Below are 57,233 nucleotides of genomic sequence, written 5' to 3' on the forward strand. Positions count from 1 at the left end.
CGTTGCCGCCGCCTGGCTGTAGGCGCGCAGCATGCGCTTGGGATCGGGAATACGGGCTTCGGGGGTGAATTCGATGCCGTTGATGATGTCGCCGCGGTAGCTGGGCAGTTCCACATCGCCCTGCTTTTCCATGTCGGCACTGCGCGGCTTGGCGAACTGGCCGGCCATGCGGCCCACTTTGACCACCGGGCAGCTGGCGGCAAAGGTCAGGGCTACGGACATCTGCATCAGCACACGGAAGGTATCCCGGATATTGTCGGCACGGAATTCGGCAAAGCTTTCGGCGCAGTCGCCGCCCTGCAGCAGAAACGCCTTGCCGGCAGCGACCTGGGCCAGCTGCTCTTTCAGGTTACGCGCTTCACCGGCAAAAACCAGCGGCGGGGATTTTTTCAGTTCAGCTTCAACAGCCTCCAGCTCCGCCTGGTCGGGATATTCCGGAACCTGCCGGATCGGCTTTGATCTCCAGCTGTCAGGTGTCCAGTTCTTGGTCATCTTCAATTCCATTCACATAATTCAATTCAAAAAAGTGGCACTTCAGGCCATTCATATAAGCCCGTTCGGGCTCGAATGCCAGCACAAACCCCGTATTATAGCAATTTTTCACGGGGCGGTCACAATTGAACCGAACTACTTCATCAGCACGAATTCCTCGGCCGAGGAGGGATGCACCGCCACGGTGCTGTCGAACTGGGCCTTGGTGGCGCCGCATTTGAGGGCAATGGCCACGCCCTGGATGATTTCCGCCGCATCCGGACCGATCATATGGGCGCCGATCACCAGGTCGGTGGATTTCTGCACAATCAGCTTCATCAGCGAGCGTTCTTCCCTTCCGGCCAGGGTATATTTCATGGCCCGGAATTCGGAGCGATAGACCTGGACATCGTCTGCGCCGAATTTCTCGATCGCCTCTTCCTCGCCGTAGCCCACGGTGCCGATCGGCGGCTGGGAGAAGATCGCGGTCGGGATATAGTCGTAATCGACCGTGGTCGGCGTGTCATTGAACTGGGTCGCGGCCAGCGCCGCCCCTTCCTTGATGGCCACCGGGGTCAGCTGCACCCGGTCGGTGACATCGCCGACGGCAAAGATATTGTCGACGCTGGTGCGATACTGCTCATCGACAATGATGGCGCCGTTTTTCTGCATCTTGACACCCAGCTCCTCGAGCCCGAGACCCCTGACATTGGGCACCCGGCCGGTGGCATACATCACCGCCCCGGTCTCGAGCGTGCTGCCGTCGGTGAGGCTGAGACTGAGGCCGCTGTCTGTCTTTTCGATGGCGGTGACATTGGTCTCGACGCGCACATCAACGCCTTTCTTGCGCATTTCTTCATAAAGCTTGTCGCGGATTTCCCGGTCAAAGCCGCGCAGGATCTGTTCGCCACGATAAAGCAGCGTGGTCTCGACGCCGAGGCCGTTGAAAATGCCGGCGAATTCCACCGCGATATAGCCGCCGCCGACCACGGTGATTTTTTCCGGCAGTTCCTCGAGATGGAACGCCTCGTTGGAGCTGATGGCGTGCTCGATGCCCGGCACCTCCGGCATCTGCGGCCAGCCGCCGGTGGCGATCAGGATTTTATCGGCGGTGACAGTGCGGGTGCCGTCCGGACCGGTCAGTTCCACCGTATGCGCGTCCAGCATTTTGCCGCGGGCCTGGATGACCTCGACCCCGGCATTATTCAGGGTCTGCAGGTACAGGCCGTTGAGGCGATCAATCTCGTTGTCCTTGTTGCCGACCAGCGTCAACCAGTCGAAGGAGGCCGCTTCCCGGCTCCAGCCGAACCCGGCGCTGTCGGCAAAATGACCCTTGTATTCGGAGGCATAGACAAACAGCTTTTTCGGCACGCAGCCGCGGATCACGCAGGTGCCGCCGACCCGATAGTCTTCACACAGGCCCACTTTGGCGCCGTAGGAAGACGCCATCCGGCTGGCGCGCACACCGCCGGATCCCGCCCCGATTACAAAAAAGTCATAGTCGTACATTATTGATTTCCTGCTTTTGGTTTTTGTTGCCAACGATCTCTGAAGATTGGTCTTATCATAAAATTATCAAGTGACTAAGGGCAAGATTGGGCTATAGTCACAATAATTTGATCCGCCGCACAAAGGCGGACTGTCCTAAGCGGGGAATATCCATGAATAAAAAGCGCATTATCTGGGCCTCTGTCGGCATCATCCTGATCATTATTTTCGCCCTACTGCCCAAATTTTTCGGCAACCTGGCCCATGAAAAAATTGAACAACAGGCCGCCACGATATCGGAAATGCCCGGCTATGCGCTGACCATTCTTGAATATGACCAGGGCTGGTTTTCCTCGGAAGCGCTGATTTCCTATGGCCTGGACCAGCACACCCTGGAAATCCTGGAGGACTCCGACGACCTTGACGAGGCTGACAAATTCCTGCTGGAACTGTTCCGCCACGGCGCCCGCTTCCGGGTGAACATCGCCCACGGCCCCGTGACCTTCCAGAACGGCATTCATTTCGCCCTGCTGACCCTGGACAGCAGTCTGACGGAGTTTGAGGCCGACGCCTACCAGGCGTTTCACGAAAGCGCCGGTGTCGACAGTTTTCTCGAGGGTACCGCCGCCGTCTCCTACTTCGGCACCCTGAGCGCGGATGTTTCCAGTCCCGCCTTCACCGCCGAGATCACCCCCCAAAAAGGCCCGCCGGCCACCGTCAAATCCGGCGGCTTCACCTCCCATACAGAGTTTAACGCCGACCAGACCCATTATGACCTGGAGGCCCTGCTGAAAAGCTTTTCCCTCGAAGCCGGCGACACCGTCTTTGACCTGCAGAATATTGCCGTCACCGCCAGCGGCGACCGGCTGAACGACTATATCTGGCTCGGCACCGGCAGCAGCACGATGGAGCGCATTTCCGTGACCGCGCCGGATGGCGGCACCGTAACTATTGAAGGCGTGGACAGCACCTACACGACCGACAAAATGACCGAGCAGACCCTGTCCTTCGACCTCAAACTTTCCACCGGCGGCATTTCGGTTTCTTCCAAGGCACCGGTGCCCAATGACGTCACTTTCAGTGACATCAAGCTTGATGCCGTGATCCGTAATATGGATGTGGCCGGGCTCACTGAATATGTCAAAGGCCTGTCCGAACTGGAAATGGACATCACCGGGGACATGGAACAGGACCAGGCTGTTTTTGAGCAGAAGAAGAAAGAGCTGATTTCCTCTGCCGGACTGAAGCTGGTGCTGGCCTCGCCGGAGCTTGAAATCAGAAAGCTGAGCCTGAAATTTAGCGACGGCAATTTCGCCGGCGTCGGCCTGATGAATGTCAATGCCGAGGGGCTGGAGAAAGTCGATGCCGACCTGCTGCCCAAGATCCTGGCCCAGCGGCTGTTCCTAGACAGCGAAGTGACCTTTGACCAGGCCCTGGCCGAGCAGTTCACCATTCTCGGCATGAAACAGCAGATGGCCGCCACCGGTATCGACATGAGCTTCATGCCGCCGGAACAGCTGCAACAGGCGGTCAGCGTGCAGACCAGCCTGATGCTGCAGGCTTATGTGCAGCAGGGACTGATCACCGCCGGGGAAGAGGAAAATACCTATCAGTCCCGCCTGCAGATCCGCGACGGCCAGCAGTTCATCAACGGCCGGCCGATCCAGCTGCCGCAGATGCCGCAATAGGCGCTACAGCGGGGCGATATCGCAGGGCGCGGTAACCCGGTACTGGTCCGAGAAGAAGGGGTTGGTGCCGTGCCAGGTGTAGGACGGGAAGAACACCTGCATGCCTTCCTGCGGCTTGATGATCTTGCGCGGTGAATTGTCGCCCGGGATATCAAGCCCGGCCTCGCCGAACTTGACCCAGCCCGGCTTGCCGCCACTCTCGTCTGACTGTTTGATCTCATCCGGCAGGGACACATAATAGGGTCCACTGATCCAGCCCTTGGGATGCATGTGGTTGGTATGGAAGCCCTCGCTTTTGAGGCGGCAGGACCATGACCCGCTGAATTTGATATCCCGGGTCAGCCGCCGCATCACCGGATGGCTGTCATCCTGCGGCAGGTCGGCGATATATTTCTGCGCCGCCCCATAGACCGCGTCGCGCAGCTTGCCGATCACCTCATGCCTGTTGTCATAGAGATGGCCAAAAGTCTGGGTGCCGCCGCGCAGGGTCTGGTCGAGCGGCTGGCGCTGCATCTTGTGCAAGGTGATCAGGGTTTCATGGAGATGCTCGTTGAACTCCTCGATCGAGCCATAGCCCGGCGGCACCTCAAGCTCAATACCGCGCACCAGCAGGTCATAATTCTGCAGCCAGTGTTCCCGCTCATCCCCCTGCAGCCGCCAGATGGTGCCGCGCAGGGCCCAGATGGTCTGTTCGTCCGGATTAAGGGCTTCCGCCGCCGCCAGCTGCCTCTCCGCCTCTTCCAGATCGCCTACATTGATCAGCAGCTTGGCATAGTCAATGTGATACTCCTCATCCTCCGGGGACTTGGCGACACAGGCCTCGAAATGCCGGCGCGCCTGTTCCAGCTCGCCCATCTGCCGGTAGGTGCAGCCATAGGCAAAGTCAATGTCCGGCGCCCCGTCATAACGGTCCCTGACCCGGTCCAGCATCTCAATCGCCCGATCCGACAGACCGGCGAGGTTAAGCCCCTCGGCATAGGTCACCGGCAGCTCCACCGCCTCCGGCCGCTGCTCCATCGCCCATTCATAGGAGCCAAGGAAGCTGTCCAGCTGTTCCGTTTCCCACAGGATATTGTTGAGGATCCGGTGGCTTTCCATATGCACGGGATCGATTTCCAGCAGCTTGCGATAGGCGTTGGCCGCCTGCTCGTTTTCCCCTTCCTCGTGCAGGATCGCCGCCAGATTCTGCCAGCTTTCCAGTTGCTGCGGATTGCGGCGGATTACTTCAGCGCAGCAGGCCTTGGCTTCCTCGAGCCGTTTCTCGGCCCGGAGCGCCCCGCCCAGGTTATGGATCGCCTTAGTGTTATTGGGGTCGAGCCTGACCGCCTGCTCAAACGCGCTGATCGCCTTGTCATTCTGCTGGCGCTTGCGGAAGGTAAGACCCAGGGCATTGTGATAACGGCTGTCCTTGGGATTGAGCTTCAGGGCTTCGCTGAGCTTTTTCTCGGCCTCCCCGTAGCGTTCCAGCGTGGTCAGCGCCAGGCCCCAGTTATACCAGGCGTCGGCGAAGCGGGGTTCCAGTTTGACGGCCCGGGCATACTGGGCGAGTGCCTCCTCCTCCCGACCGATGGCGCTCAGGAAGTTGGCATAGTTGCTGGAAATGGCCGGGTTTTTCCCGCCCTGTTTGAGCGCCTTCTGGAAATAGTCGCCGGCGGCCTTGTTATCCCCCGCGCGCTTGCGCAGCAGGGCGAGGAAATGCAGCGCGTCCGGCTGCTCCGGATGGGCGAGGAGCACCTGACGGCAGGCGGCCTCGGCCTCGACAAACCTGCCGGCCTGCTGGTGCTGGATCACGCTTTGCAGTTGCTGCTGGAGATTATTCTGAAACATGGCAAATTGTATACCATATTTCGGGGGAGAGGGAATGGGAATTTCATTTCAATCGAAAAGCAGGTTTTATATCCGTCCTGCCAAAATCATTGCCAACATAAAGCAATGGAATTTTGCGTCCCATGGCCAAGGCATAGGCGAAGCAGTCGCCGAAATTAAGTCCTGCAGGGTGCTGGCCCTTACCCCAGGTAGTGTAAGCCTGCTGCACTTGGCGCGCGACGGCGCCGTCAACGATGACAATCTCGACCCCCAGCGTAGAAATCAACGCCTCGGCTTCTTCACCAAGCCCGCGACTGGCGGCAACGATCAAAAGCTCGGACAAAGTTCCCGCCGAGATACACAGGTCATTTTCGGTAAGGCAATCGGATATCCTGTCCACCCCTTCTTCCCCCAGCAGCAAAGCCATAATCGCGGAGGTATCAACCGCAATCATCCGGGCATTCCTGTTTCGTCATACAGGAATTTGTCGGCCTCAGCGGCGGGAACGCCTTTGACGGCCTTTTCTTTCGCCCGGACCAGGATACTGTCCAGGGCCGCTCTTTTTTCTTCAGGCGTCTTTACACCGCTCACGGGCCGGATTTCCGCCACCGGCTTGCCGTGCTTGGTAAGCAGTATCTGCTCCCCTTCCAGCGCCGCATTGATCAGGCCGGACAGCTTACCTTTGGCTTCATGGATGGCAATTTTCATGAATTATCTCCTATCTGGTCCATTATATGGTCCTGATAGGAATAAAGTCAAGAAATATGGACCAATAAGTGGTCCAAAATTACTCCACCGTCACCGATTTGGCCAGGTTGCGGGGCTGGTCCACATCGGTGCCTTTGGCAACGGCGACATGATAGCTGAGCAGCTGCACCGGGATGGCATAGAGCAGCGGTGTGACGAACTCATCCAGCATGGGGAGCGCAATGGTGGCCTCGGCATCGTGGCCGTTGGCTTGTGAGCCTTCCTCGTCGGTGATGAAGATCACCCGGCCTTTGCGGGCAATCACTTCCTGCATGTTGGAGACGGTTTTCTCGAACAGCCGTCCGGTCGGGGCGATGACAATGATCGGCACCAGCTCGTCAATGAGCGCGATCGGGCCGTGTTTCATTTCCCCGGCGGCATAACCTTCGGCATGGATATAGGAGATTTCCTTGAGCTTCAGCGCCCCTTCCATGGCGATGGGATATTCCGGGCCGCGGCCCAGATAAATCACATCCCGGGCCTTGGACATGTCGTCAGCCAGCGCCTCGATGGCTTCGTCATGGTTCAGCACCTCGGCCATGCGGGCCGGTACTTCGGTCAGCGCATTGACCAGACGTTCTTCCTCGGCATGATCGATCTTGCCGCGCGCCTTGGCGACCGCAATGGACAGGCAGGCGAGCACGCTGAGCTGGCAGGTGAAGGCCTTGGTCGAGGCGACGCCCACTTCGGGACCGGCATGGGTCTGCAGCACGATGTCGCTTTCCCGCTCCATAGAGCTCTGCGGCACATTGACGATGGTCAGGATATGCTGGCCCTGGGACTTGGCGTATCTGAGCGCGGCCAAAGTATCGGCGGTCTCCCCGGACTGGGAGATGAAAATGGCGAGCCCGCCCGGCGGCATCACCGCCTCGCGGTAGCGGAATTCGGAGGCGATATCCACCTCCACATTGATGCGGGCCATCTGCTCGAGCCAGTATTTGGCGACCATGCCGGCGTAAAAGCTGGTGCCGCAGGCGATGATGGTCACCCGCTCGATGGCGGCGAGGTCAAAGGGAAATTCCGGCAATGTGGTGGTGCCGTGCAGCGGATCCACCATGGTGGCGATGGTCTGGCCGACCACGGTCGGCTGCTCGTAAATCTCTTTCAGCATGAAATGGCGATAGTTGCCCTTGTCGATCATGCCGCCGGACACGGAAGCGATGGTCACCGGCCGGATCACTTCCTTGCCGGTTTCGTCATAAATCCGCGCACTCTCGCGGGTCAGTTCGACCCGGTCGCCCTCTTCCAGGTAGACGATGCGGTTGGAAAGGTCCGAGAGCGCGATGGCGTCGGAGCCGAGATACATTTCACCGTCGCCGTAGCCGACCACCAGCGGGCTGCCGCGGCGGGCGCCGATCATCAGGTCGTCTTCGCCATCAAAGATAATGGCGAGACCGAACGCCCCTTCCAGCCGTTCAATGGCGGCCTTGGCCGCGTCACGCGGCGCCATGCCTTTGTCCAGCATGCTGGTGATCAGGTGGACGATGGTCTCGGTATCGGTTTCGGTCTCGAACACATGACCCTCGGCGGTCAGTTCCTCGCGCAGTTCGCGGAAATTCTCGATAATGCCGTTGTGCACAGCGGCGACGCGCGGGGTGGCATGGGGATGGGCATTGACTTCGGTCGGGGCACCATGGGTGGCCCAGCGGGTATGGCCGATGCCGATCACGCCCGGCAGCGGGGCGTCTGCAAGACGGGCCTCAAGGTTCTTGAGCTTGCCCTCGGCCCGGCGCCGGTCGATGCTTTTGCCGTCGAACAGGGTGGCGATGCCCGCACTGTCATAACCGCGATATTCCAGCCGACGCAGACCGTCGAGAATACGGGGCGTGACCTCTTCCTTGCCGATGATACCGATAATGCCGCACATTGCTTTTTATCCTCTAGATACTCTTTTTATTTCTTTTGCTTTTCACGAAACTTCAGGGCCCAGCCGCCCAGTTCCTTCTGGGTCGCCCGGGTCACCGCCAGCGCATCAGCAGAAACCTCGCGGGTCACCACGCTGCCGGCGCCGACAATGGCGCCCTCGCCGATGGTGACCGGCGCCACCAGCGACGTGTTGGAACCGATGAAGGCCCCCGCGCCGATGTCGGTTTTGAACTTGTTGAAGCCGTCATAGTTGCAGGTGATGGTGCCGGCGCCGATGTTGGCACCCTCACCCACCCGCGCATCGCCGATATAGGTGAGATGGCTGACCTTGGCGCCCTTCTCGATGGTGGATTTCTTCACCTCGACAAAGTTGCCGATCTTGGCCCCTTCGCCGATGTCGGCGGCGGGACGCAGCCGGGCAAACGGCCCGATTGACGCCCCTTCATGAACGGTTGCCCCTTCGAGATGGGAGAAACTGTGGATCTTGACACGGTCTTCCACCGTTACACCGGGACCGAAAAACACATTGGGACCGATCACCACATCACGGCCTACCCGTGTATCATGGGCGAAAAACACCGTGTTCGGGTCGATCAGGGTCACCCCGTCAGCCATAAACTGGTCGCGCTTGCGGCGCTGGAACACGGCTTCGGCCTCGGCCAGTTCCTTGCGGCTGTTGACCCCCATAACCTCGTCTTCATGGGCTTCGACCACGCTGCAGATCAGGCCCCTGCTGCGGGCGATTTCCACGATGTCGGTGAGGTAATATTCCTGGGAGGCATTGTCGTTGCCGACCTGATCGAGCAGGGTGAACAGCTCCCTGCCGTCCACCGCCATGATGCCGGAGTTGCAGAGATTGATCTGGCGCTGCTCGTCACTCGCATCCTTGTGCTCGACAATGGCTTCCAGTTCGCCGGCGTCATTTACGACCAGACGCCCGTACGCCTTGGTGTCGGCCGGACGAAAACCCAGTACCACAACAGAGGCGTCCCGACGCGCCTCGACCATGGCCTGCAAGGTCTGCTCGGTCAGCATCGGCACATCGCCGTACAGGATCAGCACATTGCCGTCGAAGCCCTTGAGCGCGTCCCGGGTCACCTGGACCGCATGGCCGGTGCCGAGCTGCGGCTCCTGGACCACAATTTCAGCCACATTTCCGACGGCCGCTTCGACCTGTTCCTTGCCGGCGCCGACCACAATAACGCGGCGCTTCGGGTTCAGCGGCTCCAGCGTGTCGATCAGGTGCATCAGCATGGGATGGCCCGCCAGCGGATGCAGCACCTTGTGGGTGTCGGACTTCATGCGGGTCCCCTTGCCCGCCGCGAGAATAATGACCGCAAGATCAGAAGAGCTCATGATTTTATATCTTTTTCCGTTATAACTTATTACAAATGACAGGGTCGGATCGTCATCCGTTATTGTCCCATTTTGGAGCAATGTGCCACAAGAACTTTAAAATTTATATAACCCAATTGTTTATTTTTTATTCCGGGTTATCTGTCAGGGATTAGTGTCAACTTTATGTCCAATAAACTGAACGCCGTGATTTTCGACCTGGACGGGACCCTTGTGGACAGCGCCCTGGACCTGACCGCCACCCTCAACCATGTACTGCATCTGGAAGGCCGCCCGCAGATCAGCATTGACGAAGTGCGCCATATGGTCGGCCACGGCTCCCGCGCCCTGATCATCAAGGGTTTTGATCATTCGGGCGAAGTGCCGCCGGAAGCGGAACTGGACCGGCTGCAGAAAATCTTCCTCGACTATTACAACGATCATATTGCCGACCACACCATCAGTTTTCCCGGACTGTGGGAGGCTCTGACCGAGCTGAAAGGCAGCGGCGTCAAGCTGGCGGTCTGCACCAACAAAGTCGAAGACCTGAGCCACAAGTTATTGAAATCCCTGGGCCTGGACGATTTTTTCTGTGCGCTGACCGGCGGCGACAGCTTCGACTATAAAAAGCCCGACCCGCGGCATCTGCTGTCCACGCTGGAGCTGATGGGCTGCGAGGTGGACGGCGCGGTGATGGTCGGCGATTCCGCCAATGACATTGATGCCGCCCGCAATGCCGCCATTCCGGTGATCGGCGTGACTTTCGGCTATACCCCGGTGCCGGTGACAGAGCTCAGCCCGGACCGGGTGATTGATCATTATGACAAGCTGATCCCGGCGCTTCAGGACCTTATGGATTAGTGCGTTTCGCCCCGAAGGCGGCGCAGAGACTTGGTCGCCAGATGTTTGACCAGCAGTCCGGCCGGCATGCGCAGCCAGTGGGACCGCATATAAAGGATCTTGGAGGCGATCTGGAACAGGCGGCTGGTCGGCGGTTTCATCACCAGCGGCACCATCCGGTCCATCATCCCGAGGACCAGGGCATTCGGCGCATAACAGCCGGTTTTTTCAAGAACTTCGCCGGGCACCGCCGTCCCTAGGATCAGTGCACAATAGCGCAGGCAGTAAAACAGCGGCCGGCCGAGCCCCAACTCGTCGGTGCGGTCCAGCAGCCGGTCCCAGAAACCCTCCATCCGGGCAAATTCCGAAATCATGTCATGCTGTTCCAGCAGGTTCCTGAGCGAAACCGCGATTACCCCGTCATGGAACAGATGCACGGCGCTGTGCAGCAGCATGTCTTCCGGCGACAGGGTATAGAGGTTGCCGTCGACCGGTTCGATCTCTGCCAGCAGTTTCAAAGCGTCCACCGTCAGGCGGCCGGTCAGCGGCAGAATGGTGTGGTGCACATCCACGGTCATGCCCCGGTCCGGGTGATAGAGCGGCGGCAGTTCGTGGGCCCATTCCCGGTAATATCTCTGGTCGTAATCATCCTCGACACTATGCACCCAGCCGGCATCCAGCAGCATCTGTTCCACCGTCTCCAGGTCTTTGCGGTCGACCATAATGTCCACATCGGAGCTGACCCGGCCTGTGGCGGCCGTGAGATCGCGGGCGATATAGGCCCCGCCCTTGAGCACGACAATCGGCTCTTCAAAACCGAACAGGGCGCGGCGGATCCGGTTCAGCTCCCACATCAGGCGCCGCTGGCGCGACTGGGCGTCGATCTCGGCCGACAGGAAAATATCCTGCACCCGCTCCGGCAGCCGGTCCCACAGGCCCTGGTCGCGGGCCTCTGCCGCCAGCCGGCCGGTCAGGCTGTTGACCCGGGCTTCATAAAGGCAGCTGTTCCACTGTGCAACGTTGAAGCCGAGCATCACCGCCGGGTCCTGCAACACATCAATGACAAGGGAGCCGCTGGTCTCAGTCATCGCCTGCCCCCGCCGTCTCGCTCATGAAGCGCTCGACCAGCTTGATGCCCTCTTCCAGGTTGGGATAGATGATCTCGCAGCAGGCGGCCTTGTCGGCGATTTCGGTCATGACCCGGAACGACCGCTCGCCGATGTCACCGTAGTTGGCCGAGGACATCACCAGTTTGAAGAACGCCATGCTGCGGGTGATGGGTTTGATTTCGGGCGTGGCGCCGGGCCGGAAAGAGGGCAGGATCACCGCCCCGGCCCCGGCCCGCTCATACATGCGGTTGATGCTCTCCGCCGGCGGGCGCATATAGCAGATGGTGCCCTTGGGTGTGCCATGATATTCCGGGCTGAAGGTGGTGCCGGGCGCGGCCCAGTCCTTCATCACCGGGATGGATTCATTTTTCAGCGATACCGGCCGCGGGTAAGGTACAAATTCCCCGGTATCGATATCGGCCAGGCCAAATTCATCGGAAAACAGCCGCCAGCCGGCGAAGGACAGACCGGCGGCCAGGGTGCTTTTGCCGCTGCCCGAGGCCGCCGGCATAATGACCACGCGGCCATTCTTTTCCACCACCCCGGCATGAAACAGGAGCAAATTCTTGCAACCGACGGCAATCTGCCAGTTAAGCCCCATTTCCGTCGCCACCATGCCCAGTTCCGCCGGCAGCGGGATAAAGGCATCCTTCATCATGGTATCGACACAGGCCTGGGGCTTGATATAGCGGCGGTAGAAATTACGGCCGTACACGCTGAGGTGGTTGTTGGCGATGGCCCCTTCCGGCCAGGCAGGATAGCCGCCATAAAGATGGCAGAATTCTTCCCGGATATTGGGGAACAGAATGCGGACCTGGGTGACGAACGGACCGACTTCGAGAGCCAGTCCCTGCGTCGTCATCAGTTTCCCCAACTGCCTGTCAGGAATTTCGGAAAGGTTGACAGTCTTTTTATTGGCCATATGTGGGTTCGATCAGTCCCATTTTGTCGAATTCGGCCATAGTCTGACGGATATTCAGCCGGATGTCTTCAGAAATTTTTTCTTCCATCACTCTTTCCAGTTCGTTGCAGACCTGGTCTAGTGTTGACGGCTTTTCCTCAATGATGGCAAGAATTTCCCGGGCGAAGATATTCATGGCCTGGGTGTGACCGGACCTTGGATCAAAGATGACATAGGCGTCATCCCAGTTTTTCCATAAAAAACCGGCTGTATCCCCGACACGGAATACAGCCGTTTCATATAAAGACATTTTATCTTCCACGGGTCAGGCGACTGATAAATATATCAGTGGTCGTGCTAGTTGCCGCCATAGAACGTCTTGTTGATATAATCAACGGCATCAACGGACTGCAGACAGGAACATTCATCGCCATTGTGTTTCTTCAGGTAATCCCAGTGATCTTCGTTGGAATCATCAAAATGCGCTGTCCGTTCCGGATGCTCATACTCGTGATCGGCAGACATCCAGCTCCGGTGTTCCCGGGGGATTTGAAGCTCTTCATTTCCCGCGTAGGACTTCTGTTTTACATTGGATACACAAGCTGCGCCGGACACTGCAATCCGGTTCGTCGCCATGGCATTTCCTGTGCTCAGGGTCAGGGCCAGCGGAGCCAGCGCAGCGCCGGTTTTCAGCACCTTACGGCGGGACTCTCTCTTCGCCTGCTCCTGCTCAGAAGCCTGGACTGCGGTGTTTTTACCTTTAAAATCTTCCATTTTACCAGCCTCTAGTGTTAGTTGCTGCATATACGATTGTCGAAAAAATATACAGTTTCAATAAATTCAAACCGATTTACGCTGCTATATGCAATATTCAGGCCACTTTATTTAAATCTTTAAAAACAACACCTTAGAAAAATATCTTTTTTAGGAACCTTAAAAACTGTTAAATATCCCGACACTTGTGGCTCAATCTGACACACCGGGACAGACATGATATGCCCTTCTACCATAAAATCATTAACAACTATATAGCTGTTCTGAAAAAACACTGGTACAAAGTCCGGAGTATTTTTATTATTTTTTTGTTACACAGGTGACAACTTCGCGGCTTGGAGATAACGTCTCCGGTCAGCTCTGAGGAAACAGCAATATTAAAGGTTTTCGCCACCAGATTTAAGGCGTTATCAAAAGGTTAGTCATTGGACCAGAAAAGTTCCTACAATTCCCCCCTGAACGAATTAAGACCGCTGATTTATTCCCTGCCGGTCGCGATTTTGCTGGTTGTCCTGACCTGGTTCGAAACCGTTTCCGTCGCCAACGCCATTATCATCACCGCCCTGATTTTTGTCAGCATGTTATACCTGAACCGGCGTTACGAAGAGGAAATTGCCGAGCTCAGGCGAAAAACCATTCTCCAGGAACATGAGAGCCGGGACACCCGGGCGTCGCAGTTCCTGCTGACCAACATCATGGAAAACCTGACCGACCCCTTCCTGCTGCTGGATTCCCGCAAAAGAATTCTGATGGCCAACAAGTCTGCCATCGATATGCTGGGGGCCGACATCCTGCGCAAGGATATCTCTCTGTTTATCCGCAACCCAGATGTCAACAATGCGATCCGCAAGACAATTCGCACCGGCAAAACCCATACGGTGGAATATATGCACGGCAACGTGGTACCGCGAAACATGCTGGTTCGCCTGCATGCCCTGGACATCCAGGGCAGTGAGGACAACCAGGAAAATAAACGCTATATCTTCCTGTCCATTTACGACATCACCCTCATCAAACAGGCGGAACAGATGCGGGTTGATTTTGTCGCCAATGCCAGCCACGAGCTCCGAACCCCTCTGGCCAGCATTCTCGGTTTCGTGGAAACCCTGCAGGGACCGGCCAAGAATGACCTGCAGGCGCAGGAGCGCTTTCTCAGAATCATGCACGATGAGGCCAGTCGCATGACACGACTGGTCGACGACCTGCTGTCCCTGTCCAAGATCGAACGGGAAGCCCACATCCCGCCGGAAGGAACCGTTCACCTGCCGACCCTGATCAACAGCGTGCTCGAAACCCTCGACATGCGGCTCAAGGAACGCAACATGACCGTCACTGTCAGCAATCCGGATAACGTGGGGAATATAACGGGTGATTTTGACCAGTTAACCCAGGTAGCCCAGAACCTGGTCGACAACGCCATTAAATACGGTCGGGAGAATACCGCCATTGACGTGGTGCTGAAAAAACACGTCAGCGAATTCCCCATCCACGAGGAAAGCGTGAGCATCGCCATTACAAACCGCGGCAACGGTATTCCGGCCGAACATATCCCGCGGTTGATGGAAAGATTTTACCGGGTTGATACGGCTCGCTCCAGGAGCCTCGGCGGCACCGGTCTGGGACTCGCCATCGTAAAACACATTATACAACGTCACAAAGGTCATATTTTGTTTGAAAGCGAAGTCAATGAATATACCCGCGTTACGGTTACTCTCCCCTACAAATCAGGATAATGCATTGATTATAAACAGTTATTAGACTGAACAAAAATATCATACACCGCCCCCGCCAGACTGTCACAAAACTTTAACAAAACTGACGCATATGAGTAATTGATGCTGCATACTGTCATCGCAAGTTATGGCAAATATGTATATCGGAATGGCCTGCATATCCTGTCAGGAGTGGGGGCGGAAAATACTCATCAAGCTGGAAACGGGACTTTCCATGCTTAAATTCGGAGATATAAAAGTGCTGAAAAAATCCCTAATGACTCTCGTAGGAGCCGGTGCCCTCGCCATGTCTGTGGCTGGAGCCGCCGAAGCCCGGGACCAGATCCGTATTGTAGGTTCATCCACAGTATTCCCTTTTGCAACTGCAGTGGCAGAGGAATTCGGCCAGACCACTTCCTTTAAAACACCGGTTGTAGAGAGCACTGGTTCAGGCGGCGGCCTGAAGCTGTTCTGCGCCGGTGTTGGTGAAGGCCATCCGGACATCACCAATGCCTCCCGCCGCATCAAGAGCTCCGAGATCGAACTCTGCGCCTCCAACGGCGTGAAGGAAATCGTGGAAGTCAAAGTCGGTTACGACGGCATTGTGCTGGCCAACTCCAAGGAATCGCCGCAGATGGAACTGAGCCTGCGCGACATCTGGCTCGCCCTGGCCAAGGAAGTTCCGGTTGGCGGCTCCATGGTTGAAAACCCCTACCGCTACTGGAATGAAGTAAACCCCGCCCTGCCGAAGAAGAAAATCGAGGTCATGGGCCCGCCGCCGACGTCCGGTACCCGCGACGCCTTTGTTGAGCTGGCCATGGAAGGCGGCTGCAAAACCTTCCCGGAAATTGCCGCCCTCAAGAAAAGCGACAAAAAGAAATATAAAGCCGTTTGCCACACCATCCGTGAAGATGGCGCCTACATCGAAGCCGGTGAAAACGACAACCTGATTGTCGGCAAACTGCAGGCTAATCCGGATGCCTTGGGCATCTTCGGATACAGCTTCCTGGACCAGAACAGCGACGTTATCCAGGGCAGCATCGTCAATGGCGAACTGCCGACCTTCGAGGAAATTGCCGCAGGCCGGTATCCGGTTTCCCGCTCACTCTATTTCTATGTGAAAAAAGCACATGTGGGTAAAATCCCGGGTATTGAAGAATATCTCGCAGAATTCACCAGCGACAAGGCGATGGGTGAGTTCGGATATCTCGCAGAAAAAGGCCTGATCCCGATGCCGGAAGAAGAGCTTGCAAAATACCGTGAGGATGCGAAAAACCTTACACCGATGAAGTAATCATTGTAACATGCCGGGGCGGAATCACCCCGCTCCGGCAAGTTCTTTGTTGACCTATTGTTTAAATTATATTGAGCTCACAGGGCCCCCATGAACATCTATTTACTTATTCTGGTTCTTGGCATTATTTCTACCGTGTCCTTTGTCTATGGACGCAAAAAGGCCCTGATGTCCGTGAAGGGGCAAATCAGTCAGCTCCATTCCCTGCCCAGCCATTACGGCTGGTATGCGGCGATGGTCGGACTTGTACCCGGTCTGTTCATTCTTGTTGTCTGGATCATTTTCGGCTCCACCGTCATTGATAAGATGGTTCTTTCCCGAATGGCCGAAACAGTGCAGAGCATGAGCCGGTTTGAAGTCAATATTCTGATGAACGACATCCGGAACCTGGCTGCCGGGGACGCCATATCCGGCCCCGCAACGCCGGAGCTGAGAGATGCAGCAGATTATTTCAACCATATTTCAAAATCGACTTTCACTGTGGTCTCCCTGTCCGCGATTTCAGTCACGGCACTCTTTACGGCTTTTGGCATCTACAGGATCGACCCGGAACTCCGCTCCCGCAACCGGCTGGAATCCTTCATCCTGTTTTCGCTCGTCGCCTGTTCCGTGATCGCCATCCTGACCACCATCGGCATTGTATCTTCGCTGGTTTTCGAAACCATGAGATTTCTGGAAAAAGTGCCGCTGAGCGAATTCCTGTTTGGCCTGCAGTGGAGTCCGCAGACGGCGCTCCGGGCTGATCAGGTTGGCAGCTCCGGCTCCTTTGGTGCCATCCCCCTGATTACCGGCACCTTGCTGATCACCTTCATTGCGTTGCTGGTCGCAGCCCCGGTGGGACTATTGTCTGCCGTCTATATGACTGAATTTGCCGACCGGAAAACACGCGGCTTTTTCAAACCCCTGCTGGAAATCCTGGCCGGAATCCCGACTGTGGTATATGGCTTTTTTGCCGCCCTCGTCGTGGCGCCGGCCATTCGCAATACCGGCGATCTGGTGGGGCTGGAGATTGCCTCGGAAAGCGCGCTGGCCGCCGGCATCGTCATGGGCATTATGATCATCCCCCTGATGTCTTCCCTGTCCGATGACGTGATCTCCGCGGTTCCCCAGAGCCTGCGTGACGGATCCTATGGCCTGGGCGCTACCAAGACAGAGACGATCCTGAATGTGATATTGCCCGCCGCCCTGCCCGGCATCGTCAGCGCCTTCCTGCTGGCGGCCTCCCGGGCGATCGGGGAAACCATGATTGTGGTGATGGCCGCCGGCATGGCCGCCAACCTGACCGCAAACCCGCTGGAAGCCGTGACTACCGTCACGGTGCAGATTGTTGCCCTGCTCACCGGAGACCAGGAATTTGACAGCGCCAAGACCCTGTCCGCCTTTGCACTGGGACTGGCCCTGTTCATCATTACATTGTCCCTGAACTTCCTGGCCCTGTATGTGGTACGAAAATACAGAGAACAATATGACTGATATGTCCGAAAATTCATCCGCTGAAACCATTCAGGGCCCGACTGCCTGGCAGGGTGACACCATGCGCAAACGCGTAGCCAAGCGGTATCGCAAGGAAAAAATCTTCAAGGCCCTGGGCTTGGCCGGATTGAGCCTGGCGTCTCTGGCCCTTGCCGTGTTGCTCGGCAGCATCCTCTATATCGGCCTCAGCGGTTTCGCCACCACCAGCATCGAGCTGGATATTACCCTGGATCAAAAGGTCATCGGTGATATTGCCAACCGGACCGAGACGGAACGCGCCGACATGTTGCAGCAGGCGAATTACAACAAACTGATCCGTGACAGCCTGCGCGCCAAATTTCCGGAAGCCAAAAGCCGCCGCGACGTCTTTGCCCTGATGCGCCTGATCAGCAACGGCGCCCGCGAGGAGATACGCAACCTCCTGGTCAAGAACCCTGGCCTGGTCGGAGAAACCGTCACCATTGACCTGCCGGCCTCCAGTAATGTGGATATGTTCGTGAAGGGCGAGATCAGCAGGGATGTTCCCCAGACAAACCGAAAAATCACCGACCAGCAGATTGCCTGGATCGACCAGCTTGACGCTGAAGGACGCATTTCCAGAGGATTTAACTGGCGCTTTCTGTCCTCCGGCGATTCCCGGGAACCGGAACTGGCCGGTGTCTGGGGCGCTGTGGTCGGTTCCTTTTATACCCTGATGGTCTGCTTCCTGGTGGCGTTTCCCGTCGGTGTGGCTTCCGCCATCTATCTCGAGGAATTTGCCCCGCAAAACAGATGGACGGACCTGATCGAGGTCAACATCAATAACCTGGCTGCCGTGCCGTCCATCGTGTTCGGACTTCTCGGCCTGGCCATTTTCCTCAATGTCTTCAACATGCCGCGCTCCGCCCCGATGGTGGGCGGCCTGACCCTGGCGCTGATGACATTGCCGACAATCATTATTGCCGCCCGCGCCGCCATCAAGGCTGTCCCGCCCTCCATTCGCGACGCCGCCACCGGCCTGGGCGCCTCCCCGGTACAGACGGTTTTCCATCACGTCCTGCCGCTCAGCATGCCCGGCATCCTGACCGGAACCATCATCGGCATGGCCCAGGCGCTCGGGGAGACCGCTCCACTGCTGATGATCGGCATGGTGGCCTTCATCGTGGATATTCCCCAGGGTATTACGGATGCTGCCACAGCGCTGCCGGTGCAGATCTTCCTGTGGGCGGACAGCCCTGAACGTGGTTTCCTGGAAAAAACCTCGGCTGCAATTATCGTATTGCTTGGATTTCTTGTTATTATGAACGGTCTGGCTATCTGGCTGCGACAGAAGTTTGAAAAACGCTGGTAAAGTAAGATGAACATTATGAACGTACAAAACGAAGAACAGACCATTCCGCACACCAATAAAACTGCCAAGATGCGGGCCCGGAATGTCAATGTCTATTACGGGGAAACCCAGGCCATCAAGAACGTCAGCCTGGACATCAACCCTGATGAGGTCACTGCTCTGATCGGCCCGTCCGGCTGCGGCAAGTCTACCTTCCTGCGTTGCCTTAACCGGATGAACGATACGATCCCGATCTGCCGGGTCACAGGTGACATCAGCCTGGATGGCGAGGATATCTATGGCAAAAGGGTTGATGTGGTGCAGCTTCGCGCCCGGGTCGGCATGGTGTTCCAGAAACCGAACCCCTTCCCCAAATCAATCTATGATAATGTGGCCTATGGCCCGCGCATCCACGGCCTGGCCAACAATAACGCGGACCTGGATGAAATCGTCTTTACCAGCCTGCAGAAGGCCGGCCTGTGGGAGGAAGTCAAGGATCGCCTGGACACCCCCGGCACCGCCCTCTCCGGCGGTCAGCAACAGCGTCTGTGTATTGCCCGCACCATCGCTGTGAACCCGGAAGTTATCCTGATGGATGAACCCTGTTCCGCTCTGGACCCTATCGCCACGGCGATTATCGAAGAACTGATTGATGAACTGAAAGGCCGTTATGCCATCGTGATCGTCACGCACTCCATGCAGCAGGCGGCGCGTGTCTCCCAGAAAACGGCTTTCTTCCACCTTGGTGACCTTGTTGAGTATGACGATACGGTGAATATCTTCACCAATCCCAGGGAAGAAAAAACCAAAGACTATATTACAGGACGCTATGGCTAATCGCCGCAGCCGGTCCGCATTTTAGGACAAAACAAACATGACAGACAGTCACATCGTTGCCTCATTTGATGAAAACCTGAACGACCTCCGCAAGAAAATCGTCCAGATGGGAAATCTGGTCGAGGAACAGTTCAAACTGGCGACCGAAGCGCTGGTGGAGAAAGACAAGACACTGGCGGAACAGGTCCGCAAAAACGACAAGGCCATCGACCAGCTGGAACTGGAAATCGAAAGGTTCGCCGTTGAGGTGATTGCCCTGCGCGCCCCGGTCGCCGACGACCTGCGCGAGGTTATCTCCTCTATCAAGATCAGCTCCGCCCTGGAGCGCATGGGCGACTATGCCAAAAACATGGCCAAGCGCCTGACCGTGCTGAGCAAGATCGACCACCTGCCGGGCAGCACCACCATCCTGTCGCAAATGGTCAAGATCACCCGGACCATGATCACGGACGTCCTGGACGCCTATGTCAAACGGGACACCAACCTGGCCATTGAAGTCTGGAACCGGGACCAGGAGGTCGATGCCCTCTATGACAGCCTGTTCCGCGAACTGCTGACCTATATGATGGAAAAGCCCCAGTATATCACCAGCGCGACACACCTGTTGTTCATTGCCAAGAATATTGAGCGCGCCGGCGACCAGACCACCAATATTGCAGAAATCGTTTATTACATTACCGAAGGAGAGCTTCTTGAACTGAAGCGGCCGAAAAAGGATGACACCAGCTTCGCCGATTTGGGGGTAAGCAAAGAAGAGAACAAGTGAATGCCATGAGTGCACATATCCTACTTATTGAAGACGACCAGAACCTGACGGAACTGGTCAGATATAATCTTGAACAGGAAGGCTTCAAAGTCACCTGTGAAGCGGACGGGGAAGACGGACTTCTGACCGCGATTGAAGAGGCGCCGGACCTGATCCTTCTGGACTGGATGCTGCCCAATCTTTCCGGTATTGAAATCTGTCGCAGGCTGCGCCGTGAGAATATTACCAAAAACATCCCGATCATCATGCTGACGGCCCGGTCCGAGGAAACCGACCGCATCCGTGGTCTGGAAACAGGTGCTGATGACTATATCACCAAGCCCTTCTCGCCCAAGGAGCTGATTGCCCGCATCAACGCCATCCTGCGGCGGATCCGCCCGGCCCTGTCCGGTGAAACGCTGGAATATGCCGGCATCGTCATGGACACCGCCTCCCACAAGGTAGCCCGCGATGGCACTGCTTTGCACCTGGGCCCGACGGAGTACCGGATGCTGAAACACTTCATGGAAAATCCCGGCCGGGTTTTTTCCCGGGAACAGCTGCTGGACTCTGTATGGGGCAACGACATCTATGTCGAGTCCCGGACAGTCGACGTTCATATCCGCCGGCTCCGGAAAGCGCTCAATATCGGCGACACGCCCAACATCATCCGGACGGTCCGTTCCGCCGGATATGCCCTGGACAAAGATATCTGAATATAAGTGTAAAAATTTCCAGAAAACTGTCGGTATTTTTTACAATTACCGGCAGTTTTTTTATAGCCCCAAAAATCTAATACTTTTTAACTAGCTGTAATTTATAGGTTTCTGATTTCTGGCATAATTCTTGTATGGAGAAACATATATTTTGGAGGTGGATGTACATTAAACATTCGTAAATTTTGATTAAAAAAATCTCTGGCCATAAGAATTTATTAATTATAGGATAATAGCATTATCGGGCACAGAGACTAACTTATTGATATAATTGAGAGTTATAATGGCTGATAATACCGAAAATAATAGCGATGAACGCCTGTCCATGCGCCAATCCGTCATGATTTGGGTCGTTGGGGCCGTTTTGGGCTGGGTTGTCGCAGTAGCATCGGTTTACAGTGCCCTTCGTTCTCCTGAAAGCGAGATTGCTGAAAACAAGGCGCCTCTCGAGGAAAAAATTTCTCCCGAAGATGCCGAAAAAGTTCAGGAAATCATGCCTGCCGCCGGTCAGGAAGACAAGAAAAGCGAGGACGAAAACTGAGATCCTGCTCTCCGAGGCAAATAGCTTGTCAGCGCAAGTTTATTTGACGGGACGGCCCCCTGCTGTTTTCAGCCCCGCCTCATTCAATATTTCATGAATATAGACTGCCGGTATGGCAAATGTGATGCCGGAAGGTGACTTCAGGGCATTTTCTTTTGTCCCCTTGACCTTCACGCTGTTGATGACACCTTCCACCCTGCCGGTGATCGCGTCATAAAGCGGACTGCCGCTGTTGCCCGGATAGGCGGTCGCATCCAGCTGATAGACTTCAAAACGCGACTGGGTAATGATCTTGATGTCCAGATAGCGGGCCGAGGGCTGGGGAATAACATTGGGCGTGATCGCCGATACAATTCCCTGATGAGTGACCGGATAAAGCCCCAGCACCGCGCCGATCGGATACCCGGTAAAGGCAATGGAAGTGCCCGGATCCAGCATGGCGCCGTTTCCCAGCTTGACTGCCGGAAGCGGTTCGCCCTCAATCTTGAGTAACGCCAGGTCATGCTGTTCATTGGTCTTGACAACCTGTGCCTGGCGCACATCAGGCAGGCGGCCGATGCCGGAAAGAACAACGATGGTCTCTTTATCCGTCATATGGGCCGGATTTGGCAGCACATGGGCATTTGTGATGACGTAGTTGCCGTCATAGACAACGAAACCCGTTCCCCGCAACACGTTCTGCGGCGCCCCCAAAGGATTGTGGGCGGCAATCCCCACGACAGACGGGGTCATCTTCTTCACCAGTTTCGGGAAATCCCTGTTATTGTCATGCGCGCTGCCGCCAGCTGTGAAGAAGACAGTCACAACCAGAAAAACAATGATGGAGCGAAATTTAGATTTCATAAGGTCATACCTGTTTTCCGGGACATCCTGATTATTTTTTGCCGCCCTGCCCCGCGAGCATAGTGTCGATCGGTGGCAAATTTTGGGCAATTTCCGCCAGGGCCTCGCGCGCCATTTTCTCGTTACCGTCCGGGATGGGAATGGAAATAGCAAAAACCTTGGCTTCCAGGCTATCGCCCAGCAATTTCGCCCGGGCGTCATAAAGCTTCGCAACATATGTGTTGTTTGTAAAGCGATCGTCCACAAAATAGACATACCAGACCAGCCGGTTGCCGAGATGGGAATGAATGATCTCCTCGATCATATCATAGTTCCGGCCGCCGAATTCCACCGTCCGTTCGCCGCCGGCCGTATAGGACCAGACCTTGGGCGCGGCCACCGTATTGCCGAACCGGATCATCTCTTTCTGACGATGCTGGTAGGCATACCGGGCCATGTAAAGGTCAAAGACGCGACCTTCTCCGACCTGGTAGCTGACCAGCAGTTCATTGTCAGCGTTCTTGAAGCGGGGATGCCAGTTGCTTTCCACATCTGCTTTGGCAAAGGAGGAAATTCCAGGATCCAAATCCTGCGCTGTATGCTCAGCTAGGGAAAGCCGGTTTTCAACCTTCAGGCTATAGAGCGGCGCGACCGCAGTCAGCACAAAGGTCACGGCGACCAGAAAGGCCCATTTACCCAGCGAAGCGTCCGCCAGGGACCGGCTCCAGTAATCGCGGCTAAAATCAAGGTAGCTGTCCGACACCTTGCGATTGGTAAAGGTCATGGCAATGGAAATGAACAGCAGCAAGACGAGCGCAAAGAAGAACCAGCCGTAAACCAGGTGATCCACACCGACGGCATATTGCATTTCAGAATAATAGCCGATCAGAACGATCCCGGTCGCCCGCACACCGTTGGCCAGGACGGGCACAATCAACGACAGCAACACGACGATGATTTGACGGCCAATCGTCTTGTAGGCAATGTTGGCCATCAACAGGCCAAGCGCCACGGTAGCCACCAGGAACCGCAGCCCGGCGCAGGCTTCCGCCACATGGAACTTACCGTTGGGAACCGTAAGGAATACCCCTTCCACATAAACCGGAATATCGAGTAAATTCAAGGTCTTGACCACGAAAAAGGTGGTGATGTCCTGCAGGGTCGGGATCAGGAAATTGCCAAAGGGGATCAGGAAATACAAATAAAGGTAAGGAAACAGCAGTCCATGTACGGCCCGTACGCCGATCGCCGTCAGGATCGTTCCCTGCAGGATGACGACCAGGCCGAACTGTTTGACCACATTGGTGTCCGCCATATCCCCCAGGAACCAGACGAAAGCCCCGGCGCCGATGACCAATAGTCCCCAGGCCGACGGCGCAGGCGCCAGCCTGGTGAAAATCTCCCGGCGTTCATACAGGACATAAGCAACAATCGGGATGATCAGCAGACAGTGATTATAGTAAGCCTGATTCCACCAGACACCAACGACCTCGGAAATAGTCTGCCAGAAAGACGCCAGAACCACAGCCAGCATCAGACACCAGATCACCGCAGTCTTGATCCATCTTTCAACAATCGTCAGGTCATTTCCGAAAAACTTAATCACGTCGTCCCCATTTTTTGCCGGACCAGTTACATTGTTGCCCATAGTTGTCGCATAAACAGGTTGCTAAACCGTTAGCCCGGCCGGTTTTTCTCGTTTTATTCCTAGCCAAGTGACCGGGCGATGAACGGTCCGAGGAAATTGGCCACCGGCAACGGCAGCTTTCTCCAGGTTTTGATCATCAGCTGATACTTGGGATTCATCGGATTGACCTCCGGCACCTCCTGCCCCTCCCGCAGATAATATTCATAATGCAGGGGACGCGGCTCGAATCCCCAGTTCTTTTTAAAACTGAAGGAGCCGGTACCGTTCTTGCTGCGCCCGAAGTCAAAAATCTCGCAGCCCCGCTCGGAAACCGCCCGTTCCATGACGGACCAGTACATAAAATCATTGGCTGCATATTTGCGGGCGTCCAACGTGGCGCCGCCGTAATAAGGAAAGACCTCATTGCGGAAATACAGGCTCATGACGCTGGCAATCGGCTGGCCGTCGGGTGTACAGACCGTCAGGATTTCACAATCCTTGCCGAATTCATCTTTCATAGCCTGGAACAGTTTCTTGGGAAAGACCGGCGTACCCAGGTTGCGCACGCTTTCCGCATAGAGCGGATAGAGACGTTCTACATCCTCGTCGATTTCCGCCCTGAGCTCGAACTTGATTCCCTTGCGCACCATGGCCCGCTGTTTGCGGGGGATGGCTTTCATATTTTCTTCGTTGTCGGTGGAAAGTTCCTTGCGGAATACCGAATACATATCCTCCTTGCAGGGCCAGTCTTCGTGCACCCGGTCCATGTTGCGGAATTCCACGCAATCCACCCTGAGCTCCTCGGCCAGCCGGGCGCATTCCTCATCCAGCAGGGCGAGAACCTCGTCATTGTCAAAGAGCGGGCCGCCATTGGTGGCGAAAGCCACGGAAATCAGGCTGTTGCCGAACAGGCTACTCTTGACATGCACCAGCGGCACCAAGCCCCGGATTTTGCCCTCATCCTCCACACAGACATAATAGAGCGGATGCCCCATGCTGACGTGCACCGCCCGCCCCCAAGCCATCATATGGGCCGCCGTGGCAGAAGGATGGGCCAGGACATAGTCGTTCCACGCCGTTGGGTCCCCGTTGATGTCGTATAATTTTACCTGCATACCCGCCCCTGTAAGCAAACTAGTTTTTCAGGAAGATTTCGTCCATCCGGCCCCAGCTGAAATCAGCCAGCGCCCGACGCAGCTTTGTTTCCATAACGTCAAGGTTTGTGTAATGACGAAACCGGGATTTCCATCCGGCCTGTTCCTGTCGCGGCTGATCGGGATCGATCTCCCACGGATGGAAATAAAAAATACAGGACTGCTGGTCCCGGCTGTTGACCCGGGACATGGCCCATTTGGAGAGGAAATAGGGCAACAGGCGGAAATAGCCGCCACCGCCGCAGGGAACCTTCCGGCCGCCGACGTCCACGGTTGTCACCGGCATTTCCAGAAAGTTGCGCCCCTCGATGGGGTGAAAGGAAAAGCGCGGCGCTTCCGGCATGCCGTAATGGTCATGGCGAATGGGATAGATGCTGGAGCTGTAATCGAAGCCGGCTTCCTCCAGCACATCCAGGGCCCAGAGATTGCGTTCCCCGATGGAAAAGCTGGCTGCCCGGTAGCCGCGGATTTTCTGTCCGCTGACATCCTCGAGAAGCGTCTTGGAGCGCAGGACATCCTCACGGAACTGCTCCCGGGTCTGGTCCGTCACGCGCCAGTGCGCCATGCCGTGGCTGGCCAGTTCATGGCCGCTATCCACAATCCGACGCACGAGGTCGGGATATCTCTCGGCAACCCAGCCCAACGTAAAGAAGGTGGCCTTGACGCCGGCGTCATCAAACATCTGCAAAATCTGGTCGGTATTCCGTTCAACCCGGCAGGGAAGAGCGTCCCAGTCAGCACGATCAATGTCATTTTCAAAGGCGCCAACCTGGAAATAGTCTTCCACATCCACCGTCATGGCGTTCCTGATCTGATCGGTCATGAGATTTATTCGCCCCTCTCGGCATTTTTTCCAAGCCAGACAGACGCGATATCGAGGACCGCCTTGATGGTCTCGTCATGGACGCGGACATATCTCTCCAGGGTATCCAGCCGGGATTCCAGTTCGGCGGGAAGCGAACCGTTTACGGGCCGGCCGGCGGCTGCCCCGCTGCCATTCATCTCGCCGCGTACGGAGGACGGGCTTTTGATCGGTTGTGTCGCCAGGGCATTTTCCTGTTCCATATCGGCAACGACATCAGCCACAACCTTGTCATCGATTTCGTGAATTTCCTCGATGGCGCCGAACAGCAGGATACGGGAGCACAGGGTGTTCAGGCGACGGGGTACGCCCTGGGTATACTCGTAAATCTTCATAAAGGCGCCGTCAGTAAAACTGGGATTATTCTTCCAGCCGACCAGCGTGAGCCGGTGTTCCACATATTCCCGGGTCTCGTCATAGGTCATGGCCTGCAGGTGGTGCGTGGCAATCACCCGCTGGCGCAATTGCTCCAGGTCCGGGTCAAAGGCCCATTTGTCACGGAATTCGGGCTGGCCGACCAGGAAACTCTGCAGCAGGGCACGGTCCCCTTCCTGGAAATTGGACAGCATACGCAGTTCTTCCAGCGCCTTGGTCGGCAGGTTCTGCACCTCGTCGATCAGCAGCAGCGCCCGGCGCCCCTGCATGTGGTTCTGCCGGAGGAAAGTCTCGATGTCACGGAGCAGGACAGACTTGTCCTTGCCGGTTACATCCAGGCCAAACCCCACAGCCACCATCCTGAGAATGTCGTCGGCTTCCAGGTTGGTGGTAACGATCTTGGCAGCAACAAACTTGTCCTTGTCCAGTTCATTCAGCAAATGACCCACAAGTGTGGTTTTTCCGGCCCCGATTTCACCGGTAATGATGATGAACCCCTCCCCCTGGCTCAGGCCATAAGTCAGATAGGCCATGGCCTTGTGGTGGGTGCTACTATCGAAGTAGAACCGGGGATCCGGTGTCAGTTGGAAGGGTTTCCCTTCTAGGCCGTAAAATTCAGCATACATAATTTATACCTACAGCGCCGCCCTTATCGAAATGGAAATATAGTTGGACGGCCGGTTCAGCAAAGGCAGACGCGTACCGGACCGGTCTGAATAAACATAGGCCACAGTCGACGTCAGGGATTCAGAAATCCGGTAGGAGGCATTGGCACCGGCGCTCCAGAACTTGTCGTCAACCGGAACGAAAAAAGGAATGTCATCAGTGCCAAGATTATAGGTGTATTCGGAGTAGCTGAAGGAGCCATATACAGAGACCGTCAGCTTGGGACTTAACCGGCGCCCCAGGGAAGCAGATACCGTCGAGCGCTCCTCATCACGGGTCGCATATTCATTGGAATATCTCCTGTTGGTCCCGCTCAGGCTATAAGTCGTGCGCCCCCGTTCCCCCTGCAGGGAAACCTGCCAGGTTTTGGTCCGGACAAAACTGTCATCCAGGAACTCGGTCCCGTTGTTGGAAATCTGGCCGGAAAAGGGGTCAATGACAAAGGCATCAATCACTTCCAGTGTCTGGTAGGTTTCCAGCAGGTCGCGGTAGGTTACCGTCAGCTGCGCCTTCGGTGTGATCCGGTAAAAGGCGCTGAGAGAGAAGGTATCGCCGCGATACTGGTTGCCGTAGCGGAAGGAAATCGAGGTTCTCGGTCCGGGGACCAGACGGAAGCCCGCATCCCAGACCACATTATCGAATTGCACGAAGGCGCTGTTGGCGTCCCGGTTTTCATAGCCGAAGCTGCCCAGAAGGGACAGCATACGGTTAATCCGGTAACTGCCGTCCAGGCGGGTACCGTAGTTTTTATAGCTATCCGCGGAAACCCGTTGCTGGTCATTGTAATAGGCTGAATAGGACCAGCCGATACGGGAAAACTGACTGCCGCTGTCCACGGTCAGGCTGGTTCCCCAACTGGTGGCTTTTTGAAAATTTGAACCCGCCAGAAGCAGGCGCTCATCGTCATCGCTCCTCACATGCCGGACATTGGCCTCGAGGCGGGCATCGGCAAAAGAGCCAAAATGATGGGTCAGGTAGGGCCGAACCCTGTAGGTCTGGATTGTGGCGCGGTTCAGGGTCCGGCTGCCGTCCACGCTGGAAACAGCCCGGCGACGGTCCAGGTATCTCTGATTGACGTTGGCGCTGGCATCGACGAAAAACAGGTCTTCCGACAGTTCGGAATTCGCTGTGAAATTCAGGTTATGGCGGATTTCGTCCTTGTCGCCCGTCGCGTCGGGATAATAAAAATAGTTCGGTGTGTAATTCAGGTTCAGGTCCAGACGGGGGCCATCGGCCCTGACCGTGATATTGGGGGCAACCTGGGTAATAAAGTCGCCTTCCGCCTGGGCACTGTCCAGGTCCACGTTGTCGGTATAGGTCTCGATCACGGTAAGCGACGGCGTCACTTCCCAGTCGGCCGCTACACCGGCTGCGGGTGCAGCGAGCCCCACGAACGCCGGAAGAAAGACATAAGCGATTTTATTTTTACACATATTCCCGCCCCTAATTTTTATTATTAATGGTGGCCGTAGCCGTAATAGGATCCGAATTTCTTCTTGCCGCCCGAGAAACGCGATTTGTTCAGAAGCAGATTGATATGCTCACAGGAGCCGATCATGGACAAGGCTTCCTTGAGATCGATCTCGCGCGTTTTATCGGCTTCTACAACATACAGGACCTGTCCTACGCTCAGGGCCAGAACGGAAGCCGAGCTGCTGGCCAGAACCGGCGGTGAATCAATGATGATCACACGGTCCGGATAGCGCTTCGCCACTTCGTCAACAATCTCACCCATCCGCTCACTGGCGAGCAGTTCGGTCGTCAGGCGGTGCTTTTTCCCCGCCGGCAGAAGCGACAGGTTCGGAATATTGGTTCTCAGCAGGCAATCTGACAGATCCAGGCTCTTATCCTCGATCACATCGATCAGCCCCTTGTCCGCCTTGACCCCCAGGCGTTTCATCACATCGGGCTTTTCCACATCGGCGTCAATCAGCAGAACCGTCAGGTCCCGTTCCATGGCCATGCTCATAGCCAGGCTGACGGCGCAGAAGGTTTTGCCTTCATCCGGCTGGGTGCTGGTCACCATGATGATGTTGCCATTCTTGATGGCCGCATCACCCTTGGCAAAAGCATTGAGCAGCAGGCTCCGTTTAACGATCCGGAATTCTTCGGAAATAATAGAATGATCGGTTTCGAGAACCGGAATATTCTGCGCCCGAAGCTCGTCGAAATTGATATCGACGTGGCGGCTCCGACGCCCGTGTGACCTGGACACCGGTGCGGATGCAGCCTGTGGCTCAGCCATGGGCTCCGCTTGAGCAACCGGCTCGGCCTGAACCGGCTTTTCCGGGGCCGGAGCCGGTGCGGGTGTTTCTGAAGCTACCTGATTGGCAGAGGTCTGAGCAGCAGGTTCCGCCTTTGCAGAATTTTCAGCCGCTTTCCTGGCGGCCTTTTCCACAAGGCTTTCCGTTTTCTTCATCTTCTCTGCAGCTTTTTCGATCAAACTCATGGTTTTTCTTCTTATAAATTCAGAATTTACACTGTAGGCACGTAATAGTAATTCATCATTGCGTAAACGCTGACGCAGGAGATGAACAGTCCTGCCAACATGATGGAGAACAGGATCAGTTTACGTTTTCTGCCCCGCAGTTCCTGCGGAGAAGGAATGGCGGAAATACTTCCCAGCACCGGCAGGGACAGAATATCCCGCAACCGCTGCTCGGTTGAGAAGGTTGAATGCATCTGGCTCATCAGGAAAGCAACACCAACTCCTGCCCCGAGGCCGATAAACAGCACTGCAACCACATAAAGGAGACGGTTCGGACTGCTGGGTTCACGCGCTTCCTGTGGCGGCTCAATCACCCGGAACTGTACACGATCGGATTTGGTCTCCAGGTCCTGGGAAATCCGGGCCGACTCACGTTTCTCGAGAAGTTCGTTGTAGTTTCGCTTGATAATGCCGTAGTCCCGGTTCAGGCGGGCAAGTTCAGCCTCCACTTCCGGCACGCGCTGGGCATAAGAAGACAGCCGTTTGACCTCGTCTTCCTTCTGTGCAAGTCGCGCCTGCAGGCTGGCAATTTCACCTTCCAGTTCGATAATATTCATATTCAGCTGGTCGTAGACCGGGTTGGGCCGTACTCCGGCTGTATTCTGGAGTTTCTCGGTATCCCCTTCCTCCAGGGCCTTGGCCAGTTCAGCCTGCTCCTCAGCCATTTTGGCCTGCAGGTCCGCAATCTGGTTCATGATAATCTTCACGTCAGGATGCTGATCCTTGTAGCCGCGGGCATAAAGGTCATCCAGCCGCTGCTCCAGGATGGAAATCCGGTTGGCCAGGTTGCTGGACGTGGAAGGTCCTGCTCCGCCGATTGCCGGACCGGTGCCTGAGCCTGACGCCAGATAGGGCGGAATATTTTCCAGATAGGCTTTCATCTGTTTCTGTTTGTTGCGATATTCGCTGATCTGGTTTTTCACAATCGCAACGTCTTCCTGGGCCTGCTGCATCTGGTCGAAATAGGATTTCCCCTGGCTGGACAGGAAAGACATGTTTTTCTGCTTGAATTCGGCGGTCCGCTGCTCGGCAATTTCCATCTGCTCTTCATATTCGCGGATCTGTTCTTCAATGAAGCGCAGGGCAGAGGACAGGTCCTTGCGGCCCGTTGCCAGCTTGTCCTCGATGAAGATATTCAGGAGCGACTGGACAACTTTCTTGGCCACGGCCGGATTGCTGTTTTCATAGGAAATCTGGAACAGGTTGGCGGCGCCCTGGATATTGATTTTGATATCTTCGCTCAGGGCTTCAACCAGCTTTTCGGTTTCCTCTTCTGAGGTCACCGTCATATCGAGGTCGGTCATGCGAATAACTTTCTCGATATTGGGACGGCTGATCAGGGTCTGGCGCATCAGGCGAACCTGGTCATATACGTTATTGGAAACGGTCAGGCCTTTCATCAGGGGCTTGAGCATGGTTTCCGCATCCACATGAATCCGGGCACTGGATTCATATTTGTTGGGAATCTGGGCGACATACATCCAGCCCGCAATGCAAACCACCCAGGAGACAGCCAAGGCAAAGTGCCGCTTGCGCCAGACACCATATAAGATGGAAAGTAACTGTTGATATAATTCCTGCATGTCTTTCTCGATATCCCAAACCTAGTAACTAGTTTTCCACCTTCACGGCGCCCCCCGACGCCGGCGGAAGATACGAACCGGGCGGAGTTCCGCCCGGCCCTTTCAACTCTTAGAAGAAGCTTTCCGGAATAATGACCACGTCACCCGGGTTGATCTTCACATTGGCGCTGGTATCGCCGTCTTTCAGAAGATCATCAATACGGACGTTATATTCCTTCTGTGTACCGTTTTCGACACGCGCCAGAACCGCCCGGTTACCGGCGGCAAATTCAGTGGTGCCGCCAACAGCAATCATCAGGTCCAGAAGCGTCATATTGGCGCGGTACGGAATGGCCTGCGGCTGTGTTGCAGAACCGACAACGCGCACCTGCTGGGCGAACGGGCCCTGGAAGCCGCTGACGATAACGGTCACAATCGGACTCTGGATATATTCAGCGAGTTTTTTCTCGATATCCCGGGCCAGCTGGGTCGGTGTGCGGCCGGTGGCGGCCATGTCATCGATCAGAGGCACGGAGAAACGTCCGTCCGGGCGTACTGTCACGCTGGTGGAGAGCTCAGGGTTACGCCAGACAAAAATCTCCAGATTGTCAAGCGGGCCAACAACATAAGGCTCACCCGGCCCCTCATTGATCGGCACAAAACCTGCTGACGGCAGACCGCCGTCTTTTGCCCCACAACCGGCCACTGCCAGCAGACCAAGAACCATAGCCAGCTTGGCCATGGCGCCACGGATATTTGTGATTTTAAATTTATTCTTATTCACAGCACATTCCCTTCCATCTATTACAATTCTTTATTGATGCCCCTATCAAGGTCACCCCAGTATGCATTCTCAACCTTATGTTTAGCGCAAAATTGTTAAATTAATGCAAACATGTATGGTTTTTTAAATAGGACAGTTCGTCTCCGCTGGTGAAATCTGCGCCTCACCCCGCTCGCGCTGCATATTACATCATATGTCCTACAAAATCCAATTATGATAATATTATAGTTAACGTTCCTAATAGTGAGTCTTAAGCCACATTTCCAGCATGGCGAGGTCCCAGGCCAGTCCCGCGCCGGGGTCATCAGGGCGACTGCACGAGGCAATCACTTCGTCCAGGAAATCATTTTCCAGATAGCCCCTGCTCTTGAAATCCGACACATTATCGGTCACCAGGTCGTTCAGCTTGCGGTCCTGGTGAATCCAGACCATGAACGGCAGGCCGAAACCGTGCTTTTCCTTGGTCAGGGTCTGGTCCGGCAGGAATCCTTTCATGGCATATTTGAAGAAATCCCGCAGCTTGTAGCCGGGCAGCATCACATCGACCGGAATGCTGGCGGCGAATTCCACCAGTTCATCCTCCAGGAAAGGATAATGCACATCCACGCCAGCCAGCCGGCACATCTGGTTGACCTTGCGCAGGTCATTGTCGGCCAGGGTGATCTGCATGTCCATATGCATCATTCGCTGCAGCATCTGGGTATTTTCATGGCGATGATAGGTCTGGCGGATCAGGTTCAGTGGCATTTCCACATCCAGGCCCTCGCGACATTCCGGACGGAAGATGTCCAGCGGCTCGACCCCGGCAATAAAGCTGTAGGAATAGAGCCGTTCCGGCATCGGCGTGGCGTACCTGCGGGCCAGGCTGCGCGCCTTGGACACCACCGGGATATGCTGCATGCCCGGCAGCGCGAGGATGGGCTCCATGAAAAATTTCCGGAATGGCGCCGGAATGACCGCATATTTCTCGATCTTTTTCATCATGACATAGCGTTCATTGCCGGCGAATATCTCGTCGCCGCCGTCCCCGGCCAGAAGGGTTGTCACCCCGCTGTCCCGCGCCATTTTGGCACAATAGTAGGCTGCCACCGCCGAGTGATTACCGTAAGGTTCGTCATAGATGTCAGCGATCTGCGCCATAACCTTTTCCACGTCACCCGGCTCCATGAAATATTCATGATGATCGGTGTGGAAATGTTCCGCCACCAGCCGCGCATAGCCGCTTTCGTCATACCGGGATTCATGAAAGCCAATGGTGAAGGTCTTGCCGTCGCCATTATGTTTTTTCAACAGGCCGGCGACCGTGCTGCTGTCCAGCCCGCCGCTGAGGAACGCGCCGAGATGGGCGCGGTCCGTATCGCCCAGCACTTTTTCGAAACTTTTGTCCAGCAGGGCCCACAGCGCGTCCTTCCACTCCTTGGGATTGCCGGAGGTCTCGGTGGTATAGGGCATGGACCAGTAGAACCCGGTTTCGGCCCGACCATTGGAGAATTTGACATACTGGGCCGGTTCCAGCTTCCGCATCTGGTCATAGATCGAGGTCGGCGACGGAACGACGAAATAGTAGAGATAATTGTACACCGATTGCGGGCTGATGGTGGTTTCCAGACCGGGAAACAGCCGTACTGCGTCAGTAACGGTGGAAAAGATGAAGCTTCCCCCCGGTCCAACGGCATAACTGAGCGAATTGATACCGGTGCGGTCAATGGCGATAACGGCTTCGCCTTTTTCCTGATCGGTCAGCGCCGCCGACCAGGGGCCCTGCATCAGGGTAAAGACCTCGACGTCATGACGGCGATAGCCCTCGATCAGGGCGGCCGCGTCATTGTCGCTCTTCGCGATGGTAGCAAGGTCCCTGTCCTGCCAGCGCACGATCCCCGACACCGCGGCCTGTACCGGCCCTTTGACCGCCAGTGTTCCATGGTTGTGCGTCGGCACAACGGCCAGCGCCCCCCCGGAGGAGGCGAATTTCCGGATCTTGTCCCGGAGATGTTGTTCATGCTCCGCCCGGATCAGGCATCCGGCCATTTCGCCGATCAGTACGCCTGAGGCGCTTTCATCACCAGCATGCCCCTGCCAACCTGTGAGTCCAGTCATCCGGGTCCCCTTAAACCAGTATTTCCTTCGGCGCCTCGTGGCCGAGGAAGGCCGTCGGGCTGGCGGTCAGTCCGTAAGCGCCGGACTGGAACAGGACCACATAGTCCCCGATTTCCGCCACCGGCAGTTCCATTTTATTGCCCAGCAGGTCAAGCGGCGTACAGAGGCAGCCAACCACGCTGGCCTCTTCTTTTTCGCCCGCTGCCATGCGGTTGCCGATTTCCACCGGATAGTTCTTGCGAATGACCTGGCCGAAGTTGCCGGAGGCCGCCAGATGATGGTGCAGGCCGCCGTCGGTCATCAGGAAGGTATGGCCGCGGGAAACCTTGCGATCGACAATCTTGCTCACATAGATGCCGGCCTCGCCGACAAAAAAGCGGCCAAGCTCGATTACCACTTCCGCATTGGGCAGTTTTTCCTCAAACGCCGGCAGCAGCTCGCCAAGCCCGGCCCCGGCCGCCTTCAGGTCGAGCGGTTCTTCGCCCGGGAAATAGGGAATGCCGTAGCCGCCGCCGATATTGACGGTCGGCGGCTCGCAGGGCGCATCACCGGCCAGCCGGATCGCCAGATCAAGGGTTTTTTCCTGGGTTTCCAGGATGCTGTCGACGCGCAGGTTCTGGGAGCCGCTGAAAATATGAAAACCCTGGAAGTCCAGGTCCAGTGCGGCAAATTCCTTCAGCATGTCCGGCACCTGCTCGGCATCGACGCCGAACTGTTTCGGGCCGCCGCCCATTTTCATGCCGGAAGATTTCAACTCGAAATCCGGATTGACGCGGATCGCCGCTTTGGGCCGGATGCCCTGCTGTTCGCCAAAGGCGGCAGCCCGGCGCATTTCACCGAAGGATTCCATATTGAGTACCACCCCGGCCGCCACCGCCTGGGAAAGTTCCTGGTCGGTCTTGGCAGGCCCGGCAAAGCTGATCAGTTCCGGTGAGGTGCCGGTGTCCAGCGCCACCGCCATTTCCCCGCTGGAGGCCACATCCAGACCGTCCACCAGGGAGGCCATGTGATGCACCACCGCCGGCATCGGGTTTGCCTTCATGGCGTAATGAAGCTGCACCTGTTTCGGCAGATATTTGCGCATCTCCTCGACCCGCGCCGTCATGAGGCGGCGGTCGTAGGCGAAGAACGGGGTCGAGCCTACCCGGTTGGCGAGGCGCGACAATTTGATCCCGCCGAGGGTGATTTCGCCATCAACGACAGGATAACCTGTGATTGGTGCATGCTGCGGTTTTTTCTTTTCCGTCAATGCCTTGATCCTTGTTTTTCTTATTTCGTCACTTCAGCGGCAATGGCCTTGCGATCAATTTTTCCGTTCGGGTTACGCGGCAGAGAAGTCCATTCTATGATCTTGTGCGGCACCATGTAGCTGGGCAGTTCCGCCCGGCAATAGGCCAGCACGGCGTCCTCGTCCAGCTTGGCGCCTTCCTTGCCGGTGGCGACAATCCAGATGGCCTGCCCCAGTTGTTCATGTTCCACGCCGATGGCGGCGATCTCGCCGATCAGGCCGCTGGCATAAATGGTTTCTTCCAGTTCGGTCGGGCTGGTCCGGTAACCGGAGGTTTTGATCATCTCGTCCCGGCGACCGACAAAATAGAGGAACCCGTCCTCGTCCTTCTTGACGGTGTCCCCTGACCAGACGGCGATTTCCGGCATCGGAATACCCTCTGGCTGGCCCGGGGCCGGTTTAAAGCGTTCAGCGGTCCGTTCCGGATCATTCCAGTAGCCCAGCGCCACCAAGGCGCCGCGGTGTACCAGTTCCCCCGGTTCCCCCGGATCACACGGCGTGCCGTCTTCGCGGACCACCATGATTTCCGCATTGGGAATGGCCTTGCCCATGGAGTCGGGGATCCGGTCCACTTCCTCCGGCGGCAGATAGGTGGAGCGAAACGCCTCGGTCAGGCCGTACATCAGATAGATATCTGTCTTCGGCAGCTTCTGGCGGAAGGATTTGGTCACATGAACCGGCATCCGGCCGCCGGTGGTGGCGATATAGCGGATATTGTCCACCGTCTCCGGGGGCCAGTCCATGTCCACCAGCTGGATCCACAGCGGCGGCACACAGGTGATCCCGGTAACGCTGTGCTTGGCCGCCTGGCGGATCACATCCCGCGGCAGCAGGTAATTCATCAGCACCACCGTGGCGCCGACCCGGAATGCCGTGGTCAGCTGGCTGAAGCCGGCATCGAAGCTCAATGGCAGAACGCTCAGGATCTTGTCTTCCGGTGTATTTTTCAGGTAGGTGGACACGCTTTCCGCCCCGACAATCAGGTTGCGGTGGGAAACAATCACTCCTTTGGGCATGCCGGTACTGCCGGACGTATAGAGGATGGCCGCCATATCGGCGTCAATGACCGGATGGCCGACGCACTCACGTCCCTCGCCGGTCGCCATAAAGTCTTCCCAGGAGCCGATCCCCACATCCAGTTCCGGCAGACTGTCGGGTATTTTCCCAACCAGAATCACCTGCTTGAGATCGCTGCAGTCCTGCAGTTCCTCGGCCAGCCCCGCCAGCCGGTCGGCGCTGGTCACCAGATAGCGGACATTGCAGTCGTTCAGGATATAGGCCACCTGGCGCGCCTTCAGGGTCGGGTTCACCGGGACGAACACGCCGCCAGCCTCCGAGGCGCCAAAAACCGTGACAACGGTCTCGATCTGTTTCGGCAGGAACACCGCCACGCGGTCGTTTTTCGCCATACCGGCGGCCATTAATGCCGCACCGAACACACCGTTCAGCCGGGCAAACTCACCGTAGGATACTTCCTCTGCCTTGAACACAATCGCCGTATGGTCCGGACGGCTGATCGATTGCTTTCTGACAAAATCCGATAGCTTGTTTATCATGATGAGAGAATTCTTTTTCTTGTTACAGTTGGACCGTAAGATAGTGAAGAATAGTTAGAGAAATATGAACAGCTTACAAAGAAAAACCAAACCCGTTCAATAATTTCCCGTCAAATGTTAACACGCCCCTGACAAACCATATTAACCATAATTTGAATGCTTTCCATTTTTATTTTATTAACGTAAGTCCTGTAGAAGCGGAGACACGCAAAGGACAATAAGAATAACGCTATGGACAGGCCAAATGTTTAACTGGTTCAGAACCTCCTTTCAGCAGCTCGGGGTATATTCCACATTTTGTTATGGGGCAGATGTCATTCTGTGCCGACTGGGGATCGGTTCCGTTCACCGCTATCTTTATTATACCCAGCCGCTCGGGAGTCTGGTCAAACCGGCGCGCCGGAAAAGCGCGTTCGAGGTGGCGGAACTGACAGCCGACAACGAGGCTCTGCGCGAGCTTTTGGGCCAGGACGTACTGGATTATCGCTTTGGCCAGCAGGCCACCTGCCTTGCCGCCCTGAAGGAAGGCCAGATCGCCGCCCTGCTCTGGTATACCGCCGGGCCCTACAACGAGGATGAGGTCCGGGCCACATTCGTGCCGCCGGCAAACAATGCCTGGGATTTTGGCGTCCATGTGGAACCGGAATTCCGCATGACCCGGGCCTTCATGACGCTGTGGAGCGAGGGAGCGCGCCGGATGACCGAGCGCGGGCTCGTTAATTCCCTGAGCCGGATCTCCAGCTATAACCCGAACTCCAAACTATCCCACGCCCGGATGGGTGCCCGCGAAATCGGCCGGGCCACCTTCCTCAACATTGGCCCGCTGCAGATCTGCTGGTCTTCAGTGCCGCCGCGCTTTGATTTTTCCCTGAGCCGGAAAAAGAAACCTGTTTTTAATTTTTCTGCCGCATTATCAAGGGCGTTACCTGGGGAATAAGCCGGATTTCAGGAATTTTTGTTCGGCCTTTATTTCGCAGGACGCTTATAGTATAAGGGCTCGTTTTTAGCTGTAGAATTTAATGACCAAGAGAACAAGGCTGTAGAATGTCAGTAATTGAAGATGTAAGGGAAGTGCTTAAAGCAACACTTCAACTTGGCGACCGCGCCAACGATATCGAGGCGGATACGCCCCTGCTCGGCAACTTGCCGGAGCTTGACTCCATGGCCGTCGCCATGCTGGTTACCTCTATCGAGGAACATTTCGACATCTACATCGAGGATGATGAAATCAGCGCCGAAACTTTTGAAACCTTCGGTGCGCTGTGCTCTTTCGTGGAAGAAAAAGCAGCCTGATCAAGCAGGGTATTCCCGGGGAGAGCTGTCCAAGTGGAACCTTTTTTCTTTAAAAGTGTCAAAGGACATCTGTTCGGGAATTACTTTCCGCCCTCGAAGGAGGTCGCCCCCCTTGGCGACCTTATTTTTTGTCCCCCGTTCGCAGAAGAACTCAACCGCTCGCGGCACATGATCGCCCGCCAGGCCCGCTCGCTCGCCGGACAGGGCTACGGCGTGCTGTTGCTTGACCTGTTCGGTACCGGCGACAGCGAAGGTACCTATGGGGAAACGGCCTGGGACACCTGGCTGGCCGATCTCGGCGCGGCCGTGGCATGGGTCAACGCGCAAGGACGTCCCTTTGCCGGCCTGTGGGCCAAGCGCACCGGCGCCCTGCTGGCGGCAGACTTTATCGGGAAAACCAAGACGCCCTGCCCGCTGATCCTGTTGTGGCAGCCGGTCACCAACGGCAAAAACTTTGTCGGCCAGTTCCTGCGTATCAAGCTGGCCGGGGAATTTACCGGCGGCATCGGCCCACAGGCCCTGACCAGTAAGGATCTGACCGAGGCTCTGGGTCGCGGTGAAACCCTCGAGATCGCCGGCTATGACCTGACCCCGGACATCGCAAATTCCATGGGAGAGCTGTCCCTGGCAAAACTCACGCTGCCGGCGGAAACCCGGGTCAAGTGGATCGAGATTTCCCTGAAGGAAGACCCTGAGATCGGGCCGGGCTCCCGGAAAGTACTGGAGAAATGGACCGCCGACGGGGTGACTTGTGAGTCCCTGGCCGTCAAAGATATCCAGTTCTGGACCCTGCAGGAACCGGAATGGGCGGACGGCTTCAGCGAAGCGACCCGGAAACTGATGAAGGGAGCGGCTGATGACTGACTCCTTCAATGAAGAAGCGTTCGCCTTTGACATCCATAAGGAGACCGTCACCGGCATCATCCATCATGCCGCACCCGCAAAATCCGATACCGGACTGCTGATCGTGGTTGGCGGCCCCCAGTACCGGATCGGCGCCCACCGGCAATATGTCCACCTGGCCCGTCATAGCGCCAGGCGCGGGGTCCCGGCCATGCGCTTTGATTACCGCGGCATTGGTGACAGCAGCGGCGACTATCCCGGTTTCCAGCGGGTGAGCGAAGATATTCACCGGGCGGTCGATGAATTCCTCGCCCGGGAACCCGCCATCAACAATGTGGTCATCTGGGGTCTGTGCGAGGGGGCCTCGGCCTGCCTGCTCGGCGCCCAGACCCATCCCGCGGTGTCCGGGCTCGGCCTGGCCAATCCGTGGGTCCGCAGCGAAGCCGGCCTTGCCAGGGCTTACGTCAAGCATTATTACACCGACCGCCTCAAGGATCCGGAGTTCTGGAAAAAGCTCTTCTCCGGCAAAATGAATATCACCGGCGCCCTCGGTGGTCTGCTCAGCAATATCAAAAAAGCGCTCGGCGGCAGGTTCCCCGCCCCGGCAGAAGACACACCGTCGACACCCGCAGCAGAGATCGCCGACGAAAATTTCCCCGACCGGATGCTTGCGGGACTGCAGGGCTTCAACGGTCGGGTGCTTCTGGTCCAGTGTGACAACGACCTTGTGGCCCGGGAATTCGACGATCTGGTCAAAGGCTCCCGCGACTGGCAGGCGGCCCTGAAAAACCGGGATTTCGCCCGTGTTGATATTCCGGAAAGCGATCATACATTCTCCAGCGAAGTCTGGCGGCAGGCGGTCGCCGACGCCACCCTGGACTGGCTCCTCAATAAAGGAGCAAGCTGATGGGCGCCTTTCTGATCCTGCAGGAACAGCGACTCAGTGAACCGCGCAAACAGGCGGCACTCACGGCCCTGTCCCGGGCCGGCTTTTCCAATCCGCTGATCCTGACCTGCGCCGACAAAACCATTTACCTGTATGACAAGCTGGTCTCCCCGGTTCCCCGGCTTTACGAACATGGGAACGGCGACTTCTGTTTTTCCGTCGGCACCCTGTTCTATGATGGCTGCTATGGCCTTGACGCCAGTGAGAAACTGTTCAAGACCTTCAGCCCGGCGCGCATCGATCCCACATTGTTTGACGGCAGTTTCACAGTTGTCCTGTCCCGGGGCGGCAAGCTCTATATCTTCGGCGATCCGCTAGGCACCTACCGGCTGTTCCACAGCGAGGACCATACAGTCTGGGGTTCTTCCTTTGTCGCGGCGGCTTCCGCCATGAACTCCCTGAAACCCAACCCCCAGGGGCTTTATGAATATGTGTTCCAGGGCGCCACTTATGGCAACGACACCCCGTTCCATGAAATCCGCATGGCAGACAGCCATGCCGTCTATGAGTGGGAAGAAAGAGAGGCACCGCAGCGACGCCCCCGTTCCTTCAACATGTTCCTGCGCCCGATCAACGGCAGCCAGGATGAACTGACTGATGATTGTCTGGAAGCGCTGAAGACCCAGTTCTCCCAGGTCGTTGGCCAATTCCGGGACAATATCGATACGGCGCTGTCCGGCGGCTACGATTCCCGGCTGATGCTGGCCCTGTTGCGACAGGCCGGCAGCCGGCCAAAGGTGCATGTCTATGGGGCCGACAATGATCCCGATGTCATGGTGGCCAAAGCCATTGCAGCGGGCGAGAACATCCCCCTGACCCATCAGGACAAGTCACAGTCAGTCCCGCCGACTGCAGAGGACTATCCCGCCATTGTGGCAAAAAATTTCTTTGTCATGGACGGCATCCCCAATGAAGGCATTTTCGACAACGGCCTTAATCTGGAAACCCGGCGTGAACGGGTGGACGGCGGCGCGTTGGCCCTGAACGGCGGCGGCGGTGAAATCTACCGGGATTTCTTCCATTTGCCGGACCAGCCCCTCACCGTCGAGGACATGATCAAGACTTTTTACAGCCAGTATGACCCGGCGAGTACGACCGAAGAATTCAGCGAACGGCTTTATCGGGAACGACTGGCGCAGAAAATCCGCACCGTGCTGGACAAGACAACGGATCAACTGACCCGGACTGAAGCGGAAGCCATATACCCGCTGTTCCGCCTGCGCTACTGGATGGGAAAAAATAACACCCTCAATAACCGGTTCGGGCCGGCACTGACCCCCTTCACCCGCTATTCGGTCCTGCAGTCCGCCATGCCGGTGCCGCTGAGCATGAAATACTATGGTAATTTCGAGGCCGCCATGATCCGCAAGCTTGATCCGGTCCTGGCCAGCTACGACACGGACTACGGCTATAACCTGGCCGCGCCGGCACCGCTGGGCGCCCGGATGGCAGGCTGGATGGACATCAACAAACCCATCGGCCTGCGCCAGCATATCTTCGCCCTGAAAAACAGGATGCGTAAACTGCAAAAGCCCTATTACATGACGGAGGAGTATCTGAACGGTATCATCGACAGCGCTTGTCCGGCGATGAGCCGATACTTCCGGCTCGACCATATCAACAGCGCCGAACAGCTGAACCGGCTCTACACCCTGGAATATCTGGTAAATTACATCAAAAACCCCTGAAAAACCAATGAGCTCAGCCCTTAAGCATCTGCTGCAGTTCTAGGGGATTGGCCGACCGGCCGCCAAGATCATTCATGAAAAAGCTGAAATAGACATCCATGTCCTCGAGGAATTTGTCGAGTTGACCCTGGTCCTTCACATAGGGCGAGCCGCCGACCATCAGGCTCGAACTGTGATAGGCGTAATTGAACACCCGATGGCCGATCGAATACATGCGCCGGGTCATGCGGATATGATCTTCTGCGTGGATTCCTTCCGGCGTCAGGGGGATGCGTTCCAGCAGGGACAGTTTCGACAACACCCCCGCCATCAGGGAGCGGATGCCGGACTGACCGGCCAGCAGCGGATAGAGTGTACTGCCCCAGCGGGCCAGCAGACCGTCATAGCCGCGGCTGTTGGGCAGTTCGAGGAATCGACGGTTACCATAGTGGAAATAGTAGGGCTGGGTCGGCAGGCCGCGGAAATCGGGACCGGTATCATGGGAAAAATTCGTATCGGCTACCACGCTGGTATCAATTTCGTAGCCCAGTTCGGCCAGGATCCGGGACGTGTTGGGGCCGGCGCCATAACGGCCGGCCTTGTAGATCACCGGTCGGCGACCCGTTTTCCGTTCGATCAGCTCCGTGAGGACTTCCAGCTTGGCCTTTTCCAGTTCATAGGGCAGATTGCCGGGATAGCTGTTGTGGACGCAGACTTCCTCGTCATAGGGCGGATTGACCCAAGGGTGCAGGTGGGTGCCGATCAGGCAGCTTCCCTGCTCCATCCATTCCCGGAGAATACCCACCGCCGTATCATCCTCCGCCACCGCATGATCGATCACATAGGTGGGAATGATCTGATGTTTCCGGAAAACCTCCTGCGCCAGGTGTTGGTGGGAAATACAGTTCACCGACCTGCTGTCACGGTCAAACGGCGCCGCCCAGTCAAATTCCTCCTCGGTGTCGATCACCACCGTAAGCAGGGGCTGGTCGCCGTCGAGACCGGCGCTCTGGATATTCTTCCTGTCAAACATGACCGGTTACTTTCCGGTTTTCTTTTTGGACTGATATGTCCGCGGGTCGAACTTCTCTTTTTTGGTGTCCGCATAGTCATCCTTTGTCACAGAAAGATATATGACATAGAGGATCATCAAAATGAAACCTGCAAGGACTATCTCAAACATGGGACCTCCGAAAAATTATGATATAATCACTATTTAAAGCTTAGCGGTTTCAAAAATGTTAACTAATATCCACTACAAAACATACCGCAAACAATAACAGAAAACCGATCCATGCGTGATATACTTCTAAGCATCATCATATTTGGCCTTATCCCCTTCATTCTCAAGTACCCTCAGGTAGGGGTTCTGGCCTGGTCATGGATTTCCTATATGAATCCCCACAAGCTGGCCTATGGCTTCGCTTATTTTTTCAACTTTCTGGATTTTCTGGCGGCGGCAACCATTCTCGCCCTGTTGGTTACCAAGGAAAAAAAGTCCCTCCCGCAGCACCCGATAACCTGGCTTCTGGCACTGTATGTTGTCTGGGTCAGCCTTTCGACGATCGTCGCCATCGACTATGACGTGGCAATCCCGAAATATCTCACTGTGATCAAGATCCTGCTGTTCACCTTTGTGACCATGCTGATCATGCAGTCCAAATCGCGCATCAACTCCCTGATCTGGGTCATCGTCCTGTCCATCGGTTTTTATGCCTTCAAGGGCGGTATCTTTACCATCCTGACCGGCGGCGGCGGCCGCGTGTGGGGCGCCCCCGGCAGCTTTTTCGGGGACAACAACCATTTCGCTCTTGTACTGCTGATGATTGTTCCCCTGACCTACTACCTGTATCAGAACACACAACACAAGTGGCTCCGGCTGGCGGTCTTCGGCCTGATGGCCTGCGAAATTCTGTCCATTTTCGGCACCCAGTCCCGTGGCGCCCTGGTCGGCATGATCTGTATGTTCTCTTTCTGGGCCTATAAGACCAAGCGACTGGCCATTATCTTTTTCCTGCTGCCGTTTCTCGCCCTTATTGCGTTTTTCTTCATGCCCGACAGCTGGAAAGAACGCATGATTACCATTGAGCATTTTGAGGAAGATGCCTCCGCCCAGGGACGTATCACCATGTGGCGTGTGGCCGTTAAGATTGCCAATGACAACCCCATCCTGGGGGGTGGCTACAATGTCTTTTATGATGAAGGGGTCAGGTCCAAATATCTCCTCCCCGGCGAGGTCGGCCGTGCCGTGCACAGTGTTCATTTCGAAGTGATTGGCGAACAAGGCTATGCCGGCTATCTGATCTTCCTGTTGCTGGCGCTGACAACCTATGCCACCGGCAACACCATCAAGAAACGATCGGCAGGCCGACGGGACCTCAAATGGTGTGGGGACCTGGCCGAAATGATACAGGTCAGTATGGTCGGCTATGCCAGTGCGGGTGCTTTTGTGAATCTGGCGACTTTCGACCTATACTACCACTTATTGGCAATTATGGTGATGACCAGGGTTGTACTGCAGAAAGAACTTGATAAAACAGAACAAAATGTCCCGGCAGTGATCGGGGCGCCAGCATTGAGGAAAATCTGATCATGACCAAAATCATTCATTTGATCGCGGCAGTGCGCCCGAACTTCATGAAAATTGCTCCGCTTTATCATGCTCTGAGCAAACAGGACTGGTGTGAGGTCAAGATCATTCATACCGGCCAGCATTATGACGCCAATATGTCCGACAGCATTTTTGAGGACCTGATGCTGCCCCAGCCCCATTACCATCTGGGCGTCGGCGGCGGCACCCACGCCTACCAGGTGGGCAGCGTCATGATCGCCTATGAAAAAATTTGCATGGAGGTTGAACGTCCGGACCTGCTGGTGGTTGTTGGCGACGTGAACAGCACTTCGGCCTGCGCCCAGGTCGGCACCAAACTGCATATCCCGGTGGCCCATCTGGAAGCCGGCCTCCGGAGCGGTGACCGTCGCATGCCGGAGGAAATCAACCGGCTGATCACCGATGCCATTGCCGATTACCTCTGGACCCCGTCCCCCGACGCTGATGAGAACCTGAAACGGGAGGGCCATCCCGACAGCCGCATCATCAGGGTCGGCAACATCATGATGGACAGTTTCGAATTGCTGCGTGATCGTATCGAGAGCGAGAATGCACCCGCCAAATTCGGCCTGACGCCGGACAATTACGGTGTTGTTACCATGCACCGCCCCTCCAATGTGGATGAGGAGGAGACCCTGACCAAACTGATGAATCAGATCATGGCGGTGGCGGGTAAGATTGACCTGTTGTTTGCGGTTCACCCGCGCACCCGGAAAAACCTGGAAAAGTTCGGACTATGGGACAAGCTGGACCAGACGGCAGGACTTACGCTGGTAGAGCCGGTCAGTTACGCCCCTTTCATGAGCCTGGTCAAGGACGCCAAACTGATCATCACCGATTCCGGCGGCATTCAGGAAGAAACCACCTATCTGGATGTCCCCTGCCTGACCCTGCGGGAAAACACCGAGCGCCCGATCACCATTACCCAGGGCACCAACAAGCTGATTCCCACGGACGAGCTTCAGGAAAATGTGGAGAAGGTCCTCGCCGGACAATGGATATCCGGCACCAAACCGGATTTGTGGGACGGCAAGACAGCGGAACGTATCGTTACGGAAATCGCCCGGATAACCGGCCTCTGAACTGCCAGCGGACGTTAGAGATATGAGCAGCGAAGACAATAGTTCCGAGGAGAATATTTCCTCCCGTGTCATGAAGGGCGCCGCCTGGATGGCCTTTACCAGGTTCGGCACCCGCCTGCTCGGCATGCTCAGCACCATTGTCCTGGCCCGGCTTCTGGTGCCGGAAGACTTCGGGATCGTCGCGATTGCGTCTTCCTATTACGCCATTCTGGAAGGCATGAGCCAGTTTAACTCCCGACAGGCGCTAATCAAATACCGGGATGCCGGCGACAACGACTATAATACGGCCTGGACCCTCAATATATGCCGCGGAATCCTGGTTTGCGTGGCTATTCTGGCAAGCACGTTTTTTGTCCCCGATATTGTCAGCGAACCGCGCGTGGCCCACGTCATCCTGCTGATGGCGGTGATACCGCTCATTGACGGGTTCGAAAACCCCAGGTTTGTTGTGTTCGAAAAGAACCTGGATTTTACCCGGGAAATGGTCATCACCCTGGGCACCAAGCTGTTGACCCTCACCGTTACCATCTACCTCGCCTTCACCTTGCGCAGTTACTGGGCCATGATCATCGGCCTGGTGTTCGGTTCGGCCAGCAGGATGACCATCAGCTATCTCATGATCCCCTACCTGCCCCGGTTCTGCTTTGCCTCCTTTGACCGTATCTTCAGCTTTTCCGGCTGGATGTCAGGCGTCAATATCCTGCAGTCCCTGTCTACAAACCTGGACAAGTTTTTTGTCGCCCATTTCCTGGGTACTGCAGCGACCGGCATCTACCACATCGGTAAAACCGTGGCGTTCATGCCCACCTATGAGCTGGTTATGCCGCTGAACCGGGCGCTTTATCCCGGCTTCGCCATGATTGCGGGGAAACGGGACTATATGCGGGAAAAGGTCCTGGAAAGCGCCCAGTTCCTGGCCGGACTCAGCCAGCCGATCGGCATCGGCTTTGCCCTGATTGCACCGGAATTTATCTATCTGGTCTATGGTCCCAACTGGCTCGACGCCATTCCCATCGTCCAGATCCTGGCCGCCGCGTCGGCGTTCAGCATGATGGGCTCCATCGCCATTTTTGTCGCCATGGCCCACGGCGACACAAAATACCTGTTTTTCCGCGAACTGATGATGTTTCTCGCCCTGCCTGTCTTTGTCATCACCGGGGTCCACTATTTTGGCTTTATCGGCGCGGTCTATGGTATTGCCGCCCGCCAGATCCTGCAACTGGTGCTGAATATGTTAATCGTGCAGAAACTGCTGGACCTGCCGCTGCTGCGCCTGATGTTCGCGCCCTGGCGCAGCATGGTCTCGGCCGCGGTCATGGCGCTGTGCCTGCTGGTCTTGAATTCTTACCTGCCCCATGAAACCATTGCCGACAAGTCATTGACCCTCACTGCCAAAATCGGCTGTGGAGTGCTGACTTATGCTGTCACTCATATTCTGCTGTGGATCATGGCCGGGAAACCCAAAGGGTTCGAGCATCGCCTGTCCGGCATCATTGAAAAGAAATTTCTGAGACGCTCTCAGGCCTGAGCTTCCTGCGCGGCCTGCATTTCCCTGATCAGTTCGCTTTTGCGCTTTTTCTCGCTCTCTGACTTGAGCTGGCCGCAGGCGGCCAGGATATCCTCGCCCCGGGTTTTGCGCACCGGTGCGGAAATACCCATGCCAAAGACGATATCGGAAAAGCGCTTGATCTGCTTGTCGGTGGAGCGTTCGAACTCGGAGCCCGGCCAGGGGTTAAACGGGATCAGGTTGACCTTGGCCGGGATATTATAGTCCTTGAGCAGCTTGACCAGCCGCCGGGCGTCCTCGTCGGTGTCATTGACATCCTTGAGCATGATATATTCGAAGGTGATCCTGCGGCTGTTGCTGGCACCGGGATAGTCGGCGCAGGCCTGGAGCAGTTCTTCCAGCGGATATTTGTTGTTGATCGGCATGATCCGGCTGCGGGTGTCATTGTCGGTCGCATGCAGGGAAATGGCCAGGTTGACGCCGATTTCCTCGCCGCAGCGTTTCATTTCCGGCACCACGCCGGAGGTGGACAGGGTGATGCGGCGTTTGGACAGGCTGATCCCGCCCTCGTCCATCATGATCTTCAGCGCCTTTTTCACATTGTCGAAATTATAAAGCGGTTCGCCCATGCCCATCATCACGATGTTGGACAACATGCGGCCCTCTTTCGGGGTCGGCCATTCGCCCAGGTCGTCGCGGGCGACCAATACCTGCATGACGATTTCCATGGGGGTCAGGTTGCGTACCAGCCGCTGGGTGCCGGTATGGCAGAAGCGGCAGGTCAGCGTACAGCCCACCTGCGAAGACACACACAGCGTGCCGCGGTCTTCCTCGGGAATAAAGACCGTCTCCACCTCGTTGCCGTCGGGAAACCGCATCAACCACTTGCGGGTGCCGTCGACGGACACCAGCGCCTCGATAATCTCGGGCCGGCCAATTTCGAAATGCTCCGCCAACTGGGCCTGCAGTGTCTTCGAGATGTTGGTCATCTCGCCAAAGCCCCGGGCGCCGAAATGATAGATCCAGGACCAGATCTGCTGGGCCCGCATGCGGCACTGTTTTTCCGGCACACCGATCCCTTTAAGGCGCTCGGCGATTTCATCGCGGGTGAGCCCGATCAGGGTGCGGTCTTCCCGGAACTGCGGGCGGGGCCCGACCACCGGTTCTGTGCCTAATGGAAGTGTCTGCATGTCCTTGTGCCCTACAGGGCCTCCGTCAACTTATCCCCGCTGTCCTCAGCGGCACGCCTTTGTAATGGCGTTATGGGCCGCCGTAAAGCCGGAAAGTGAAAATTGATAGCTTGTGGCGTTGCCGCGGCCGCTGGTACCCCGCATTTCCACGTTCATGCCCCGCTTCATGGCGGAGGCCATGGCATTGTCCTGCTTGGCGTCATAACCCCAGGCGCCGTCGCCGGAGGTAAACAGCTTGAAGCTGCGTCCCTTGTCCACCACCATGGTCACTGTGGAATCCTTCTTGAAGCTGTAACCGACCACGAAATTTAACTCATTGGAAATCTTGCGTTTCGGCTTGTGCGACACGGTAATAAAGGGATTGCCGTGCTTGAGGCTGGCCGGCAGCTTCCGCTTCGGTACCGAGATCATGTAGCAGACTTTTTCCCCGTCACTTTTCTTCAGTACAAAGGCGTCCCAGCTTTTGAAACTGCCGAGCAATTGCCGGCTGTCGGCCTGGGCCGCTGTGCCGGAAAAAAGCACTGTCACAAGTAAAACGAAAAAACCGGTACCAATAGTCTTCATATGATCCTCTGAATATTCTGGTTTGCGCTACAGTAACAAACTGGCGAATCACCCTCAAGCCCGTTTTGCTCCCAAGCCCGAAGAGGTCGCCAAATCGCGGCCTGATTTCCGGCCGGAAAAATGAACCTAGCGGCAAATATGGACAAAATTTGGTCACTGCTGCGTGAAATTCAACCCTTTGAACGGAGGGGCGCTATTCCGCCTCTTTTGCATTGCACAAAGCAGCCTCGGCAAGTAAGGTGAGCACAACCGGCACCAAAGTATTATGGCAGCCCCTGCCGGGCTGTATTACAGAGAAGCCGGAAGAACCATAAAAAATCCGGTTGCCCAAAAAATCCTGTGGCCAAGACCGGACGCTGACAAAGCCAAGTTCAGGAGGTTGAACAATTATGAGGAAAGTTTATGACAGTGCCGCGGCGGCCCTTGAGGGCATCCTGTTTGACGGCATGACCGTCATGGCCGGCGGCTTCGGCCTGTGCGGCATCCCCGAGGAGCTGATTATCGCACTGCGCGACAGCGGCACCAAAGAAATTACCGCCATCTCCAATAACGCCGGTGTGGATGATTTCGGGCTCGGCCTGCTGCTGCAGACCCGCCAGATCAAAAAAATGATCTCTTCCTACGTGGGTGAGAACAAGGAATTCGAACGCCAGTATCTTAACGGCGAACTGGAACTGGAATTCAATCCCCAGGGCACGCTCGCAGAGCGTTGCCGGGCCGGCGGCGCCGGTATTCCGGGCTTTTACACCAAGACCGGGGTCGGCACCATCATCGCCGAGGGCAAGGAACACAAAGAGTTCAACGGCGAGACCTATATCATGGAAACCGGCCTGGTGGCCGATGTCTCCATCGTCAAAGCTTGGAAGGGCGACAAGGAAGGCAACCTGATCTACCGCAAGACCGCGCGCAACTTTAACCCGATGATGGCCACCGCCGGTAAGGTGACCGTCGCCGAGGTGGAGGAACTGGTGGAAGTGGGCGAACTTGATGCCGACCAGATCCATACCCCGGGCATTTTCGTGCAGCGGATTATCGAGTGCAAGGCGCCCGAGAAACGCATCGAACAAGTCACCACCCGCGCGAGAGGAGAATAATCATGCCTTGGAACAGAGATGACATGGCCCGCCGTGCGGCGCAGGAACTGGAAGACGGCTTCTACGTCAACCTCGGCATCGGTATCCCGACCCTGGTGTCCAACTATATCCCGGACGGCATGGAAGTAACCCTGCAGTCCGAAAACGGCATGCTGGGCATGGGCCCCTTCCCCTATGAGGGCGAGGAAGACCCGGACCTGATCAACGCCGGCAAGCAGACCATCACCGAACTGGATAAAACCAGCTATTTCTCCTCCGCCGACAGCTTCGGCATGATCCGCGGCGGCCATATCAACATGGCGATTCTCGGCGCCATGCAGGTGGCGGAAAACGGTGACCTCGCCAACTGGATGATCCCGGGCAAGCTGGTCAAAGGCATGGGCGGGGCCATGGACCTGGTGGCCGGCGTGAAAAAAGTGGTGGTGATCATGGATCATACCGCCAAGGACGGCACCCCCAAGTTCCTCAAGACCTGCGACCTGCCGCTGACCGGCACCGGCGTGGTCGACATGCTGATCACCAATGTGGGCGTGTTCGAGATTAAAGACAGCGGCGTGACCCTGGTCGAGCTCGCCCCGGAAGTCTCCGTCGAGGACGTCAAGGCGTCCACCGAGGCCCATTTCGAGGTGGCCGCCGGACTGGCGTAAAGAACCTTATTCAGATTAAAACGAAGAAGCCGGGTGATGAGCCCGGCTTTTTTTGTTGTTACATCGCCAGGGCCAGGAATGCCGTCCCCGCCGTGCCGATTGCTGCCGTGATCAGGGTCGGGCGGCGGTAATTTGGCGCCAGCAGGCCGACAATCAGGCCGCCGACCACCGACAGGAACAGCACGCTGCCGACCACCATCAGATAGGTGCGAAAGGCAAGCGGGCCATGGCCCTTGTGCAGCTCCATCAGGCTATATTGCAGGTTCGGCTCATTAAGGGTCGCCCGCACCCCCTCGCCCGTCACCTGGAAATCAACAAAAGTGCGGGAGGTGGGCCGGGTCATGAAATTATTGCCCTTGCCCTTGATATATTCAAACTCCACGTCAATGTTCTGGGCCGCCAGCAGGGCCCGCACATCTTCTTCAAGGGTCGGACTTTTCGGGTCCAGCATGGTCCCGGCCGGAAGCTGGATCGGGGTGCGCTCCACCTTCTCCTCAAACCCGGCCACATGCATGCCGCCGGAGATGGCCACCAAAAGGAAAGCCGGGGCCAGGAAACTGGCGAGATAAAGATGAGCGAGAACCAGAAAACGACGCAGTTTGAGAACATTCATATCAGACACCATTTTTTAAGAATCATTTTTAATTACTGCTACTTTATACGTGAAAAAACCAAAATTCCGACCCCAAAAATGAAAAAACGAACCCTCACCCCGCGCTTGTGCTTCTCCGGCGCGCAGGGTAGCATAGTAGTTTGTATGGCTTACTAATATTTTCTAAGGGAGGAACAGGAAATGCATTACGGATTTGGCCAGCCGCACGACGGCATCATGCAGACCGGCTTCATTGTGCCGGACCTTAAGGCGGCGATAGACCACTGGGTCCGGGACCTGAAAGTGGGCCCCTGGTTTGTATTTGACCATTTCACCGGCATCGATCCGATCTACCGCGGCGGCCCGTCCAAAGCCGACAGCACTATCGCCATGTCCTTCGCCGGCCATATGAATATCGAGCTGATCCAGCCGCTCGACGACAATCCCTCGGTCTATAAGGAATTTGCCGAGAGCCGGGGCTATGGCTTCCACCATTACGGCCTCTCCACCACCCGGTTCGACGAGGAAATCGAAGGATATAAGGCAAAAGGCTATGAGCTCGCCTTCCTGGCCGGGGTGCCGACCGGCGGCCGTGTCGCCTATATGGAAAATGGCGTCAACCAGCCCGGCATGGTGGAACTGATTGAATATACTGACTCCACCGACGAAGCCTTTACTGCCATGTACAGCGCGGCCCTGACCTGGGACGGCAGCGATCCGGTCCGGCCGTTCGGCTGACGGGGAGAAATAAAAAAAGCCGGACCATAAGGCCCGGCTTTCCTGTCCTGAGACGACTGGCTGTTAGCCGAAGTTCTTGGCGACAAAGTCCCAGTTCACCAGGGCCCAGAAGGCTTTCAGGTAATCCGGGCGCACGTTGCGGTAATCGATGTAATAGGCATGCTCCCACACGTCGCAGGTGAGAAGCGGGGTGACGCTATCGTCGGTCAGCGGGGTGGCGGCATTGGAGGTGTTGACGATGTCGAGGGACCCGTCAGCTTTCTTCACCAGCCAGGTCCAGCCGGAGCCGAAGTTGTTCACGGCGCTGTCGGTGAATTTGGCCTGGAACTCCTCGAAAGAACCAAACGCGGCGTTGATGGCGTCCGCCAGGGCGCCGGTCGGGGCGCCGCCGCCGTTGGGGCTCAGGCCGTTCCAGTAGAAGGTGTGGTTCCAGACCTGGGCCGCGTTATTGAACACGCCGCCGCTGGAGGCCTTGACAATCTCTTCCAGCGACTTGCCGGCGAGCTCGGTGCCTTCAATCAGGCCGTTCAGTTTGACCACATAGGTGTTGTGGTGCTTGCCGTAATGATATTCCAGGGTTTCCTTGGAAATATGCGGCTCCAGCGCATTCATGTCATACGGCAGTGCAGGCAGTTCAATAGTCATCTCTTTTCTCCAGTTTTTACAATATACCCTTAATTCAAATTCTGTTTTCGGCGCGCAAAAAGGCCCCGCAGACCCCCGCGGGTCTGTTTGTCCCTCATCATCGTACTTTACCGGTCAGGGGCCGAGACGGCCCGCTGAGTGGGTGGAAAGATACTTTATCCATCCACTGTGACAGTCCTGTGATCGGGAAGACTTTCCCCAGGACCTTTACGCCACACATATAGGGCCTTCCGCAGCTGCGAACAAGGTGGAAAATGGATTTTTTATAGAAAAAACTTTAAAATGAAGCGCCGACGGCATATTTCCCCTTGGCGCAGCGCAGCAATTACCCCATAGTGAACAAAAGGCAAAGCAATAGGGCCGCTGTTCGGCGGTCCGCCGAGATGGAATCCTTTCGTGTCCGCAGGCAACCTGACCGCAAACAGACTTGGACTGGCCATGGCCTATATGGCGGGCTATTCCCTGTGTTATGCCCTGCTGTGGGCCATCGTGCGCCATCTGTCGGAAGAGCTGCATCCGTTCCAGCTGGTGTTTTTCCGCACCGTGCTCGGGTTCCTGTTCATCCTGCCGGCGCTGAGGCGAATAGACACCTCCAAACTCAAAATAATTCCGCGCCCGCTCTATTTTTTCCGCGCCATTTTCAACATCACCTCGGTGTTCGGCGCCTTTTATGCAGTGAGCCACATTCCGCTGGCCGATGCCGTCGCCTACAGCTACCTGGCGCCGATCTTCGCCACCCTCCTCGCTGCCCTGTTCCTCGGCGAGAAGTTCCGGCTCGCCCGGCTGCTGGCCGTCCTCTGCGCCTTTGCCGGCATGCTGGTGCTGCTCCGGCCCGGCTTCCAGGAACTTGGCCCCGGGGTCATCGGCGCCCTGGTCAGCGCGCTGTGCTTCGCCGCCACCATGACCTGTGTGAAAAAACTGACCGGCGAGGACCCGCCGTCGGTGGTGACCTTCTACGGCTTTGCCCTTGGCACCCCGATCAGCCTGGTGGTCGCCCTGTTCTTCTGGCAATGGCCGACCGCGCTGCAATGGCCGCTGATCCTGGTGCTCGGCGTCTGTTCCGTGACCGCCCATATCTGCATGGCCCGGGCCTTTTCCCTGGCGGAGATGACGGCGGTCATGCCGGTGGATTTCACCCGCCTGATCTTTGCCTCTCTGATCGGAATCACCCTGTTCGGCGACCCGTTCGATATCTTCACCTGGATCGGGGCGGCCATGATCCTGAGCAGTTCGGTCTATGTGGCCTACCGGGAAAACCGCAAGGGAAAAAAGCCGGAAGTCTCCACATCATAGCTTTTGACAAGTCCCGTCACCGGAACTAACTTATTGCCATGCCACCCTGTTTTCCCACGACCCGGATCCTGCCATGACGACCGTGCTGCCACAAAAAAACAACTTCATGATTGGCGCCGCCTATATGCTGACCGCCTCGGTCAGCTTTGCCATCCTGGGGGGATTGGTGCGGGAATTGTCCGCCGATATGCATCCGTTCGTGATCGTCTTCTGGCGCACCGCCCTCGCCCTGGTGATCCTGGTTCCGATCCTGTGGGGCAGCGGCAGCCTCCGGGACCTGAAAAGCAAACGGCTCGGCCTGCAATTCCTTAACGGCGCCTTTTTCGGCTTTATGCTGCTCGCCAATTTTTACGCCCTGAGCACCATTCCGCTGGCGGACACCGTCTCCTACAGCTTTGCCGCCCCGATTTTCACCACCATCTGCGCCGCCATTTTCCTGGGGGAAAAAATCCGCCTGCCCCGAATCATGGCGATCATTTTCGGCTTCATCGGCATGCTGGTTCTGCTCCAACCCGGCGTCCAGCCCCTGAGCCTGGGGGTCATCGCTGCCCTGTCCTGCGCTGTCGCCATTTCCATCAGCGTCACCCTGGTTCGCGTTCTCGCCCGGACGGAAAAACCGCAGGTCATCACCTTCTACGCCCTGGTGCTTACCCTGCCCGCCAACCTGGTTTTCGCCCTGCCGGTCTGGAGCTGGCCGAGCCGGGACAACCTGCTGCTGGTGCTCGTGATGGGAGTTCTGGCCGCCATCATCCAGTTGTGCTTCAGCAAGGCCATTGCCGAGGCCGAAGCCAGCGCCATGATGCCGCTGGATTATACCCGGCTGGTGTTTTCCGCCCTGATCGGTTATTTCTTTTTCGATGAACAGCCGCAGCTCAACACCTATGTCGGCGCTGTTATTATTATGGCCAGTGTGCTCTATGCCGCCCACCGGGAACGACTTGAAGCCAGGCGAAAAAAAGAGAAGCCTGCTCCCGCCCCTACGGCATAGGCGGCTTATCGGGAAAGTCGACAGGCGAGGAAGTCCGATTTCCCGCCTTCATTGCTTTTGACAAGTTACAATAGAACATCTAACTTGTTGCCGTGCCACCCCGTTTTCCCGTTACCCGGATCTATTCATGAGTGCTGTGCCCCAACAGAAAAACAATGTTATGCTCGGTTCCGCCTATATGCTTATCGGAGCCTTTAGCTTTTCCCTCGTCGGGGGTGTGGTGCGGGAACTGTCCACGGATATTCATCCCTTCATGCTGGTGTTCTGGCGCACCTCTATTGCCCTTGTCATCCTGTTGCCGATCCTGTGGACCAGCGGCAGCCTCCGGAACCTGAAGACCAAACGGTTCGGTCTGCATTTTTTGCGCGGCGCCATCTCCAGCTTTACCCTGATCGCCAATTTCTATGCGTTCAGCGCTATTCCGCTGGCCGAAGCCGTCTCCTACAGCTTCGCCGCGCCGATCTTCACCACCATCACTGCCGTCATCTTCCTGAAGGAAAAAATCCGTCTGCCCCGGATACTGGCAGTGATTTTCGGCTTCATCGGCATGCTGGTCCTGCTGCAGCCCGGCTATCAGCCTATCAACCTGGGGGTCATCGCCGCCCTGTCCGCCGCCGTTGCCATTGCCTTTACCATCGTTCTGGTCCGCGTCCTCGCGCGCACGGAAAAACCCCAGGTCATCACTTTTTATTCCCTGGTTTGCACCCTGCCCGCAAGTTTGATTTTCGCGCTGCCGGTCTGGAGCTGGCCCAGTTGGGACAACCTGCTGCTGGTGTTGGCGCTTGGCGTTCTCGCGGCCGTCACCCAGTTAAGCCTCAGCAAGGCTATTTCCGAGGCCGAAGCCAGCGCCCTGATGCCGCTGGACTTCACCCGGCTGATCTTTTCCGCCCTGATCGGCTATTTCTTTTTCGCCGAACAGCCGGAACTCAATACCTATGTGGGTGCTGTCATCATCATGGCCAGCGTGCTCTATGCCGCCCATCGGGAACGGCTCAATGCCAAACGGGAGAAAGGCCAGGTTCCACCAACTGCTGAAGCAACGGTTAAACCCGGAGGGGATGCTCTGTGACGGTCATTCCCCCGCGGCCGACAAACAATCTGCACGGCATCCTGTTCATGATCGCCGGCGGCCTGTGCATGTCCTTCAACAGCATTTTCATCCGTAATGCCGGCCTCAATCTCGGCCTGTTCGAGGTGGTCATGCTGCGCTCCCTGGTGATCGTCTTTATCGCCATCACCCTGTCCCGGCATTTCAGTTTCGACAACTTCAAGGTCAAGCAACCCAAACTGATCGCCGCCCGCAGCGTCCTGATGTGCATTATCGTATTGGCAAACTTTTCCGCCATCATGTACCTGCCGCTGGTCACCGTCACCTCGATCCAGTTTACCCGGCCGCTGTTCCTTGTCGTGCTTGCCGCCATCTTCCTTGGCGAAGCGGTGCGCCTGCCTCGCACCCTGGCAACGATTGTCGGCTTTATCGGGGTGGTGATCATCCTGCGTCCGGGTAGCGACATCCACTGGGCCATGACCTTCCTGCTGGTCGGCACCCTGGCGTCCAGCTTCAATTCCATTGTCACCAAGAAACTGACCCGCTTTGACAAACCCAGTCTGATGATGGTCTACAGCAACCTGACGGTCACCGCCATGTGTACGCCCATGGCCCTGTACAACTGGGTCACGCCGGGCTGGCTGGATATCTTCTGGGTCCTGGGCATTGGCATTCTGTCCACCGGCACCCAGTATTTTATCATCCGCGCCTATGACAAGGGCGAAGCCACCGTGGTCGCCCCGTTCGACTATATCAAGATTATTTTCATCGCCCTGATCGGCTATTTCGTCTTTGCAGAACTCCCCGACACCTATACCTGGATCGGCGCCTTCATCATTGTCGGGGCAACCATGTTTATCGCGTGGCGCGAAGCCAGACTGAAGAAAAAAACACAGGCGGAAACGGCCTAAAATATCAGCTCGACATTCCCCGGCACATCCGCTATATGTTACCCGACAGTAACATCAGCAAAGAGGGATACCATGGATATTCAAGGCAAAGTCGCCGTCGTCACCGGCGCAGCTTCCGGTCTGGGCGACGCCACGGCGCGGGCACTGGCTGCCGCGGGCGCCAAAGTGGCCATTTTCGATCTCAACAAGGAAGGCGGTGAAAAAGTTGCCGGCGACATCGGCGGCGCATTTTTCGAGGTAAACGTCACCTCCGAAGACAGCGTCACAACTGCTCTGGACGGCGTTGAGGAGAAACTCGGCGCTGCGCCCCGCATTCTGGTAAACTGCGCCGGCATCGCCCCGGCCCAGAAAACCGTGGGCAAGGAAAATGCCCCCCATGACTTTGACCTCTACAAGAAGGTCCTGGAAGTGAACCTGTTCGGCACCTTCAACACCGTGCGTCTGGCCGCGGCCCGCATGGCCGCCCAGGAGCCTCTGGAAGGTTCTGAACGCGGCGTAATCGTCAACACCGCCTCGATTGCCGCTTTTGACGGCCAGATCGGCCAGGTCGCCTATGCCTCTTCCAAGGCGGCCATTGCCGGCATGACCCTGCCGATCGCCCGCGACCTCAGCAAGCTGGGCATCCGCATCTGCACCATCGC

54 protein-coding genes (2 of these 54 cut by a window edge) are annotated in these 57,233 nt (G+C 56.5%); 26 read left to right on the top strand and 28 right to left on the bottom strand.

Annotated features, from left to right (window positions below):
- A protein-coding gene (locus FIV46_RS14335; protein ID WP_139941618.1) for a class II 3-deoxy-7-phosphoheptulonate synthase crosses the window boundary here: on the bottom strand, window positions 1-492 show its start. Its footprint begins 888 nt before the window's first position; 492 of the gene's 1,380 nt are visible here — the first part of the coding sequence; it begins with the start codon at window positions 490-492; the stop codon falls past the left edge of the window.
- Window positions 493-627: 135 nt separating this feature from the next.
- Window positions 628-1,980, bottom strand: a complete 1,353-nt coding sequence (gene gor, locus FIV46_RS14340; protein ID WP_139941619.1) for a glutathione-disulfide reductase — start codon at window positions 1,978-1,980, stop codon at window positions 628-630.
- A 152-nt stretch (window positions 1,981-2,132) separates the two neighbouring features.
- Between gor and FIV46_RS14345 the strand changes: the two genes are divergently transcribed.
- Window positions 2,133-3,647 (top strand): DUF945 family protein, encoded by a 1,515-nt coding sequence (locus tag FIV46_RS14345; RefSeq protein WP_139941620.1) that lies wholly within the window; start codon window positions 2,133-2,135, stop codon window positions 3,645-3,647.
- 3 nt (window positions 3,648-3,650) lie between these two features.
- On the opposite strand, the gene FIV46_RS14350 is transcribed toward FIV46_RS14345, so the two are convergent.
- The 5 genes from FIV46_RS14350 to glmU form a co-directional block, all read right to left on the bottom strand.
- Window positions 3,651-5,474, bottom strand: a complete 1,824-nt coding sequence (locus FIV46_RS14350) for a tetratricopeptide repeat protein (protein ID WP_139941621.1) — start codon at window positions 5,472-5,474, stop codon at window positions 3,651-3,653.
- A gap of 43 nt (window positions 5,475-5,517) precedes the next feature.
- A complete protein-coding gene (locus tag FIV46_RS14355; protein ID WP_139941622.1) occupies window positions 5,518-5,907 on the bottom strand; it encodes a type II toxin-antitoxin system VapC family toxin in 390 nt (129 codons plus the stop codon).
- Window positions 5,904-6,161 carry a type II toxin-antitoxin system Phd/YefM family antitoxin gene (locus FIV46_RS14360; RefSeq protein ID WP_139941623.1) on the bottom strand — a complete coding sequence of 86 codons (258 nt, stop codon included), beginning with the start codon at window positions 6,159-6,161 and terminating at the stop codon, window positions 5,904-5,906. Before FIV46_RS14360 ends, FIV46_RS14355 begins: the two co-directional genes overlap by 4 nt.
- Before the next feature lie 79 nt (window positions 6,162-6,240).
- Entirely contained in the window at window positions 6,241-8,067 is a 1,827-nt protein-coding gene (glmS, locus tag FIV46_RS14365) for a glutamine--fructose-6-phosphate transaminase (isomerizing) (RefSeq protein ID WP_139941624.1), read from the bottom strand.
- Between the two features lie 26 nt (window positions 8,068-8,093).
- On the bottom strand, window positions 8,094-9,422 hold the full coding sequence (gene glmU / locus FIV46_RS14370; RefSeq protein WP_139941625.1) for a bifunctional UDP-N-acetylglucosamine diphosphorylase/glucosamine-1-phosphate N-acetyltransferase GlmU: 1,329 nt from the start codon (window positions 9,420-9,422) through the stop codon (window positions 8,094-8,096).
- Window positions 9,423-9,587: 165 nt separating this feature from the next.
- Between glmU and gph the strand changes: the two genes are divergently transcribed.
- Window positions 9,588-10,262 carry a phosphoglycolate phosphatase gene (gene gph, locus FIV46_RS14375; protein ID WP_139941626.1) on the top strand — a complete coding sequence of 225 codons (675 nt, stop codon included), beginning with the start codon at window positions 9,588-9,590 and terminating at the stop codon, window positions 10,260-10,262.
- On the opposite strand, the gene FIV46_RS14380 is transcribed toward gph, so the two are convergent.
- The 4 genes from FIV46_RS14380 to FIV46_RS14395 are packed head-to-tail and all read right to left on the bottom strand — an operon-like array spanning window position 10,259 to window position 13,025.
- Window positions 10,259-11,329, bottom strand: a complete 1,071-nt coding sequence (locus FIV46_RS14380) for a nucleotidyltransferase domain-containing protein (RefSeq protein ID WP_139941627.1) — start codon at window positions 11,327-11,329, stop codon at window positions 10,259-10,261. The genes gph and FIV46_RS14380 overlap by 4 nt on opposite strands.
- A complete protein-coding gene (locus tag FIV46_RS14385) occupies window positions 11,322-12,212 on the bottom strand; it encodes an HprK-related kinase A (RefSeq protein ID WP_181163252.1) in 891 nt (296 codons plus the stop codon). The genes FIV46_RS14380 and FIV46_RS14385 overlap by 8 nt, the downstream gene beginning before the upstream one ends.
- A 49-nt stretch (window positions 12,213-12,261) precedes the next feature.
- Window positions 12,262-12,561 carry an HPr-rel-A system PqqD family peptide chaperone gene (locus FIV46_RS14390; protein ID WP_139941629.1) on the bottom strand — a complete coding sequence of 100 codons (300 nt, stop codon included), beginning with the start codon at window positions 12,559-12,561 and terminating at the stop codon, window positions 12,262-12,264.
- Window positions 12,562-12,608: 47 nt separating this feature from the next.
- Window positions 12,609-13,025, bottom strand: coding sequence for a hypothetical protein (locus FIV46_RS14395; RefSeq protein ID WP_139941630.1), 417 nt, complete (start codon window positions 13,023-13,025; stop codon window positions 12,609-12,611).
- Window positions 13,026-13,450: 425 nt separating this feature from the next.
- On the opposite strand from FIV46_RS14395, the gene FIV46_RS14400 reads away from it, so the two are divergent.
- The 8 genes from FIV46_RS14400 (at window position 13,451) to FIV46_RS14435 (ending at window position 21,652) form a co-directional block, all read left to right on the top strand.
- A complete protein-coding gene (locus FIV46_RS14400) occupies window positions 13,451-14,758 on the top strand; it encodes a sensor histidine kinase (RefSeq protein WP_139941631.1) in 1,308 nt (435 codons plus the stop codon).
- Between the two features lie 256 nt (window positions 14,759-15,014).
- Entirely contained in the window at window positions 15,015-16,031 is a 1,017-nt protein-coding gene (locus tag FIV46_RS14405; RefSeq protein ID WP_139941632.1) for a PstS family phosphate ABC transporter substrate-binding protein, read from the top strand.
- Between the two features lie 90 nt (window positions 16,032-16,121).
- Entirely contained in the window at window positions 16,122-17,504 is a 1,383-nt protein-coding gene (gene pstC, locus FIV46_RS14410; RefSeq protein WP_139941633.1) for a phosphate ABC transporter permease subunit PstC, read from the top strand.
- Window positions 17,497-18,834 (top strand): phosphate ABC transporter permease PstA, encoded by a 1,338-nt coding sequence (gene pstA / locus FIV46_RS14415; RefSeq protein ID WP_139941634.1) that lies wholly within the window; start codon window positions 17,497-17,499, stop codon window positions 18,832-18,834. The genes pstC and pstA overlap by 8 nt, the downstream gene beginning before the upstream one ends.
- 6 nt (window positions 18,835-18,840) lie before the next feature.
- Window positions 18,841-19,650, top strand: a complete 810-nt coding sequence (pstB, locus tag FIV46_RS14420; RefSeq protein WP_139941635.1) for a phosphate ABC transporter ATP-binding protein PstB — start codon at window positions 18,841-18,843, stop codon at window positions 19,648-19,650.
- 37 nt (window positions 19,651-19,687) lie between these two features.
- Window positions 19,688-20,416: a phosphate signaling complex protein PhoU gene (phoU, locus tag FIV46_RS14425; protein WP_139941636.1), complete on the top strand. Its 729-nt coding sequence runs from the start codon at window positions 19,688-19,690 to the stop codon at window positions 20,414-20,416.
- 5 nt (window positions 20,417-20,421) lie between these two features.
- A complete protein-coding gene (gene phoB / locus FIV46_RS14430) occupies window positions 20,422-21,111 on the top strand; it encodes a phosphate regulon transcriptional regulator PhoB (RefSeq protein ID WP_139941637.1) in 690 nt (229 codons plus the stop codon).
- A 283-nt stretch (window positions 21,112-21,394) separates the two neighbouring features.
- A complete protein-coding gene (locus FIV46_RS14435; protein ID WP_139941638.1) occupies window positions 21,395-21,652 on the top strand; it encodes a hypothetical protein in 258 nt (85 codons plus the stop codon).
- Between the two features lie 39 nt (window positions 21,653-21,691).
- Here the strand turns inward: FIV46_RS14435 and FIV46_RS14440 are convergent, their stop codons facing one another.
- The 12 genes from FIV46_RS14440 to FIV46_RS14495 form a co-directional block, all read right to left on the bottom strand.
- Window positions 21,692-22,495 carry a S1 family peptidase gene (locus FIV46_RS14440; RefSeq protein WP_139941639.1) on the bottom strand — a complete coding sequence of 268 codons (804 nt, stop codon included), beginning with the start codon at window positions 22,493-22,495 and terminating at the stop codon, window positions 21,692-21,694.
- Window positions 22,496-22,526: 31 nt separating this feature from the next.
- Window positions 22,527-24,080 (bottom strand): exosortase A, encoded by a 1,554-nt coding sequence (gene xrtA / locus FIV46_RS14445; protein WP_181163253.1) that lies wholly within the window; start codon window positions 24,078-24,080, stop codon window positions 22,527-22,529.
- A gap of 101 nt (window positions 24,081-24,181) precedes the next feature.
- A complete protein-coding gene (locus FIV46_RS14450) occupies window positions 24,182-25,216 on the bottom strand; it encodes a FemAB family XrtA/PEP-CTERM system-associated protein (protein WP_139941641.1) in 1,035 nt (344 codons plus the stop codon).
- A gap of 19 nt (window positions 25,217-25,235) precedes the next feature.
- Window positions 25,236-26,078: an XrtA system polysaccharide deacetylase gene (locus FIV46_RS14455; protein ID WP_219846141.1), complete on the bottom strand. Its 843-nt coding sequence runs from the start codon at window positions 26,076-26,078 to the stop codon at window positions 25,236-25,238.
- A 5-nt stretch (window positions 26,079-26,083) separates the two neighbouring features.
- Entirely contained in the window at window positions 26,084-27,118 is a 1,035-nt protein-coding gene (locus FIV46_RS14460) for an XrtA/PEP-CTERM system-associated ATPase (protein WP_139941642.1), read from the bottom strand.
- Window positions 27,119-27,127: 9 nt separating this feature from the next.
- Window positions 27,128-28,591, bottom strand: coding sequence for a TIGR03016 family PEP-CTERM system-associated outer membrane protein (locus FIV46_RS14465; protein ID WP_139941643.1), 1,464 nt, complete (start codon window positions 28,589-28,591; stop codon window positions 27,128-27,130).
- A 23-nt stretch (window positions 28,592-28,614) separates the two neighbouring features.
- Window positions 28,615-29,607: an XrtA-associated tyrosine autokinase gene (locus FIV46_RS14470; protein WP_139941644.1), complete on the bottom strand. Its 993-nt coding sequence runs from the start codon at window positions 29,605-29,607 to the stop codon at window positions 28,615-28,617.
- A gap of 26 nt (window positions 29,608-29,633) precedes the next feature.
- Complete coding sequence (locus FIV46_RS14475) at window positions 29,634-31,229, bottom strand: XrtA system polysaccharide chain length determinant (protein ID WP_139941645.1); 1,596 nt, start codon at window positions 31,227-31,229, stop codon at window positions 29,634-29,636.
- 109 nt (window positions 31,230-31,338) lie between these two features.
- Entirely contained in the window at window positions 31,339-31,950 is a 612-nt protein-coding gene (locus tag FIV46_RS14480) for an XrtA/PEP-CTERM system exopolysaccharide export protein (RefSeq protein WP_379955564.1), read from the bottom strand.
- Window positions 31,951-32,229: 279 nt separating this feature from the next.
- Window positions 32,230-34,089: an asparagine synthetase B family protein gene (locus FIV46_RS14485; protein WP_139941646.1), complete on the bottom strand. Its 1,860-nt coding sequence runs from the start codon at window positions 34,087-34,089 to the stop codon at window positions 32,230-32,232.
- 10 nt (window positions 34,090-34,099) lie between these two features.
- Window positions 34,100-35,338 (bottom strand): pyridoxal-dependent decarboxylase, exosortase A system-associated, encoded by a 1,239-nt coding sequence (locus FIV46_RS14490; protein ID WP_139941647.1) that lies wholly within the window; start codon window positions 35,336-35,338, stop codon window positions 34,100-34,102.
- Between the two features lie 20 nt (window positions 35,339-35,358).
- Entirely contained in the window at window positions 35,359-36,933 is a 1,575-nt protein-coding gene (locus FIV46_RS14495; protein WP_139941648.1) for an acyl-CoA ligase (AMP-forming), exosortase A system-associated, read from the bottom strand.
- A 244-nt stretch (window positions 36,934-37,177) separates the two neighbouring features.
- Here FIV46_RS14495 and FIV46_RS14500 point away from each other — a divergent pair, with 244 nt between their 5' ends.
- The 5 genes from FIV46_RS14500 to FIV46_RS14520 all read left to right on the top strand — a co-directional run bounded on the left by FIV46_RS14500 (window position 37,178) and on the right by FIV46_RS14520 (window position 41,703).
- Window positions 37,178-37,870, top strand: coding sequence for a hypothetical protein (locus tag FIV46_RS14500; protein ID WP_139941649.1), 693 nt, complete (start codon window positions 37,178-37,180; stop codon window positions 37,868-37,870).
- A gap of 107 nt (window positions 37,871-37,977) precedes the next feature.
- Window positions 37,978-38,226: an acyl carrier protein gene (locus FIV46_RS14505; protein ID WP_139941650.1), complete on the top strand. Its 249-nt coding sequence runs from the start codon at window positions 37,978-37,980 to the stop codon at window positions 38,224-38,226.
- A 33-nt stretch (window positions 38,227-38,259) separates the two neighbouring features.
- On the top strand, window positions 38,260-39,090 hold the full coding sequence (locus FIV46_RS14510) for a hydrolase 2, exosortase A system-associated (protein ID WP_139941651.1): 831 nt from the start codon (window positions 38,260-38,262) through the stop codon (window positions 39,088-39,090).
- Window positions 39,083-39,976 carry a hydrolase 1, exosortase A system-associated gene (locus tag FIV46_RS14515; protein WP_139941652.1) on the top strand — a complete coding sequence of 298 codons (894 nt, stop codon included), beginning with the start codon at window positions 39,083-39,085 and terminating at the stop codon, window positions 39,974-39,976. Before FIV46_RS14510 ends, FIV46_RS14515 begins: the two co-directional genes overlap by 8 nt.
- On the top strand, window positions 39,976-41,703 hold the full coding sequence (locus FIV46_RS14520; protein WP_139941653.1) for an asparagine synthetase B family protein: 1,728 nt from the start codon (window positions 39,976-39,978) through the stop codon (window positions 41,701-41,703). Before FIV46_RS14515 ends, FIV46_RS14520 begins: the two co-directional genes overlap by 1 nt.
- Before the next feature lie 13 nt (window positions 41,704-41,716).
- Here FIV46_RS14520 and FIV46_RS14525 read toward each other — a convergent pair whose 3' ends face one another.
- On the bottom strand, window positions 41,717-42,715 hold the full coding sequence (locus FIV46_RS14525; RefSeq protein ID WP_139941654.1) for a polysaccharide deacetylase family protein: 999 nt from the start codon (window positions 42,713-42,715) through the stop codon (window positions 41,717-41,719).
- A gap of 261 nt (window positions 42,716-42,976) precedes the next feature.
- On the opposite strand from FIV46_RS14525, the gene FIV46_RS14530 reads away from it, so the two are divergent.
- Genes FIV46_RS14530 through FIV46_RS14540 form a run of 3 tightly spaced genes read left to right on the top strand, consistent with a single transcriptional unit; the run spans window position 42,977 to window position 46,903 of the window.
- Window positions 42,977-44,272 carry a putative O-glycosylation ligase, exosortase A system-associated gene (locus FIV46_RS14530; RefSeq protein WP_139941655.1) on the top strand — a complete coding sequence of 432 codons (1,296 nt, stop codon included), beginning with the start codon at window positions 42,977-42,979 and terminating at the stop codon, window positions 44,270-44,272.
- Window positions 44,273-44,274: 2 nt separating this feature from the next.
- Window positions 44,275-45,375 (top strand): non-hydrolyzing UDP-N-acetylglucosamine 2-epimerase, encoded by a 1,101-nt coding sequence (wecB, locus tag FIV46_RS14535; protein ID WP_139941656.1) that lies wholly within the window; start codon window positions 44,275-44,277, stop codon window positions 45,373-45,375.
- A gap of 22 nt (window positions 45,376-45,397) precedes the next feature.
- On the top strand, window positions 45,398-46,903 hold the full coding sequence (locus tag FIV46_RS14540; RefSeq protein WP_139941657.1) for a lipopolysaccharide biosynthesis protein: 1,506 nt from the start codon (window positions 45,398-45,400) through the stop codon (window positions 46,901-46,903).
- On the opposite strand, the gene rlmN is transcribed toward FIV46_RS14540, so the two are convergent.
- Together rlmN and FIV46_RS14550 are read right to left on the bottom strand one after the other, a co-directional pair.
- Window positions 46,894-48,072 carry a dual-specificity RNA methyltransferase RlmN gene (gene rlmN / locus FIV46_RS14545; RefSeq protein ID WP_139941658.1) on the bottom strand — a complete coding sequence of 393 codons (1,179 nt, stop codon included), beginning with the start codon at window positions 48,070-48,072 and terminating at the stop codon, window positions 46,894-46,896. The two genes, FIV46_RS14540 and rlmN, sit on opposite strands and share 10 nt — an antisense overlap.
- A gap of 45 nt (window positions 48,073-48,117) precedes the next feature.
- Complete coding sequence (locus FIV46_RS14550; protein WP_139941659.1) at window positions 48,118-48,636, bottom strand: invasion associated locus B family protein; 519 nt, start codon at window positions 48,634-48,636, stop codon at window positions 48,118-48,120.
- Window positions 48,637-49,025: 389 nt separating this feature from the next.
- Between FIV46_RS14550 and FIV46_RS14555 the strand changes: the two genes are divergently transcribed.
- Window positions 49,026-49,730, top strand: a complete 705-nt coding sequence (locus FIV46_RS14555; RefSeq protein ID WP_139941660.1) for a CoA transferase subunit A — start codon at window positions 49,026-49,028, stop codon at window positions 49,728-49,730.
- 2 nt (window positions 49,731-49,732) lie between these two features.
- Window positions 49,733-50,377, top strand: coding sequence for a CoA transferase subunit B (locus FIV46_RS14560; protein ID WP_139941661.1), 645 nt, complete (start codon window positions 49,733-49,735; stop codon window positions 50,375-50,377).
- 58 nt (window positions 50,378-50,435) lie between these two features.
- Here the strand turns inward: FIV46_RS14560 and FIV46_RS14565 are convergent, their stop codons facing one another.
- Entirely contained in the window at window positions 50,436-50,990 is a 555-nt protein-coding gene (locus FIV46_RS14565; RefSeq protein WP_139941662.1) for a hypothetical protein, read from the bottom strand.
- A 180-nt stretch (window positions 50,991-51,170) separates the two neighbouring features.
- Between FIV46_RS14565 and FIV46_RS14570 the strand changes: the two genes are divergently transcribed.
- Window positions 51,171-51,707 carry a VOC family protein gene (locus tag FIV46_RS14570; protein ID WP_139941663.1) on the top strand — a complete coding sequence of 179 codons (537 nt, stop codon included), beginning with the start codon at window positions 51,171-51,173 and terminating at the stop codon, window positions 51,705-51,707.
- Window positions 51,708-51,770: 63 nt separating this feature from the next.
- Here the strand turns inward: FIV46_RS14570 and sodB are convergent, their stop codons facing one another.
- Entirely contained in the window at window positions 51,771-52,352 is a 582-nt protein-coding gene (gene sodB, locus FIV46_RS14575) for a superoxide dismutase [Fe] (RefSeq protein WP_139941664.1), read from the bottom strand.
- Between the two features lie 396 nt (window positions 52,353-52,748).
- Here sodB and FIV46_RS14580 point away from each other — a divergent pair, with 396 nt between their 5' ends.
- The 5 genes from FIV46_RS14580 to FIV46_RS14600 all read left to right on the top strand — a co-directional run.
- Window positions 52,749-53,645: a DMT family transporter gene (locus FIV46_RS14580; protein WP_139941665.1), complete on the top strand. Its 897-nt coding sequence runs from the start codon at window positions 52,749-52,751 to the stop codon at window positions 53,643-53,645.
- A 73-nt stretch (window positions 53,646-53,718) separates the two neighbouring features.
- Window positions 53,719-54,633, top strand: coding sequence for a DMT family transporter (locus tag FIV46_RS14585; protein ID WP_139941666.1), 915 nt, complete (start codon window positions 53,719-53,721; stop codon window positions 54,631-54,633).
- A 127-nt stretch (window positions 54,634-54,760) separates the two neighbouring features.
- Entirely contained in the window at window positions 54,761-55,702 is a 942-nt protein-coding gene (locus FIV46_RS14590; protein WP_139941667.1) for a DMT family transporter, read from the top strand.
- Window positions 55,699-56,592 carry a DMT family transporter gene (locus FIV46_RS14595; RefSeq protein WP_139941668.1) on the top strand — a complete coding sequence of 298 codons (894 nt, stop codon included), beginning with the start codon at window positions 55,699-55,701 and terminating at the stop codon, window positions 56,590-56,592. Before FIV46_RS14590 ends, FIV46_RS14595 begins: the two co-directional genes overlap by 4 nt.
- Before the next feature lie 72 nt (window positions 56,593-56,664).
- On the top strand, window positions 56,665-57,233 hold the 5' portion of the coding sequence (locus FIV46_RS14600; protein ID WP_139941669.1) for a 3-hydroxyacyl-CoA dehydrogenase. It continues 199 nt past the right edge of the window; only the first 569 of its 768 coding nucleotides appear in the window; the start codon lies at window positions 56,665-56,667; its stop codon lies off the right edge, out of view.

It is taken from the genome of Emcibacter nanhaiensis, from assembly GCF_006385175.1.
In the GTDB taxonomy this organism is placed as follows: Bacteria; Pseudomonadota; Alphaproteobacteria; order Sphingomonadales; family Emcibacteraceae; genus Emcibacter; species Emcibacter nanhaiensis.

Coding starts and splice junctions, on each gene's coding strand:
- FIV46_RS14380 (WP_139941627.1), bottom strand. CDS start 11,329: ATGACTGAGACCAGCGGCTCCCTTGTCATTGATGTGTTGCAGGACCCG.
- pstA (WP_139941634.1), top strand. CDS start 17,497: ATGACTGATATGTCCGAAAATTCATCCGCTGAAACCATTCAGGGCCCG.
- phoB (WP_139941637.1), top strand. CDS start 20,422: ATGAGTGCACATATCCTACTTATTGAAGACGACCAGAACCTGACGGAA.
- glmS (WP_139941624.1), bottom strand. CDS start 8,067: ATGTGCGGCATTATCGGTATCATCGGCAAGGAAGAGGTCACGCCCCGT.
- FIV46_RS14565 (WP_139941662.1), bottom strand. CDS start 50,990: ATGAATGTTCTCAAACTGCGTCGTTTTCTGGTTCTCGCTCATCTTTAT.
- FIV46_RS14590 (WP_139941667.1), top strand. CDS start 54,761: ATGAGTGCTGTGCCCCAACAGAAAAACAATGTTATGCTCGGTTCCGCC.
- FIV46_RS14360 (WP_139941623.1), bottom strand. CDS start 6,161: ATGAAAATTGCCATCCATGAAGCCAAAGGTAAGCTGTCCGGCCTGATC.
- FIV46_RS14435 (WP_139941638.1), top strand. CDS start 21,395: ATGGCTGATAATACCGAAAATAATAGCGATGAACGCCTGTCCATGCGC.
- FIV46_RS14405 (WP_139941632.1), top strand. CDS start 15,015: ATGACTCTCGTAGGAGCCGGTGCCCTCGCCATGTCTGTGGCTGGAGCC.
- FIV46_RS14460 (WP_139941642.1), bottom strand. CDS start 27,118: ATGTATGCTGAATTTTACGGCCTAGAAGGGAAACCCTTCCAACTGACA.
- sodB (WP_139941664.1), bottom strand. CDS start 52,352: ATGACTATTGAACTGCCTGCACTGCCGTATGACATGAATGCGCTGGAG.
- FIV46_RS14350 (WP_139941621.1), bottom strand. CDS start 5,474: ATGTTTCAGAATAATCTCCAGCAGCAACTGCAAAGCGTGATCCAGCAC.
- phoU (WP_139941636.1), top strand. CDS start 19,688: ATGACAGACAGTCACATCGTTGCCTCATTTGATGAAAACCTGAACGAC.
- gor (WP_139941619.1), bottom strand. CDS start 1,980: ATGTACGACTATGACTTTTTTGTAATCGGGGCGGGATCCGGCGGTGTG.
- FIV46_RS14520 (WP_139941653.1), top strand. CDS start 39,976: ATGGGCGCCTTTCTGATCCTGCAGGAACAGCGACTCAGTGAACCGCGC.
- FIV46_RS14505 (WP_139941650.1), top strand. CDS start 37,978: ATGTCAGTAATTGAAGATGTAAGGGAAGTGCTTAAAGCAACACTTCAA.
- FIV46_RS14585 (WP_139941666.1), top strand. CDS start 53,719: ATGACGACCGTGCTGCCACAAAAAAACAACTTCATGATTGGCGCCGCC.
- wecB (WP_139941656.1), top strand. CDS start 44,275: ATGACCAAAATCATTCATTTGATCGCGGCAGTGCGCCCGAACTTCATG.
- FIV46_RS14345 (WP_139941620.1), top strand. CDS start 2,133: ATGAATAAAAAGCGCATTATCTGGGCCTCTGTCGGCATCATCCTGATC.
- FIV46_RS14570 (WP_139941663.1), top strand. CDS start 51,171: ATGCATTACGGATTTGGCCAGCCGCACGACGGCATCATGCAGACCGGC.
- FIV46_RS14385 (WP_181163252.1), bottom strand. CDS start 12,212: ATGACGACGCAGGGACTGGCTCTCGAAGTCGGTCCGTTCGTCACCCAG.
- pstB (WP_139941635.1), top strand. CDS start 18,841: ATGAACATTATGAACGTACAAAACGAAGAACAGACCATTCCGCACACC.
- FIV46_RS14555 (WP_139941660.1), top strand. CDS start 49,026: ATGAGGAAAGTTTATGACAGTGCCGCGGCGGCCCTTGAGGGCATCCTG.
- glmU (WP_139941625.1), bottom strand. CDS start 9,422: ATGAGCTCTTCTGATCTTGCGGTCATTATTCTCGCGGCGGGCAAGGGG.
- FIV46_RS14355 (WP_139941622.1), bottom strand. CDS start 5,907: ATGATTGCGGTTGATACCTCCGCGATTATGGCTTTGCTGCTGGGGGAA.
- FIV46_RS14485 (WP_139941646.1), bottom strand. CDS start 34,089: ATGACTGGACTCACAGGTTGGCAGGGGCATGCTGGTGATGAAAGCGCC.
- FIV46_RS14515 (WP_139941652.1), top strand. CDS start 39,083: ATGACTGACTCCTTCAATGAAGAAGCGTTCGCCTTTGACATCCATAAG.
- FIV46_RS14560 (WP_139941661.1), top strand. CDS start 49,733: ATGCCTTGGAACAGAGATGACATGGCCCGCCGTGCGGCGCAGGAACTG.
- FIV46_RS14455 (WP_219846141.1), bottom strand. CDS start 26,078: ATGACCGATCAGATCAGGAACGCCATGACGGTGGATGTGGAAGACTAT.
- FIV46_RS14395 (WP_139941630.1), bottom strand. CDS start 13,025: ATGGAAGATTTTAAAGGTAAAAACACCGCAGTCCAGGCTTCTGAGCAG.
- FIV46_RS14390 (WP_139941629.1), bottom strand. CDS start 12,561: ATGTCTTTATATGAAACGGCTGTATTCCGTGTCGGGGATACAGCCGGT.
- FIV46_RS14500 (WP_139941649.1), top strand. CDS start 37,178: ATGTTTAACTGGTTCAGAACCTCCTTTCAGCAGCTCGGGGTATATTCC.
- FIV46_RS14525 (WP_139941654.1), bottom strand. CDS start 42,715: ATGTTTGACAGGAAGAATATCCAGAGCGCCGGTCTCGACGGCGACCAG.
- FIV46_RS14450 (WP_139941641.1), bottom strand. CDS start 25,216: ATGCAGGTAAAATTATACGACATCAACGGGGACCCAACGGCGTGGAAC.
- FIV46_RS14540 (WP_139941657.1), top strand. CDS start 45,398: ATGAGCAGCGAAGACAATAGTTCCGAGGAGAATATTTCCTCCCGTGTC.
- FIV46_RS14480 (WP_379955564.1), bottom strand. CDS start 31,950: ATGGCCAAGCTGGCTATGGTTCTTGGTCTGCTGGCAGTGGCCGGTTGT.
- FIV46_RS14465 (WP_139941643.1), bottom strand. CDS start 28,591: ATGTGTAAAAATAAAATCGCTTATGTCTTTCTTCCGGCGTTCGTGGGG.
- FIV46_RS14470 (WP_139941644.1), bottom strand. CDS start 29,607: ATGAGTTTGATCGAAAAAGCTGCAGAGAAGATGAAGAAAACGGAAAGC.
- FIV46_RS14440 (WP_139941639.1), bottom strand. CDS start 22,495: ATGAAATCTAAATTTCGCTCCATCATTGTTTTTCTGGTTGTGACTGTC.
- pstC (WP_139941633.1), top strand. CDS start 16,122: ATGAACATCTATTTACTTATTCTGGTTCTTGGCATTATTTCTACCGTG.
- gph (WP_139941626.1), top strand. CDS start 9,588: ATGTCCAATAAACTGAACGCCGTGATTTTCGACCTGGACGGGACCCTT.
- FIV46_RS14550 (WP_139941659.1), bottom strand. CDS start 48,636: ATGAAGACTATTGGTACCGGTTTTTTCGTTTTACTTGTGACAGTGCTT.
- FIV46_RS14530 (WP_139941655.1), top strand. CDS start 42,977: ATGCGTGATATACTTCTAAGCATCATCATATTTGGCCTTATCCCCTTC.
- rlmN (WP_139941658.1), bottom strand. CDS start 48,072: ATGCAGACACTTCCATTAGGCACAGAACCGGTGGTCGGGCCCCGCCCG.
- FIV46_RS14475 (WP_139941645.1), bottom strand. CDS start 31,229: ATGCAGGAATTATATCAACAGTTACTTTCCATCTTATATGGTGTCTGG.
- FIV46_RS14495 (WP_139941648.1), bottom strand. CDS start 36,933: ATGATAAACAAGCTATCGGATTTTGTCAGAAAGCAATCGATCAGCCGT.